Origin of the sequence: Phaeobacter sp. NW0010-22, assembly GCF_040365955.1 — a bacterium.
Classification (GTDB): Bacteria; Pseudomonadota; Alphaproteobacteria; order Rhodobacterales; family Rhodobacteraceae; genus OMPR01.
On the sequence record NZ_BAABWT010000001.1, the window covers coordinates 512595 to 570265 of the forward strand.

The following is a 57671-nucleotide window of genomic DNA, read 5'->3' on the forward strand; positions in this document are numbered from 1 at the left end:
GAGCTTTTACCCGTGTTTCTTGGGGCTACGGGGGCTTCGGAAGCCGACATAAGGGCGCGCGTGAGTGACCCAGAGTTCCTTGGGTCTGTGCTGGACTTTCTTATGATGGACGATGCCTGGGTGATCGCATTTTGTGATGCTAGCGAGACAAAATATGACTTGCCGATGCAGGCACGTGCTGTTTTGGTCGGCGCTGCTGACACGCATTGGACCTAATACGTTAACCTCTCAATCACCGGAGTACCCCCGCAATGGCTATCTCTGCATTGCTGTTTGACAAAGACGGCACGCTTTTTGATTTCGCTGCAACTTGGGAAAGTTTTGCCCGCGCGTTTCTCTTGCGGGTTTGCGACAATGACGAAATCCGCGCGACGGCTGTTGGCCTGACCATTGGGTTCGACATGCAAAGCAATAGCTTTTCCCCTGACAGCATTGTAATCGCTGGCACGCCTTCGGAAATTGCGGCGACCCTATTGCCGCATTTCGCGGACACCACTCAGGACGCGCTTGTTGTGTTGTTGAACGAAGAAGCCGCAACTGCGCCTCAGGCAGAGGCCGTGCCGTTGGCTTCGTTCCTCGACAATCTCCGAGAGAAGGGGTTCAAGCTTGGGGTGGCAACAAATGATGCCGAAGCACCGGCAATGGCGCATCTGATCAAGGCTGGTGTTTCTGAGCGGTTTGATTTCATCGCAGGGTTTGACAGTGGGCATGGCGCCAAACCTGGACCGGGCCAATTGCTTGCTTTTGCCAAACACATCGGTATGGAGCCAACGCAAATTGCGATGGTGGGGGACAGCACCCATGATCTGATCGCTGGCCGTGCTGCGGGCATGACCACGATTGGTGTTCTGACAGGCATGGCGCAGGCCGAAGATCTTGCCCCGCACGCAGATGTTGTTCTGCCTGATATTGGGCATATCCCTGCTTGGCTGGTGGCATAAACGTCAATCGCGTCTTGAATTCGCCGGTCTAAGAGTGGAACGCGACATTTTCTGTCGCGTTCGGAGCGGAGGCCGGTGGTAGCCTTGGTGCCTTCTTGTTCGTAAGTGAACCGGGAGAATGCCATGACAGATAATACAGCACGCCGACGCCGCGGTGGTGGACGCGCCGGAGCAGCAGCGCGCCGGGGCGGAGATGTGATTGAGCAGATGCCTTGGCGGTTGCCAGTCAACATAGATCGACCAACCGAACCTTTGGGTCCCGAAGGGGTCGAAGCAATCCACGAGGGGGCGATGCGGATCCTCGAAGAGGTAGGCGTTGCGTTTCTGAACACCGAGGCGTTGGGTATCTTGCGCGAGGCCGGGTGTAAGATCGACGGTGACATCGTTCGCTTTGATCGCCATTGGATCATGGAAATGGTGGGGAAGGCCCCCAGCACCTTTACCATCACACCGCGCAATACGGATCGCGAGTTGACTGTTGGCGGCAATACGATGCTTTTCGGCAATGTGTCTTCGCCTCCGAATTATTGGGACATGTCCATCGGGAAAAAAGTGCCCGGAACGCGCGAGATGTGTGCCAACCTTTTGAAGCTTACGCAGTATTTCAACTGTATCCACTTTGCGGGCGGGTACCCGGTTGAACCCGTGGATATTCACGCCTCGGTCCGTCATCTGGACGTGCTATACGACAAGCTGACGATCACCGACAAAGCGATGCATGCCTATTCCTTGGGAAAAGAGCGTGTTGAAGATGTCATGGAAATGGTGCGGATCGCGGGTGGGTTGACCGAAGAGGAATTCCAAGCCAAGCCGCGCATGTACACCAACATCAATTCGACTTCTCCACTGAAGCATGATCACCCGATGATTGATGGCTGCCTACGGTTGGCGCGCCGGGGACAAGCGATTGTTGTTACGCCCTTTACGCTGGCGGGGGCGATGGCACCTGTGACCATGGCGGGAGCTGTCGCGCAATCCTTGGCTGAAGCGCTGTGCGCTATTGCGTTGTTTCAATATGTGAAACCCGGCATTCCCTGTGTCATTGGCACGTTTACGTCGAATGTCGACATGAAATCAGGTGCGCCTGCTTTTGGAACTCCGGAATACATGCGTGCCACACAAATGACCGGTCAGATGGCCCGGTTCTATGGCCTGCCAATGCGCAGTTCTGGTGTGTGCGCGGCAAACGTTCCGGACGGGCAAGCCATGTGGGAGACGTCAAATTCGCTCTGGGCGTCGGTGCAGTCGGGCACCAACATGGTGTATCACGCTGCGGGTTGGTTAGAAGGCGGTTTGATCGCGAGCCCTGAAAAATTCATTATGGATTGCGAAGTTCTGCAACAGATCCAGCGCTATATGGAACCCGAAATCACGGCAACGGGCCCTGATGAAATCGCTTTGGATGCGATCAAGTCCGTGGGCAACGAAGGGCACTTCTTTGGCATCAAGCACACACAGGATCGGTACACATCTGCATTTTACCAACCCTTTTTGAGTGATTGGAAAAACTACGAAGGCTGGGAAGTTGCCGGTGCCATTTGGACCCCTGAGCGCGCCCACCACATGTTCAAGGAAATCGTAGCCAATTTCGAAGAGCCGCCGATGGATATTGCGATCCGCGACGAACTGGCTGATTTTGTCGCGCGGCGCAAATCCGAAGGGGGCGCGCCTACCGACTTCTGAAGGCTCTTTTTCAAGAATCGTCCCCCTCCAACCAAAGTGCGCGTTTTGATTGGAGGGGGACGTTTCATGCCGGGACAGATTTATGGCCTGCCGGCTCGCTGTGACATTTGGCCAAATCTACGCATCTGGCGTGTGCCGATGCAGGTTGTTACCCTTGTGTTAAGGGTACAGCAGTAGGGGCCTGTCTTATGTCTGACCGAACCGAGATCGCCGTTGCGTGGAATCGAGTGGCCTTGTTCTGGATCGGTGGGCTGAGTGCGGTTGCGATTTGGGCGTTGGGCGAAAACTGGGATAATCCGCTGATTTCGCCTGCCGTTTTCCTAGCCTTGTTCTCCTTTGTCGCCATTCATGCGTCGGTTTCCTTGGCATTGGCGGGGCCAATTGGACCGATGCGTGCGATCCTCTGCGCCTTGATCCTGTCAGTCCCGGTAACGGGCTTGATAAGTCTGGCTGCGTTGCGGTTCACCCACGCTACTGAATTGCTTGATGAACCTATCATGCTAAGCGTGACAACGATGTTGGTCTTCTTGGCAACTCCCTTTTTGTCGGTGTGGATGCAAGACAGACAGAATGTGATGAAATACAGCGCCTTGTTCGAAACGGCGTGGCTCATCACGATCCGATACGGCGTTGCGCTCTGTTTTGTTGGCGTGTTCTGGTTGGTTGTCTTTCTATCAGACACTTTGCTCGAATTGGTTCAGATCTCGATCGTTGATACCCTTTTGCGAACGGATTGGGTGCGGTTTTTCCTAAGCGGGGCAGCCTTTGGTTTAGGCTTGGCTGTTGTCTATGAATTGCGCACCACAATGTCCCCATTTGTGGTGCTGCGATTGCTGCGTCTGCTTGTGCCAATTGTTTTGACGGTGGTCGGGGTCTTTTTGATTGCGATTCCGATCCGTGGGCTAACCCACTTGTTTGGGGACTTTTCGGCAGCAGCCACGTTGATGGTTACAGTGCTTGTTTCGATCACGTTGATTTCGGCAGCATTGGATAGAGACCGGGAATTTGAGGTCACGCATCGGGGGCTGCGACTCGCGACGCGTGGGCTTGCGATGGTGTTGCCCATATTGGCAGGTCTCGCAGAATGGGCGGTATGGCTGCGTGTGACGACCTATGGCTGGACCCCGGATCGCGTGCTTGCGGCGATGGTGGCGTTGTTCGTTTTGACCTATGGGCTAGGATATTGCGCTATTGCGGTATTCGGACATAACTGGATGCGGCGGATACGCGCGTTGAATGTGGTGTTGGTGGTTGGCGTGATGGCTGCCTTGGTGATCTGGATGACGCCCTTACTGGACCCCTACCGCATCGCAACGCACAGTCAGGTCAATCGATTTGCTCAGGGACACAGCACCGCCACCCAGTTACCGTTGTGGTCCATGGCACATGAATGGGGCCGAGCCGGGCAGGCCGGGTTAGAAGATTTGTCTGCCATCGCCCAAGAGCGCGAGGCCGAAGACCTCATTACACGCATAGCCGAGGCGCAAACTGCGACGAGCCCCTTCATTTTTGAACGCTCGGTTGTCGATCTTGGCCGTCCGGATACATTGGAAGAGATTTTGTCGGTGATGCCAACACAACCATTGGGCATCGGTTTGCCGGTCGATTTGATCTCCAAAGTTCCTGGGTATCAGTTGGAGCAATGGGCACGAGGGTGTCGGGAACACTTAGGTGACGGGTCACCGGGATGTGTGTTCGTGCAGGATGTATTTATGCCCGGAGTTCCGGCGCAGGATCAGGGAATGGTGCTTTATCTTGCTTCAGGGGATTTGGTTCGGGGCAATCACGTAATGGCCCGGGGCGAGCAAAGCGCGGTCGTGCGCGATCTTTTTGACCCAATGGATGACAATTGGCCCGAACTCACTCGTGCGACGTTAGAGGCGATATTGGCGGGACATTTCATCGTTGCGCCAAGTGGAAAACAAGCGCTTATCGTAGGCGGAAAGGTCCTGGCACCAGCAAACTAAGTACAATTGAAAAGACTCAACTTGGTGTGTTGGCTGTTTTTTAAGAATTCGAGGGCGAAGGTGACCCTGAACAAATTGGGGACCGTGTATGCATGGTTTAATCAACAAAGCGATTCAATCGTTTGTCTGCAATACATATGGTCTAAGCCGGTGGGTTCAGATCACCGAAGCAGCTCAGCTGGGTTTTGTCGAATTCGAAGCGATGTTGGTTTATGATGATGACACCTCGCTGCGGGTGCTGGCTGAACTGTGTAATGAAATGGATCGTCCCCAAAATGAAGTTCTAGAGGATGTTGGCACCTATCTGGTGTCGAACCCCGCGACCGAAGCACTGCGTCGATTGTTGAGGTTCGGCGGTGTGACCTATGTTGAGTTTCTGCATTCGCTTGATGATCTGCCGGACCGGGCGCGCTTGGCGGTTTCAGATTTGTCGCTTCCCCCACTGGAACTGAGAGAGCACACGCAGGGGCAGTTCACTTTGACCTGCCATCCCGGTCTGCCTGGGTACGCAAATGTGATGATGGGGGTTCTGCGCGCCATGGCGGACGATTATGGAGCCTTGGTGTTCCTCGATCATGATGGGAACCACGGCGAGTCTGAGGTGATATCGATTACTTTGGTTGAAACTGCATTTTCTGAAGGGCGCAGTTTTGATTTGGGGGCAAGAGCCAGATGATTGGAATGGACGATTTGGCCAACCTTTTGGAACGGTTGTGCCCCATGTATGTGCTGCTGGACCCGACCGGGCATATCAGTGAAGTTGGTCCAACCTTACAAAAATTGCGCCCAGAACAAGCCATGTCGGGGCAGCGATTTTTAGAGTTGTTTGAATTGCTGCGTCCGCGCACTGTTACAACAATGCCGGCTTTGCTTGCAACATCGGGGGCCAAGTTGCACTTGCGTCTGCGTGATGACCCTCAGACCGCATTGAAAGGGGTTATTGTGCCGTTGCCGGATGGGCAGGGGGCTGTCGTGAACCTGTCGTTTGGGATTTCAATCTTGGATGCGGTACGGGACTATGCCCTAACAAGCGCAGATTTCTCGGGAACGGACCTGGCAATCGAATTGCTTTATCTGGTGGAGGCAAAATCGGCTGCGATGGAGGCTTCGAGAACTTTGAACCTGCGGTTGCAGGGAGCAATGATTGCCGCTGAGGAACAGGCCTTTACCGACACGCTGACCGGCCTCAAAAATCGCAGGGCTATGGATCATATTCTTGATCGATACAAAGCGGGGAACACCCCATTTTCGATGATGCATCTTGATCTCGATTATTTCAAAACCGTAAATGATACATTGGGCCATGCTGCTGGGGACTTTGTGTTGCAGCAAGTCGCGCGAGTAATTGTTGAGGAAACGCGAGGGGATGATACGGTTGCACGCGTGGGGGGGGACGAGTTTGTTTTGCTTTTTGCAAACCTTCTTAACAAAGAACGCTTGGATGGAATTGCAAAGCGTCTGATCGAACGATTAGAAGAACCCATGCCGTTTAACGGTGACATATGCCGGATTTCGGCAAGTGCGGGTACGGTCTTGTCGACACAGTTTTCAAAACCGGACGGCGCCGAAATGCTGCATGCCGCTGATCTGGCGCTCTACGCTGCAAAACGCGCGGGGCGCGCCTGTCACTTTTTCTATACCGAGGACATGGCTCATAATGCTGTCCAGCCAACTGCGTTGCCGCGCACAGAGCGACCCAAAACTGGATCATAAATATCTCTGGTCAAAGCGGGCAGGGCTGGATCGCATTTCCAATCTGCCATCGGGCCGAGGGTTCTAAAATGATCACCCTGCTAGCGAGGCACAACGCGGCTTGAAAAGTAAGATGCGGCCGCCTTTTGGGTGCTGGGGGTGGCGAATTTCTGCATCAATTTTCCCTTGGTAAATAAGACACTTGCAGCGGATTAACACCGCAGACTAAGATCAACCGAATTGAGAATTGGGGTCGGGCGTTTCGCAAGGGAGATTGCGGCCCGTAAATTACCGATCGATGTTGACATGCGTCTATTGATTTCAGTTTTGGTGATCGTGTTGATTGCGCTGGTGGGCGCAGCAGCCAATTTACTGTTGCAAGCCTGTGGTGTGACCTTCCCGTTTACGGGCAACCGACTTGGGAAATGTGAACAACCCTTGGCCGCATCTGTCGTCCTTGCGCAATCTCAAGCGGATCAGGATGCAATAGCGTTGACGCAGAGAATACAAAGCCTGGAGCAGCGGTTGGCGCGGTTACAGTGCAAAGCAGACCCACCACCGCCCCCTCCGCCTCCACCCCCGCCGAAACCCAAGACCCCCAGCGGGCTGAAACCAGATGCTTTTGATGAGGCGGATATTTCGGTCATGGAAGGGTGCTGGGAGCTGTCTTCTGATTACGCGGTACGGGAAATTAATACCGGGCAAATCACGCGGTTCAAATACTGGCGCATTTGCTTTGACAAAAACGGGCGGGGCACTGAGCAGATGCGATCAACCAATGGGGTACGTTGTAATGGGCGGTTAACGGGTCGCATGCCCGGAAACGGTGTTTTGACCATGCGAGAGCCCGGCAATTTGAAATGTGACAACGACTCTTCGATATTCCGCCGAGATATCACTTGCAGAATTGACAGTCGCGGTCGCGCAAACTGCGATACCTATCAACCAGAAACCAACGGCCGCAGCTCTGCTACGTTGCGGCGGGCGAGGAGGTAAGGCCATGGCTGATCAGTTCCTATCCAAAATTCGCGTGAAGTCACAGGATTTTGTCGAAGCCAATGGACAAGCCGTTTTGCAACGCCATGAGGAACTGCGTGCCTTGCTGGCGAAGCGGGTTGGGCCAGAGGGGGCAGCACTATTTGCGGAACCTTTGATCAACCGCGGCAATGACGCGGCTTTGGGCAGTGTGTCTTGGTATTGCGATACGGTGGGGGATGCCCTTCCGTTCTCTCAATTGAGCCCTGCGAGGCAAGAACAGATTGAAAGTTATCTCAGGGATCATCTGCGTCCTTTGCAATCCATGGCAGAAGATCCCGCAACCGCTGATTTGATTTGGGGCGCACTCAGTTCTTACGGAACCGATGATATTGTCGTGGTTGGGGACCGTCCGTTCATAGTCAATTGGGGTTTGTTACCAGACGGAAACGGCGCCAATGTGTCGGCACGTCCTCGGCATTTTGAAGATACGCTGGGTCGCTTTCTGCAGGCGCCGGTGCGGGCACGGCCTGTGGCTGAGGTTCCACCTGTTGTGCCAGCGGCATTCGTATCAAGCCCAGTTCCTGAAGCCCCTGCCGCACGTGCGCTGAGCCCGGTTGCTTGGGTGCCTCTGGTCGTGTTGTTATTGCTGGCAGGTGGAGTCCTGTTTTGGTTACTCCAACCGGGTACACGCTTATTCCCGCCTAAATCACCGGTGGTAACGGCGCAGGCAACCTTAGAGGCGCAAGAGGCTACGAACGTAAGTCTCAGAAAACGATTGGGAACGCTTCAGGATGCGCTGGCGGGGGCAGTTTGCCGCAAAGATGGCGTTCTGATTTTGCCAGATGGCCTGACGCCTGAAGGGTTGACACCGCCCAAGCAAGGCACAGGGTTTCCGGAAACGGCACGAGTGTCACCCGATGCGGTGCTGCCAAATGTGCCCGAACGGGTTTTGGTCCCTGATGGGCAATCTGGCGAAAACACACAGACCTTATTGCAGCACATCGAAGCAAGTACCGTGCTTATTCTGTCTCGCGGACAAAAGCGAAGTTCTATTGGATCGGGCTTTGTGGTTGGGCCGGGTTTGATCGTGACCAACCAGCACGTCATCGCAAATGCAGCCGAAGGCGGCGTTCGGGTGGTGCATAAGAAAGGCGGGGATCCTTTGACTGCGCAGGTCCTCAAGGTGCAAGGCCCCTTGGCAGAAACGGGGGGTGATTTTGCACTGTTGCGTGTCGAGGGAGCGGATTTGCCAGCCCTTACTCTGTTTCGGTCAGCTGGAACTCAAAAGCTGCAACACGTCATTGCCGCTGGGTTTCCCGCAGATGTGCTTGAATTGGACGCGGATTTCGCAGCCCTGAAAACAGGGCAGGCGACGTCCATTCCGGACCTGACGGTGACAGACGGTATTATCAACACGGAACAGCAGCTTGGGCCGACGACGCGTGTCTTGATGCATTCTGCACCTCTGAGCGCGGGCAATTCTGGGGGGCCATTGGTGGATATGTGTGGTCGCGTGGTTGGCGTAAACAGCTTTGTTCGCAAGGGGCCACTGCAAAACCGAAGCTTTGCTCTGTCTATCGAGACGTTGATTACCTTTCTCGAAGGGACCCCAGCGGATCCGATTGTGACGGATGTCGCGTGCGAAGCGCTTGCCTCGACGTCTCCGTTTGTCGCACGGGCAAAGGACTAGAATAGTGTTTGGGGATCATCTCATAACCACCTCAACCGAAGGGTTGCAGCCGCTAGGGTCTGCGGCACAGCGGTCTTATGAGCTGGTGTCTGGGACCCTACGCGATAGGTTAAGCCCGGCTCATGCGGTGTTGCTGGCAGAACCTGTTGCGGCTGAACACGGTGACCAGATCGACTGGCATGCTCCGATCTCTGGCCATATTGTTCGCTTGTTGGATTTAACCGCTTCAGAGCAGAAACTGGTGCGTCTTGAATTGGCGCAGCGCATCAGTGAGATTTTGGATGAATCCAAGGTCTTACGCGCAAACCCTGATCCGAGTATGCAGCGGTTAGGCGAAGCTTTGACCAATGTTGTCGAGGTGCCGTCTGAGGCGATGATCTATGTTGTGAAGACTGCAACAGGACTGCATCCGGTTCTGGTTCATTGGGCCTGGGTTCAAGATGAACAAACGCGGGTGCGTGGTGTTCTGACAAGTATGATCGCGCGGCCGACCCCGATTGAGCCAGCCGCGCCACCAAGGTCGGTTTGGGCAAACCCAATTTGGCGATGGGTGGTGCTTTTGGGGTGGTTTTTGTTGGCTGCAGTGTTGGGACTCATTTTATGGTTGATGGTTTATCCCTGTGGGTTGTCCCCTTGGGGGCCAGAATATTGCAAAAAAGAGGAACAGGCGCTCGCGGCCTTGTATTCGGAACAATACGTGATTGCGGATCGCATTTTGCAGGTCGAACGCGAAATCGCATTGGCAGACCGCCGTTGCATTGCTGTGATCCCCGTTGCGCCTGCAAAAGAGATTAAACCGAAACCTGAAAAGAAGGGCGCGCTGCCAATAGACTTAAATGGCGTATCAAGACGCTTTGCAGGTCTGGCAAGTGCACTCTACACTCCTTTGAACCGAACAAGATCAGGGAATTAAAGAACCGTCATGCAAAGCTCTGAACATTTGGCTCGGTTGGTTGATTGGCGGGATGAAATCACGCTGGTTCCATATTCGGGGATCCAAATCCTCGATTTTGGATTTCAGCTTGATGCCGTGGAATTGAAAAGTGCGCGTTTTATTGAACGTGTTGTTGGTGGGGATGACACCCAAGAAGAATGGGCGTTGGTTCCCTTAACCGGGGACGAAGATCAAGACGCAGCAATTGAGGCGGGTGCCCGCGCTGATGACGACCCGTATTCCATACGTTCCGTTGCAGCGTTAGAGCCCTTTTTGTCAAAATGGGTTCCGGTGCCTGTTCTGCGCATTAAAACGGATCGCGGCGCTGGTGGCGAAGAACGGTTTGACCCGGGCCCTTCGACGTGGTCGCGGATGCGCGTTGTCGAGTTGGATGAACCCGACGCTGAAACAGGGCACACGCACCGGGTTCAACTTGCCATCGACACGTCCTTGATCGAAGCGGATCAATCATTTCAATACTTGTCGCCCGAACGTGTGGACGCAGAAAAATCCCGTGAGTTCAGGTTTGTGTCTGATCCAGTGCGCATGGACTGGTTCTTGCGCCGTTTGGAGAAGGATCCAGACGGGGGCATGCTGGATCTTCAGAAATGGGTGTCTGATTGGCTGGATGATCTGTTTATGGCGTATAAACGGGCAGAACGACCGGGACGGCGCATCACCAAAGAAACGCTGAACCACAAATTCGAACACTGGGCGCGCTACTTGGGCTTCTTGAGGTTGATCGATCACGCGATCCAAGTGCCACGCCTGCGTTTGGCCAATACCGTGAGCGCACGTGAAGGGGTGACACCGGTTGATGTTGAGTTGGTTTTGGACGTTGGCAATTCACGTACCTGCGGGATCTTGATCGAACGGTTCCCCGGCGAGACGCGTCTAGATCTTGCGCGCTCCTTTCCGTTGGAGGTGCGTGATCTTTCACAACCAGAGCTACAGTATTCAGGGCTATTTGACAGCCGGGTCGAGTTTTCCGAATTTCGATTGGGGGATGAACGGTTCGCTAGCCGGTCAGGGCGCCGCAACGCCTTTGTATGGCCAAGCTTTGTTCGCATGGGGCCGGAGGCCTTGCGATTGGTTGCCGGCGAAGAGGGGACAGAGACCGCCTCGGGACTAAGCAGCCCGAAGCGATATCTTTGGGACGATACGCCGCTTCAGCAGGATTGGCGGTTTCACCATCATTCAGATCCGAACAACTTGCCCAAATCTTTGCGGGCTGGCATGCGGTTTTTGAACGAGAATGGCGATGTGCTCGAACAAATCGAAGCGGACGAGCGCGCGCGATTGCGCCCAAGAGGCAAATCAGTCAAGACGCCCGCGATACGGCCGAGGTTTGCACGGGCCTCCTTGTTTGGGTTTATGCTGGCGGAAATCATTTCGCATGCGTTGATACAGGTGAATGCGCCCGCCTCGCGTGCACGGCGCCCGCAGTCAGAACTGCCACGCCGGTTGGACCGCATCATTTTGACTCTCCCGACAGCGACAACCGCGCAGGAGCAGGCAATCATTCGATCCAAAGCCAAGGGCGCATTGGCTTTGGTCTGGTCTTTGATGGGGATGAAAGACGGGGAAAGCGTTATATCGCGCCCGCCAGAGCTGATCGTGGACTGGGATGAAGCCAGCTGCACACAACTGGTTTATCTTTATTCAGAGTTGACACAGAAATTTGATGGGCGCATTGACCGGTTTTTGTCCCTCAAAGGCACCCCCCGCCTTCAAGCCTTGGGTCAAGAACCGACGCCATCCTTGCGTCTGGCGTGCATAGACATCGGGGGTGGGACAACCGACCTGATGGTGACGACCTATTGGGGCGAAGCGGGGCGCGCCCTGGTCCCGCATCAAAATTTCCGCGAAGGATTCAGGGTCGCGGGGGATGAACTGCTGCAACGGGTCATCGCTGCCGTTGTTCTACCCGGACTGCAATCTGCAATCGAAGCAGGTGGGGGACAGTTTGTTGGCGAAAAGATCCGCGAACTGTTCACGGGTGATATTGGAGGGTTGGATCAGCAGAGCATTCAAAAGCGGCGCCAATTTGCGTTGCGTGTACTCATGCCTGTGGCGGTTGCCATTTTGGAAAGCTGCGAAACCGCAGATGAGTTTGAGCCTTTGACATTGGCGGTGTCCGATGTGCTGTCTCTTGGGACCGATGACACTGCACAACCTGTCCCGCAGGCGTTGACGGCTTATATCGAAGAGGCGGCGCATGCGCTGGGCGCAGATGGGTTTCATCTGGGGCAAGTATATCTGACCTACAGCCGGGAAGATGTTGATGCGATTGCGCGTGAAGTGTTTCAAAAGGCGCTGGGCAACTTATCCGAAGTTATCGCGCATCTCGGGGTGGATGTGGTGTTGTTGACGGGGCGGCCTTCTCGTCTGCCTGCTGTGCGCGCCATTTTGCAGGAGCTGATGGCTGTCCCTCCGCATCGCTTGATTTCGATGCACAGTTACAAGACTGGGCGCTGGTATCCTTTTAGGGACCCGGTCACTCAGCGTATTGGGGACCCGAAGTCGACCGTGGCTGTTGGCGGTATGCTAATTGCGCTAAGTGAAAGCCGGATCCCGAACTTCAAGGTAATGACACAAGCTTTTCGAATGCAGTCGACGGCGCGGTTTATCGGTGAAATGGACAGCTCCGGTCAGATCATGGCGGACCGTGTTTTGTTTTCCAATGTGGATCTGGACGATCGAAAACCACCATCGGATATGGAATCCACCATATCAATGTATACGCCAGTTTATTTGGGGGCACGACAGTTGCCGCTAGAGCGCTGGACTACAACGCCGCTTTATAGGCTTGATTTTGCATCGCAATCCGCACAATCTCGTGCCCCGCTTAGAGTTACGTTCGAGCGTACGGATTTTGACGACGATGTTGATGTGGAAACGTCGGAAACCGTCCTGCGCCGCGAAGCGATGCGCGAGGCGTTTACAGTGACTGAGGTGGAAGATGCCGAGGGCGATGGCATGAAGCGATCCGAAGTGCAGTTGCGGTTGCATACGCTTGGATTTGAAGATGACTATTGGATTGATACCGGCCTGTTCCGGCTCTAGAGGGTGATGATGAGCGTAGACGCACAGACGAAACTGGCCGCCTCATGTAGTGATATTGCAGAGCTGTCGGGACAGGCGCTGGCCTGGATCGAAGATGGTGAAAATAGTGCACTGATCGGGGCTGAAACGCGGTCTTTGGTTCAGGTGATGCGTAAATCGCAACGCCGGGCACGACGTTTGGCGCGCGCGGCAACGACGCGGATGTCGGTCAGTGTGTTTGGGCCAAGCCAAGCAGGTAAATCGTTTCTTGTGTCTGTACTTGCCCGCCCAGAAACGGGACCCTTGGTTGTCGATTTTGACGGACCAAACGGGCAGCTTGACTATATTCGAGAAATCAATCCCGAGGGTGAAGGCGAAAGCACGGGATTGGTGACACGCTTTACCATGGAAAGGCAGCCATCGCCTGATGGCTATCCGATACGGCTGACCTTGCTGAGCGAATCCGATCTGGTGCGTACGTTGGTGAACTCGTTTTTCATGGATGGCGACCGTTCAGAACAGGTGCCGTCACCTACGGACCTTGCTGCGCATCTGGACCAATTCAAGGCGCGTAGCGGAGCAACACAGCCGGGTATCGATGCCGACGAGATCCATGAAGTTGGCGACTACATCGAAAACCTCTTTGGACGAGAAGCCTATGCCGCAGCCCTCAAACCGCTTTGGGATGAGGCTGCGGAATGTGTTCCTGGCCTGTCGCTTGCGGATCGCGCCGCGTTTTTTTCGGTTCTTTGGGGCGGGCATACGCCGTTTTCAGATCTCTATCTCAAATTGGGTGGGGCATTGGCTCAATTGGGTCATTCTGAAACTGTCCATGTTGGGTTGGATGCGCTGATCCCGCGTGAAACGTCGATTATTGATGTCAAAACGCTGAGCGGCGTAGGGGATGCCGCGCCGCTGCCTGTTTTGACAGAGGCGGGTGCGCGGGTTCTATTGCCCCGTTCTGTTGTGTGCGGATTGGCGGCAGAATTGGTGTTACCAATGCAGGATTTGCCCTCAGCGTTGTTCACCGAAACGGATCTGTTGGATTTTCCGGGCGCGCGCAATCGCTTTGAGCAGGATCTGTCCAAGGCGTTCGCCAACGCTGACTCAATTCTTCCAGAACTGTTGTTGCGCGGTAAGGTCGCCTATCTTTTTGATCGCTATGTGCAAAATCAAGAAATCACGTCCATGTTGCTGTGCATTCCTGACAGCAACATGGAAACGGTCGATTTACCGGGACTGGTGCAGACTTGGATTGCATCAACACACGGATCGACACCAGAGCAGCGCGCGGGTGTGGACCCGGTCCTCTTTATGGTGCTGACAAAATTTGACAAACATCTGAGTGACAGCGCTGCAGAGGGCGGGGACGAGACCCGGTTTGAACGACGTATGCAGGCATCACTGTTGGAAAAGTTCGGCAAGGGAAACGACCCTTGGGTGCGGGATTGGCAACTTGGGCAGCCGTTTAGCAATTGCTTTTGGTTGCGCAATCCCAATTTCTACGTCGATGGCTTGTTGGAATATGGGCCAAACAAAGTTGAAACAGGCATTCGTCCGGACAAAGTTGCCCGGATAGATGAATTGCGCAGGGGGTGCTTGCAAGCACCTTCGGTTCAAACTCATTTCGCAGACCCACAAGCCGCATGGGAGGCCGCGCTTTCGTTGAACGATGGGGGCGTTGGGTATCTCTTGCAAAACCTAAAGGCGGTGTGTCGACCTGATCGCAAGCTTGAACAAATTAAGGCGCAACTTGAACAATTGCGGGCAGGTTTGCAGCAGGCAATTTCCCCGTTTCATGTGTCCGATGATGTTGAGGTCCGCATTTCTGAGAAGCAAGAAGCAGCAGGTCGGGTCATTGATGATCTAGAACAGGTTTTTTCGCGGCATCGGTTCGGGGCTTTGATGGCTGCTTTGATGGTGGATCAGGAAGAAATCGAAGGGCGGATCAGTCGTGTGCCAAGCACTGTGCGGATCACCAACGCAGTGCAAGCTGCGACTGAAACGACGCCACGATCCACAGGTTTGCAACGACCGGGACGTAGTACGCGGCCGGAATCGAATTCCGTGCCTACAGCGTCCGAGATCCGAACAATGAGTCTGGCAGAGTTTCAAGCCGAAACAGCGTTGTCGATCTGGATCGACAGAATCAAGAGCTTCCGTGAGGATAGCGCGCGGCGCGGTGCTTACGGCTTAGGGGATGTGGCTGCGCAGGATCTGATTAGTGAGTTGATACATGCCGCGCGCCGCACAAAATTGAGCCAGCGTACAGCGGTCCAATTGGAGGGAGTGAATTTTGGCCTGACGGTAGAAAAGCAGGCGCAACCTGCCTCTATCTTAGGGGCGGAAGCCATCAATACCTTTGTGTCGACCTTGGGGATGCTCGAAGTCCCTGAAAGCCAACGCCCCAAGATAGAACTGGCTGATGGGGGGCATCGCCTGATTTTTGCGACTGCTGAAACGTCAGATAATGCTGATGACCTTCCTGCTCAACCTAGCCCTGTTGGCGAGCGGGTGTGGACTGATTGGGTCTTTGGGTTGGATGCATTGTTTGTTGCCAACGCGAAAGAGGGGCTTGGTGGGCAAGTGAACGTAGATCAAAATCTGCGTTTGGGTCGCATTTTGACCGCGCTGAATGGGTCATCTTAGGCATGAGTTTGGAATTGCACGCGGATCCACAGCATCGGGCGGGTGGCTATGGGTTTCTGGAATTGCCAGAACGCAGCTTGCCGGAGACTGTGAAAATCGCAGTGCAGGATGCCTATTCAGAACGCTGGTTGAACCCATCGCCTGAGCAACGTGTCACAGTTGGAGAGGCAAATTGGCAACCGGAGCGTCATGCATTCGGACCTTATCAGGTGCTGCGTCACGACGGTGCGGATTGGGTTCGGATTGGCCCCGAAATCATCAATAAGATCGAAGAGTACACAGCGGTGCGGTTTGAGGTGAATGGCCAGACACATAATGTGGTTTGGCCAGATACGCTCTCACCTTTGGCTGGGGCGGCAGCTTTGGGGGGCTTGCAGGTCACGCCGCAAGTTGTGCCGGTGCAAGAACCAGAGCTGAAATCGCCACCACCCCAAGAGCATTTGGAGATCCCAGTAACGAAGTCTGTTTCACCGCCAAAAGAGCGATCGTCGAAACGTTGGATTTGGATTTTGATCCTGTTGGTTGTGCTGGGTGCGGCAGCTTTGGCTTGGAAACTATTTGGGGGGGAAGCGACCCCGAAAGCCGCGTCGCTGGACAGGTCTGACACTGCTTGTAACTTTGAGACATTGTCGGCGCTTCCCGATTTCGATGCACGCAATGCGAGCATGCGGGAGTGTGGCAAGGACATCTCCCCTGATGTAGTATTACGTATCATAGAAGACGCGTCGAAAGCGGGAAATGCGGATGCTTTGTTGCTGTTTGGAACGCTCTATGATGAGGATGAGCTTGACCCGCGGATAGAGGTTTTGATCGGGCTCACGTTTGCTGATGATCCTGCGCGCGCGGTTTACTATTATGCGCAGGCACAGGCTGCTGGATCGAAAGAAGCAGGCACGCGTCTTGAGGGAGCTTGCAAGCGGCTAACAGGGTCGACCCAGACCTTGGAAAAAGGGGCATTTGATGATTTCTGCGGTTAGTAAATTCGTTTGTCTTTTGGGGGTGGGGCTAGCGCTGGCCTTACCGGTCGCTGCTCAGTCGACTGAGCGCCCTTTATTGATTGAGGGACGGCAAACGGTTTATCAGCGCGTTCTGACACGCCCCGGGGCTCTGATGTATGAGGCTCCAGATGGCGCAATTGAACGACAGTACCCAGCCTTTCAACCGCTGTATGTCTATGGTGTCAAAGGATCTTGGCAACATGTTGGCCCGTCCCTATCCCAAGGTCCACAGGGATGGGTCAAGGCTGATCAAGTCGTTCCATGGAAGCAGAATATCGTAGCCAGTTTCACCAACTCTGCAGGTCGTGAGAGACAGGTATTGATGCAAAGCGAGGCCAAGCTTAAGGCCTTGTTGAACCATGAATCCCTACGTGAGGTACAAGAACAGATCCTTGCCGAAGTCGCAAAGGGAGCGGTGCCAGAAGATCGTGGCGTAGTCGCTGCAGAACCAGAAGAATATGTGAATATTGTCGAGCGGCTGTATTTGATGCCAATTCTCGATTTTGTTCAGGATCTACATCCATCAAATTATCAGGAAAATCTGTTGATGCAGGTGGCCTCGGTTCCCTTGCAGGAAAGTGGCGTTCAAGCTGGCGCGATTGCAGATAATTTCGATGCAGGGATTGTGTTTGTTTTTGACACAACTCAATCCATGGATCCCTATATTGAGCGGACACAGGCTGCCGTTGAACGGATCGTTGATGGCTTGCAAGACACCGAAATAGGAAAACGTGTTCAATTTGGGGTGGTTGCATTTCGTGACAATACTGATGCTGCACCGGGTTTAGGGTACCGCACAAAAACGTTGTTGCCTTTGCAACGGCGCAGGGACCAAGGGCAAGTTGTTGCAACCATTCGCGCAGCAACGGATGTAGCTGGGGTGAACTCTCCCGGGTTTAACGAGGACAGTTTGGCTGGGGTTGAAGATGCGGTTGAACTGACCGATTGGACACCCGAAGGGAACGATCCTTTTGATGCGCGTATCGTTATCCTAATCACGGATGCAGGGCCCAAAGATCCGCGGGACGCCAATGCAAGGTCCGATATAGGTCCGTCCGAGCTTCAACGTGCGGCTCAGGACAAAGGCGTGGCGATCATGACTTTGCACTTGCAAACTGCAGCGGGCGGCGAGGCGCAGCACCAATGGGCCAAGACCCAATACCAAGCCTTGTCGCGTTTCAACGACGAAACCTATTACTATGGGATTGAGAACGGCGCGCCTGAAGCCTTTGAAGCGACTGTTACACGTTTGGTGACGGCTTTGACGGATATCATCCGCGTGGCGCGTAGCGAGAGGCCTGTTCTGGATCCTAAAGAAGCTGGCAAAGTAGTGAACTTGGGATTGGCGATGCAGTTGGCCTATTTGGGGCGCCTTAACGACACGCAAGCCCCTGATGTAATCGAGGGGTGGGTGTCAGAGAAAGCGATCGAAGACCCATCGCGCCTTGCGATAGAGCCACGTTTGTTGGTGTCCAAAAATGAAATGGCGACGATGGCGGACCTGCTGTCTGAACTTTTGGATTTAGGTGAACAGAGCCGAAATGCAGAAGATGCTCAGACGTTTTTTGCCCAGGTTCAGGGTGTTGTCGCGCGTATGGCTAAAAACCCGGATCGGCTGTTGAACCCTGAAACCGATACATTGGGCGGCGCGCTCGAGTTTTTGGAAGATTTGCCTTATGAGAGCCAGCTGATGCTAACGACACAGCAACGGTGGCAGCAAAGTGCGATGATCCGGCGTTCTATCCTTGATGGGATGCGTCAGAAATTGGTGCAATACCGGAAATGGTTGCATGATCCGACGGTCTGGACTGCCTTGTTTGACGGGGCAACGGACGGGGAATACGTGTTTGCCATGCCATTTGACGTCTTGCCGTGATGTGACGATGGCGGGGCTCAGTCTTAGAAATGCGGGCATCAGCCTTGTCGATGGCGAGCGGACTTTCAAAGTCGAAATTGATGTGCTGGATGTGCCCGAAGGACAGGCCGTGGCCCTGACGGGGGTGAGTGGGTCTGGGAAAACACTGGTGCTAGAGCTTTTGGGCCTGCTGCGCGCGCCAGATGCAGGGGCTAGCTATTTCTTGAAAGGGCAAAACCTTGCATCACTTTGGTCCAAAGGGCCGCGGAACCGGGCCTTGGCGCAGTGCCGTGGAGAGGTATTTGGATTTGTCCCACAAACGGGGGGGCTTTTACCTTTTCTAACGGTGTCGCAGAATATTGGGTTATCGCAATCTTTGACGGGGCGAATGGACTCTGATTGGCAGGCAGCTTTGATAGAACGCCTAGGTCTAGGGGACGTATCGGGCCTTTTCCCCGCCGCTTTGTCTATCGGGCAGCGTCAGCGGACATCTATTGCTCGCGCACTCGCGCATCGTCCGGCGTTTGTAATTGCTGATGAACCCACTGCCGCGCTTGACCCAAGCAGCGCGGATCAGGTGTTGGAGCTATTTTTGGAAATCGCGCAGGCCCAAGGCAGCGGTGTTATCTTATCCTCACACGATCAAGATCGTATCGCGCGTCATGGGATCGGGCAGTTGAAGCTCGCAATGGTTCCGGGGGGCAGGCCGCTGAGCCGGCTAGTGGTGGTATGAAGCAAATCGCCCTTCTTGCGGTGCGCGATTTGTTTCACTCGCGTGTTTTTTTGTTCTGTAATACCGCCATCATGGTTGGTGTGCTGGTCCCATTGTTACTGTTGTTCGGAGTGAAGAATGGGATCTATTCGGCCTTGATCGGTGAAATGCTGGCCAATCCGGCCAATCTACAAATCGATACAAGTGGCAATGCAACGTTTTCACCTGAAGATGTCGCGCAACTCAGCACGTGGCCCGAGATTGCATTCTTTACCCCCAAAGTTCGAGGTCAATTCGACTACATGAATGTGCGGACTAAGGGGGGGCGACGTTTGAAATCGGCTGTGGTTATTCCATCCGGTGCGGGCGATCCCACTCTGCCCTTGGGGCTAGATCTGCCAGAGGGCCAAGTGGCTGTCAGCGCGCAACTGGCCCGCCAGTTGCAGATCTCTGCGCAAGCCGAAATCGAATTGATCAGTCAGGCTGAGGGGCGCTCAAAACAGCTGCGACTGCCGATGAAGGTCGTGACGGTTCTCCCCGAAGGAGCGATGTCAGGGCGTGCTGTACTGTTGGCGTTTCCAACGCTGGATGTGATCGAGGCCTTTTATGAATCCTATACGTTGCCAACCTATGGTATCGAGGGGGCTCGGAAACTTGAGGATCGGGTGCCGTCTTACGAAGGGGTGCGGGTGTTTGCCCATCGGTTAGAGGATTTGGCAGCGCTGCAATCACGACTAGAAACAACGCTGGGCGTTCGAACTCTGGCTCGGACCCAAGAGGTGAATGCCCTGTTAGGGTTGGGGCAAAAGCTAAACTTGGCTTTGGGTTTGACGGCGACGCTGGCCGCGATGGGGTTGGGGGCCGCCTTGGTTTTTGGGTTTTGGTCAGACGTTGCGCGCAAGCGGCAAACCTTGGCAGCCATTGCATTGCTAGGTGTTCCCGGGCGTACGTTGGCATTGTTTCCGATGGTGCAGGCAGGTCTGACGGCAACCTTTGGGCTGAGCCTTTCATTGCTTCTATTTTTGGGCGCGGGCAAAATCGCTGACAGGCTATTTGGTCATGGTCTGCCTGATGGCGCGGTCTTAGCCCAGATTTCGCAAGGACAGGCAGTGAGTATTTGCTTTGCGGTGTATGGGCTGGTGTTGACTGCTGCCGGTGCTGCAGCGTGGTCTGCTCTGCGATTGGACCCAGCGACTGTATTGCGAGAAACATCATGATCTGGCGCTGGCTTGCGTGCTTGTGTCTGTTGCCGGGGGGGCTAAATGCTCAGCCCATAGCGTGGCCTTTGGATATGACCGATCCAGCAGCCAAGCACCACGCGCCTGCTGATCTGTTTCTGCCAATGCCATGCGGCGCCTCTATGGCCTTTCAAAAAGTAGAGGTGCCTGTTGCTGCGGACGATCCCTTGGCGGACCGGCGGATGCGATTGGGGCAATCTGTAAATCTGACCGGGTATTCGGACTATCTGCGGTCTGCTTTTTTACGCGGCCCATTTTCTGATCGCAGCAACGTGACGTATTTCTACATTGCACGATATGAGCTGACACAAGGGCAGTTTCGCGTTTTGCAAGGCGATTGCACACCGCCCACGCGTGCGGATCGCATCGCCCGAGGCGGGGTGAGTTGGCATGATGCGGTGACATTGGCAAAGAACTACACCTCTTGGCTGTATCTAAATGCACCCGAGGCGATACCGCAATCGGACGGTGCACGTGGTTTTTTACGTCTCCCAACAGAAGTGGAATGGGAATTCGCCGCGCGCGGAGGCACGGTGGTTGATGCAAATACCTTTCCGAAACTTACCTATTTTGATGTTGGTGAAATGCGGGATCACGCCCTGCATCAAGGTGTTGGATCAGGAAGAGGACGGTTGGGCGCTGTTGGGGTGCGTGCGGCCAATCCTCTTGGGTTGTACGATATCTACGGCAACGTCGAAGAACTGATGCTTGAACCTTACCGAATGAATGCGCGCGGGCGAGCACATGGCCAGATTGGTGGTGTGGTGACCCGCGGGGGATCTGTTTTATCGGAGGCGGATCAAATCTACAGTGCGCAGCGGACTGAATATCCGCCTTTTGACCCAGAGACTGGGCATCCATTGCGCGGTGAAACCTTTGGTGTTCGTTTCGTGATTTCTGCTCATGTCGCAACATCCGAAGCCAAGTTGGCTGAGATTCAGAAACGGTGGGGGGAAATGGCTGCCCCAGATCCGGACGCATCCGCGGATCCTGCCGCAGCGCTTGCTGATCTCGCGAAAGCGGAACCAGATTTGACCCGGCAAAAGCAATTGACCGATCTGCTGCTAGGGCTAAGGCGCAATCAAGATCAGACGGATATCGCCATTCAACAATCTGCGCGCGCCTCCTACCTTGCAGGATCTGTTTTTGTTCAGTCTTTGAAGACGAATGCAGAAGCGATCGATGCAAAGGCCGTGAACATTCGCATGCTGGCATCGCTTCAAAGAGCGGGAAACCAAAGCGATATGTTTGACCGCCAACTGCAAGGCCACGTGCGTAAGATTGCAGAGATGCGGGCGCGCCAAACCGGTGTTTTGCTGTCTTTAAGGGCCGTTTTGGATGTTTTGAGTGAAGACGTTCCTCCAGATATCCGGGCCTCTGTTCTACCCGTGCTTCGTGAAGAATTAAGCTTGTCGGGGCAAACGCAACGTTTGCGCCATCTGGATGACTTCGCGGACGATCTAAACCTATACATTCAAAAACCGGACCTGAGTACCGAGGAATTGATGTCCGAAGCACTGAAATAGGCCAGTTTTGGCCGAGAAATGAGCGGTCGAATGCTGGGTGTCATTGGGGGGCGAGACTGGTTGATTGAGAGTTTTTGGTGTATAATTTCTCGCGAGAACAAGAGGTCTGTGCAGGATAACCTTGACATCGACCGATGTGTTTGGTGCTCTGAACCAGTTCCTTTTTAGAAGTTGAGAGAGCCATGTTTTGCAGCGATGTGATTGTATCATTGAGGGCTTTTGCGAGGTAAATCAAATGTATAAGAAATTTCTGTGTGCGGGTTTCGTTGCCAGCAGTTTGGTTCTGGTTCCTGTAAAAGAAACACGTGCCAATGATGCGGCTGCCTTGATTGGGGGCGCTTTGATTGGCGGAATTATTGTAAACGAAGTTCATAAAAACAAGCAGCGCCAGCGTCAGAAAACCACCCAGCAGACGACCCGAACCACAAAGCGTTCCTCTGGTATTTCAACTGCGCAACGCCAGCAGAACAGAGATGTTCAGACGTCTTTGAATTACTTCGGATACAATGTTGGTGCTGTAGATGGATCGTTGGGCAGAAAGAGCCGTGTCGGAATTTCGCGGTACCAAACGGACATGGGGTACAATACGGACGGCTACCTGGATGAACACGAACGCAGTTTTCTTGTCGGATCGCACCAGCGGGCATTGGCCAGCGCGCATGTTGCGCCGTACAATCAGATCCTGGCATCGCAGGGACAGCAAGGTCTGCTGAGAGCGTACCGGAACGAGCAGTTGGGTATTCCGATACAACAACCTCCCCAAGCGCCTATCCAACATACGACGGCAGCAGCGCCAGCGCCAGTTACGCAGGCTCCGACAACTGTTCCAACACGGGCCAACACCGCAGCTTTGCCTGATTTCACATTCGGGCAAGCATCGCGGACGGCCAACGAGTTATGTAACGAGGTCAATATTTTGACAGCGGCAAATGGTGGGCTGACCACAGCCAACCGTGTAACGGATGCGAATTTTGCCTTGAATGAACAATTCTGTCTCGCGCGGACCCAAGCTATGGCCGAAAGTTCACGGATCGAAGCAACAATTCCCAACCTGACAGCGCCACAGATTGAACAGCAATGCGAAGGATTAAGCCAAGCTATTGCGCCTCAACTTGTGGGAATTGAAACGGCCCAAGCCGGGCAGGTACTGGCTAATACGTCTGCCTTCCTTCGGGATTCTGGGAAGCCCATGAATCAGCTGATTTCTGGCGGCAAAGTGTGTCTTGGAATTGGATACAGAACTGACAATGCAAAGATGGCAATGGCCTCTGGTCTGCTGCTGGCGGGGGCAGGTGAACTTGGTTACGGCGAAACGGTCAGTCACCATCTGCGCGAAGGCATTGGGACCAATCGTGCGACGGGGCAGCAATCTACGGAATGGATGCGGCTGGCGTTGAATGGTGTTCAGGCTGGGAGCACTGTGCCGGGGCAATCTGCGGATCGTATTGCTGTATTGAATGCAGCAGTTAACGCGCCTTCAGCCGGAGCGGTTGCATTCCCTGTCTTTCCAACGACGACAGGGAACTGAATTCAGCCCTTAGAATGGAAAAGCCCACTTCAACTTGAGTGGGCTTTTTGTATTCCGATCAAAAGAGGGCGGGATTAGCCATTTTTTAGTATGTCTTTGCGTTTTTTGTCATACTCAGATTGGGAGATGGCGCCTTCGTCCAAGGCTTTCTTCAAATCAGTAAGTTCTTGTCCAGTTGTCGTGGTTCTAACTTCAGTATTTTGCTCTGACCGGCCACCACCACATGCGCTCAACCCAGCCATGGCTATGACAAGCAGGCCCAAAAATCCCAAACGTCCCATTGTTTCATCCTTAGTGGAAATTATTCTTTGCTTCTGTCTAAAGCAGGGGAAACTTAGGTCAACAGCTTAACTCAACTCAAATCTTCAAGAGCTTAAATCGTTGTGATCAAAGCAGATCTAAAGCTTTGACGATTGATTGTGCGATCAATTCCGGAACGGTAGAGAGCGCGCCCAGAACGGGCATGTGTTCCCCCTGAAAATTGGCTGAGCGCAGCGCGTTTGGGACATCATCATCAGCATGGCCACCTTGAGCTGCAAAAAATGGCAGACAGATCGCATGCTCCCCCGCGGTGCGCGCTGCGGACTCAATTGATGGGTCTTCTTCTACGAACCCGACTATTAAATCCTTGCAGGCAAGTTGAGCCTGAAGAGCGTGTCCAAAATCGCGAGTGACCGTTGCGGGATTTCGGCTGCGCCCGGATCCGTGTGCAGCCAAAACCACATCGAGATCTTCTAAAGGCCAGCCTTTTTGATTTGCTAGGGCTTGGACCGCATCAGCAGCGAGTCTCGGCAGGGCAGGGTCCAGGCCAAATGGGTCAAGGATCTGAATTGGAGTATCTCCCAAGCGTTTTGGAAGCGCTTGGGTAACAAACCAACCCTTGGTCATGAAAAGCGGATAGATCACCTCGACATTGGGGGAGGTTGCAAGAGCAGCTTCCAATGCACTGGGGGCAGCGAGTGTTGCGGATCCTATTTCGTACCCTTTGGTGTATTTTTGCACCTGTCCTGCGAGTTGGGCAAGAGCGGTTTCGGCCTGATCCGGCGAAGAAGGTTGTCCATGAGCGACAATCAAAGCTTGGGGCATACTAAATCCGTAGATTGATCTTAACTAAGGGAAACATGGAGCGGTCTGTTTATTTATCCAGTTTGCAGTTCATCCAAGAACCATCAACCAGAACCAAACCGTCAGGATTGAAGCGCCTGTTGCCATAAGAACAGACGATGCTGCGATACGCTTTGCACGCCCGTACATGTTTGCAAATATGTAGGCATTGAATCCAGGTGCCATTGCAGAACAAAGTATTGCCGAGCGAAACAAGTCTTTTGGCAAGCCAAAACTTTTGCCGAACATCCACACAAGTGTCGGATGCAAGATAAGCGAGACTGCGCACACAAACCCGATCGCGCGGAGATCCCCTTCGGGACGATATTGTACAAGCACGCCCCCCAAGGCAAACAGGGCGCCGGGTAACGCTGCGCGAATGATCAAGCTCAGGGCATTGTCGACTGTTTCAGGTACGGTGAACCCCGATAAGTTGACTATAAACCCTAAAGCGATGCCAAGAATGAGCACGTTTTTAAACATGGCCGACAGAACTGCACCGGCCATTTTCCCACCACCGCGCCCTCGGTTTCGGAAAACTTCCATAATAGTGATGCCAACGCAGTAACAAAACGGTGAATGAAAGGCGATGATTGCATAGTTTCCGGTTAGGTTTTCAATACCATAAGCCCGTTCCGTAATAGGAAGGCCCAACAAGACTGTATTCGAGAAAAGGCAGCAAAACCCGATCGCGACGCAGTCTTCCCAATCTCTTTTGAAAATCAGTCGCGCGCCTGCCATGCCTGCCAAGAAACACAAGCCAGCGCTGAGGTAGAAGCTGGCCAGAAGACGAGGGTCAAAGCTGGCCTCCAGATCAAGTGTTGTGATGGCTCGAAACAACAAACACGGAATGGCAAAGCTCTGAGTGAACCGCATCAAACCGTCGATGTGACCTGCTGTGAAATACCCCGCCCGCGTTAAGGCATAGCCCGCGCCAATCACGATGAAAACAGGCAGGATAACGTCGACCAAGCTCTGAAACATCTGGCAGCTTACCTGTTTGGGGCCCGATCAGCTTGCGCAGAGGCAGCTCTCAGAGCGATATGTGTTCTGGCCTAATAGGGATAGCGGATGACCATTCCGTCATAAGCAGGTGTGATGTGTGACGGTGTTTCAGCGTCAACCTCTGCATAATCCAAATCAATGTGCATATTGGTCAATACCGCGTGTTTTGGTTGCATCTTGGCAATCCATTCCAGCGCTCTGTCCAAGTGTGCGTGTGTTGGATGCGGGGTCCGGCGCAGTGCGTCCAGAATCCAGCAATCCAGATCCTTGAGCTCGTCCCAAGCGGCATCATAAATTTCAGCAACATCAGGGAGATATGCCAGATCATTGATCCGGAATCCCAAAGAGTCGATTGCCCCATGATTGACAAGAAAGGGACGCAGCGAAATTGGACCACCGGGGCCGTCAATCTCGAACGGGCCTTTGATCGATTTCAAGTCCAGAATTGGCGGATAGGGCGAGCCTTCGGGTTGAACAAAGGCATACCCAAAACGCGCCAACAGTGCGTTTTGGGTATCCCCATCAGCGTAAACCGGAATTCTGGATCGCATATTGAATACAATCATACGCAGGTCATCGATCCCGTGCACATGATCAGCATGGGAATGCGTGTAGACGACCGCATCTAAACGTCCTGTGCCCGTGTCCAAAAGCTGGCCGCGCATATCGGGGGTGGTGTCAATTAGAACAGTAGTTGTCCCGTCTGGCCCTTCACGCTCAACCAACAAAGAGCACCGACGGCGGACATTACGCGGGTTATTGGGGTCACAATCGCCCCAATGCCCACCCAATCGTGGGACACCGCCTGACGATCCGCACCCTAGAATGGTAAAACGCAATTCATTGGTCATGTGGCGACCTTATGGGCAGCGACCTTGGCGAACAAGCGTTCAAAGTTTGCCTGCGTTTGTGCGGCAAAATCTGGATACTCCATGCCAAAAATCTCGGCCCCTTTACGCGCTGTGTGCGCGGTGTAGGCTGGTTCGTTGCGCTTGCCGCGAAACGGCGGGGGCGCAAGATAAGGTGCGTCTGTTTCAACAAGCACTTTGTCCACCGGAGCGGCCGCAAAGATATCGCGCACTTTTTGGCTTTTGGGGAACGTCGCGATGCCAGACATCGACAGATAGAACCCTAGATCCAAGGCTGTTCGAGCCAGTTCGGGGGAGGAAGAGAAACAGTGCATGACGCAGGCATACGGCGCGTTCGCCATCTCTTTGGAGAGAATGCGTGCCATGTCATCGTCGGCATCCCGCGAATGGATGATCAAAGGCAGGCCTGTGCGCTGCGCTGCTTCGATATGGATGCGCAAACTTTGTTTTTGGACATCTGCACTGTCTGCGGTGTAATGATAATCCAAGCCGGTCTCGCCAATGCCCACGAATTTGGGGTGTTGCGCTAGCGCGACCAGTTCATCAACAGTTGCCATGGGTTGGTCGGCGGCGCTCATTGGATGTGTGCCTGCAGCGTAAAAGACGGGCGCGTGGGCTTCTGCAATGGCACGAACCGAAGGTTCATTCACCAGTTTGGTACAGATTGTGACCATGCGGGTCACACCTGCTGCGACGGCATTTGAAACGATGGTCTCCAGCTGCCCTTCGAAGTCTGGAAAGTCGAGGTGGCAGTGGCTATCGGTGATTTCGGGGGTGATCGTGATTTCGCTCATTGGCCTCAACTGGCGGTTATCCCGCTGCGGTTTCCTGCATCTTGAAAACCGTATCTAGAACTAGTGAGGCGGGGTCAAGGTTCACCGCCTGGCCATGGCGGGTTCGGGCCGTGATCGTGGTGGCAATTTCGGCCCACATGCGCCCTTTACGTGGCTCTGGGGCGAGTTTGGCCAATACTTCTGCTTCACCATGGGCAGCTTCGGGATAAGGTGGCTGCCCTGTGGCTCCTGTCCGAGCCAAACGCGCCAAAGCGATGTCTATGAGCGAGAGTAACAATTCGAATTTGTCGGCTGCGTTGCGCTGTGCAGCAGCGTCAGCTAGCGCCATCGCGCGTTTTCGGTCTAACCGTGGCATGGTGCCAAGTATCCCAATCAATTCGGAATAGATCTGCAAGCCACCCAAATTCAAAAGCCGCAAAGCCGCACCAACGGATCCCGCAGCGAGTGCGGCCAAGTGGTCTGGATTATCAGGCACTTGGGCATTGGCTTGTTCCAAAGCAGCCTGCATGTCTGATGCGTTCAGCGGACCCAACCTGAGGGTACGGCACCGAGACCGGATAGTTGGCAACAGGCGCGACGGTTGGTGTGAGATTAACAATAGTGTTGTGCGGGCAGGTGGCTCTTCCAGCATTTTCAACAAGGCGTTTGCCGCGCTTGTGTTCATCTCGTCAGCGGAATCCACAATGACAACTCGACGCCCACCATCTGTTGAAGAGAGTCCGAAAAAACGCCCCAATTTCCGAACATCGTCCACGACGATTTCCTTGCGTAGCTTTCCGTTGTCGTTCAGCGAGCGGGTGATTGATGCCAACCCCGGCTCTGCACCTGCCTGAATGCGATGAAAAACGGGGTGGTCCGGGGAAATGTCCAGCGAAGTTGGGGCAGGGGGCGCCCCAAACAATCCGTCGTTGTCAGCGGGTGGGTTGGCCAGCAGAAACAATGCGATCCGCCAGGCAAGGGTCGCTTTGCCAACGCCTTGAGGGCCGGTGAACATCCACCCGTGATGCAACCGTTCGGAATTGAAGGCCGTCAAAAATTCCGCTTCGGCGGCATCCTGACCAAAGAGGCGCATTGTTTCGCGCGGGTGAGGGGCTCCTGGGGCTTGGTCGGGCGCTGGGATATCGTCGCTCATACAGGTGCCTGATCCAAGGCCTGCAGAGTAATCTGTACCAACTCAGCTGTGATGGCATCCATTTCCTGCCCACCATCTAAGATTCTAAAACGATCGGGGAAATCCTGTGCCAAAGACAGAAAGCCAGCGCGCATTTTGTGTTGCAACTCGGGCCCGAAATCTTCGAACCGTTCTTCAGTGCCTTGTCGGGCCTTGGCACGCGACAGGCCAACGTCTGGATCCATGTCGATAAGCATTGTCAGGTCTGGCTCTCGTCCAATCATCAACTGATGGAGCTGATCAACGAGGGCGCGCAGGTCGCCGCGAGAGAGACCTTGATACATCCGGGTGCTATCGGCAAACCTATCACAAATGACTACTTTACCCGCGGAAAGCGCGGGCAGAATGGTGCGTTCCAGATGGTCACGTCGCGCCGCAGTGAACAGCAGGATCTCCGTTTCGGCGGACCAGCGATCTGGGTCTCCTTCAAGAACAAGACGGCGGATTTCTTCGGCACCCGGTGAGCCGCCGGGTTCACGCGTCAACACGACATCGTGCCCCAAATTGCGCAAATATTCGGCGAGCCTGCGGGCTTGCGTGGACTTGCCCGAGCCATCAATGCCTTCGAATGTCAGGAATAGACCTGAATGCGTGTCTTTTGTCACAGGGCCCCCGATGGGTTATCAGAAAGCTGTTTCATGAGAACTTGTGCTACGGCCTTCATGCGAACAAGAAAACCACCCGAAGAAATGTCTGTCGCGGCAACTAGCGGGCGGCGAATTTCGGGCAATCCTTCGGGTTTGAGCACTAGTTCGGCCAACTTTTGGCCTTTGACGACCGGGGCATTCACCGGGCCATTGTAAACAACTTCGGCCTTGATGGTTCTGTCGGACAGAACTGGCAACAGAAGACTTAGGTCCTCGGCTGGGACAAGCCCTACCGATTGTTCGCTTCCCATCCAGACTTTGGCTTGGGCGACGGGGGTATCTGCACGGGCGACGGTTTTTTGGCTAAAGTGGCGAAACGACCAGTTAACAATGGCTTCAGCCTCCTCTGCGCGTTTTGCGTTGCTGGACAGTCCAGACAGTACAAATATGACACGTCGATCAGCTTGTTTGGCTGATCCAACCAAGCCATATCCTGCTTCTGACGTGTGTCCAGTTTTTAGGCCATCCGCACCAATACTGAGCTTCAGAAGTGGGTTGCGGTTCTGGGTGTTGCTAGGCGCACGCCCATCAAAGGCGAACTTCTTTTCCGAGAACAACGGATAGTACTCGGGAAAGTCTGTGATCAGTTTGTTCGCCAAGAGAGCCAGATCATGCACAGACATCCGGTGCCCGGCCGCAGGCCAGCCATTTGAGTTCGCAAAGGTTGAGTTGGTCATGCCCATTTGCTGTGCGCGTTTGGTCATGTATCGGGCGAAACCTGCCTCGGTCCCGTCGGGGCTCAGCGCCTCTGCGATAACGGCGCAGGCATCATTGCCCGACAACACGATAATTCCGCGCAACAGATCTTCGACTCGAACGCGATCTTGAGTGTTCAGGAACATGGTCGAGCCTTTATAGCTCATCGCATGTTGGGACACCGGTAGTTCTTCGTTCAAGGTCAGCCGACCGTCCCGCAACGCTTCAAATGCGACATACAATGTCATGAGCTTGGACATGGAGGCAGGTGGAAGCGCCTCGTCGGCATTTTTGGCCAATAGAACGGTGCCTGTGCCCTGATCCAGAACATAGGCTGCGGTCGCAGACGTATCATACGCAAGCGCTGGAACAGCTGTGACTGCAACAGAAACAACCAGAGTAAGAGAGCGGAGTGAAGACAGCACGGGAAGGTCTCCTTATTTGCTGACTGCATATGCGTCAGAGAAACCGGTCGCTTTGACCTTTTTCAACAACGTGGAACGTTCAGATTTGCTCTGGGCGGGGCCAACGACCACACGCCAGAATGGTTTGCCGTTTGCGGATTGTTCGAACACGGTCGGGGTCATGCCTGCGCTGCGCATTTGATCGGCGGTACGGTTAGCATTGGCTTCGACACTGAAGATGCCAATCTGAACATAAGGCTTGTTGAGCGATGACGTTTTCGTCGGAGCGGGTTCGGCTGCCTGCTCGGTTGGGGCTGTTGGGGCCGCCGGGGTAGACGCTGCAATTGCAGCCGCTGCACCGCCCGTAATTGGATCAAGGGGCGCCTCGGTGATTTCTCCACCGGGTTCGATCGCTTCTGACGGAATAAGCGTATCTTGAATCTCGGGCTCTTCATCGACGGCTTCGCGCCGCAGGGCTGTGACGTTTAACTCAACTGGCGCACCGGGGAGCATCCCAAGCGCGGAGGCCGCATCAGAGGATGCTTGAATACGAGGCCCTGGAATGTCTCGTTCTCGGCGGAACAGTGCGCCGATCACAAATTTTCCATTTGCGCTGTTGCGGATAATCACGCGTTCAGGATCAGTCGCATCGGGGTGGGCTACCCAAACACCCCCGAGCGATGGCCGACCGTCCCAAAGCCCCGACTCAGTCACCTGAAACACTTCGGGGGCTTCGACATCGCGTTCAACCAATTTGGTGCTTTGTGATTGCGTCGGCGCAGAGGAGTCTTTTGGTTGCTTGAAAGGCAGTTTGGCACCGTCTTCACAGGCTGCCAAAAACGTGAGTGCAACCGTAATCGCCGCCAGACGCGGACTGAACCGGGTTTTCGCTGCTTCTCGAATCATTTTTTGTCCCTTGCCTGTCTCGGGCGCTGCGTCTGAGCCCAAAATGCCGGTTTTCCGGTCGTTACCTCACCAGAGCCAGATAGCCCATTTGCGGCAAAGCATAGCCTGAGCGTTGAGGCAATGAAAGTAGGCAGAAATGGGGCCGGCAAGAATTCCCTATTTTCGACTTGCCTTGGGCGCACGGACCCCCTAAATCACATTTCCAACGGGGAGGTGGCAGAGTGGTCGAATGCGGCGGTCTTGAAAACCGTTGAACGTGAGAGCGTTCCCAGGGTTCGAATCCCTGTCTCCCCGCCACTAAATCAATCACTTAATGTTATTGATTGCCGCCTTTGGATTAAGTGAAAAACCCCGGTTCCCATTTGATCCCAGATTCACGTTTGTATTTGTTCTGTTCCCTCAAGCTTTCAGCCTGCTTGGCAAGGCGCTTTTGACTCGCTCCTATAAAATATTTTGAACCATCGAAAAGCTCTTGTGGCCGGTTATTGTTGCTGTTTGATGATCAGTGCACCCAGTTTCGGCCAGTTCGCTTGCCGCGCGGTATCGCAAGCCATGCAATGTTTGCGCTTTTAGGCCCCGTATCTTTCTCTCTGTGATCATGGCTTTTTGGATCTGATCGTAGTTGAGTTTTCGGCCGTGTTCGCCGCACAGGATATAGCTAAGGCAGCGAGGCACGTTGCGGAGTGTTTCAGCATGGCTTGTTGGGATAGGTATCCAAAGGCGTGTGGACGTTTTATTTTGTGTGACCCAGATTCCATCGTCTTCGATGTGTGACCATTCCATTCGCGTCAAATCCGAGGTGCGCTGGCCGGTTCTTAGGGCAAGCTCAAAGATCCGAAGATGTCGACCAGTCAAATTCTTTCGAAGCACCTCAATCGATTATGGCTGCCAAGGGTGGTGTCCATACCCTGTTTTCAATTTCTCGATACCCTTTGCTGGATTTTATCGTTGCCAATCTAAGTCAACCGCATGTTCAAATAGGATTGAAAGCATGTGGTGAATGCAGTTGGTGAAACGTCCCCGATGATGGTTCGCCACTTGGGCCTTGATCACTGAGGGTCGTCGCATTTTTGCCGGTTCGAGTGTTCCAATTGTGTCAGATAGATATTCTAGGGCCTCTGAATAATCGGATTTTGTTCGAGGGGCTTAGCGTGCCCATTAGGGGGTTTGTTTGTAGCGGATGATTAACTTTTCAGAGGTATTTCTGGATGACAGGGACCCACCGCCTCGCATTAGCCTCCAATACTCTCGGGCAAATTCTTCTCTGTTGGGATCACCGGATAGGCGCACATAACGCCCACCTTTGCGAAAACACTGATGTTTACGCCCTTTGATAATTTTGGCAGTCGTGAACTTTTTCGTTGCCATATGACGTCCTAGTAGCCGTTCACCATTTGCCCGCGAATAGAGGCGCGCAATTCATCCGCGTCCCAACGTTCGTGCGTTCCGATCTTGCGGGACCTCGGGGGGGTATCCCTTCTAAGACTAACGAACGAAAACTTTGGATCGGCAGATCCAGCGTCTTGGCGGCGGTTTTTTAGCTGACGGAAATTGGGAAAACGATCATCGATCTTTGCCTTGTTTGATCAGGTATTGGTTAATGTTCATTACTCACATCCCCAACGCTTCTTTATACATTTCCAACACAGCCTCTTCCTCAGCGATGTCGCCTTTGTCGCGCTTGCGCAGGGCTATTACTTTGCGGATCACCTTGGTGTCCTAACAATTGGTAGATCAATGGAAATGAAGACAGTTATACCCGCAGCTCCGTCCCCCTCGTCGCGGGGCGGCAAAAAGGCATAGCGCACGGATCATCGAGCGGATCGAGGCGGTCAGTCACAAGTCATACATCGAGCCATTCATTGGGATGGGCGGTGTATTTCTGCGTCGAACGTGGAAGCCGGTTCCTGAGATCGCCAATGATTACAACGGCGAGATCACCAATCTGTTCCGAACCCTGCAATAGCACTATCCTCAGCTCATTCACGTGATGCGTTTTCAGATCGCTTGGCAAAGTTCGCTATGGTTTGGGTCAACCCCTTCTTAGTTCGAAGCTAACCAATGGGCTAGCATTCTGAGAGCTAGGGAACTTACAAACACTCCCCCAAATATTGGCCAGGCGTTCTTGCCGATATCACAAACCGTTCTATCGCTGTACCCCGCCTCATAGCGCGGAATAGATCTTTTGGAGGCAGCTGGATTGTAACCAGAATAAGACGAAGATTGCATCAGGCGCGACTTGGTCGTAACATTGCTAGCTCTCTAGGAAGTGTAAAGCAGCCGAGTTTAATGGGTAAAATCGCGCTCACCTTTAACTACTACCGCTGCATGCGCATCCGCTGATTGCTCCTCCAGGCCGAGTTGAGAATCCGCAACAGCGTACTCCGTTGGAAAGTGTGCAACAACTGGTCGCTGCTGCGTAATGGCACCCTGATTGTAAAGGTGGATTTTCAATTCCGGAAAACGCCATGCTCAAGTAGAACACAATTAACTTAAATGTCAGCATTAATTGACCTCAAGGTGATGGGTTGCGATGATTGAACGCTGCTGCAAGCATCAAGTGCACAAAAAAATCACGCACATGCGCGCGCTGATTTTTTGGGTGTCGACCCAATAATCTGCTCGTGACAGTATTATCAACTTCGATGAAGTTGCGCAGGGTGTCGCGCCAGATGAAATAACCATCTAGATCAGGCACAATCCAGAAGTGTCCCTCGCGTAGAGCGTTTGCGCTATTATCTGGTTTATAGCCATATTCGGCCCAAGCATCCAAATAACTCACGCGAAGATCGTCACTGACGCGCACCTCGAGGACCTGTCCATCAAGTCGGTTATAGTGGATTATGATCGAGGTTGCGGATTTCGGAGTGCCATCTTCGCATTTAGAGCGAAACAGGACACGGAAGAACCAAAGATCAGAATCATCTTTGCGGTCAACCTCCGGCGCATTCATTATTGGGTCCATCATATATGTAGACATCAGTAGGTAATCATCGGCGCTTAATGTGCGCGTAATTTTCGTAGTTATGCTTGTTTCAGCACTCGCCTCGAGTTCTAAAAAGCCTGCGGAAAAATTTGCCTTCAATCCACCTGAAATGGCCCCTTCTGCCACATCGCTAAGTTCAACACCGCATTCTTTGGACGATGTTATGCGGTAGTTTATCAAAGCTCGACCTAGCGTTGTATCCTGACCACTCTCCGGGACATTGAAACGGCGATGAAATGAGCCGTCTAAATGCCAAGTAAAAGCGCGCTTGGCCGCCGCCTTGGAGACTATCTTGATTGGTCGGATCGCGTTTGCCTTGGCGCCCGCAGCCCGTCGCTCCCCACAGAGCGAAAAGTAGCTGTCGCGGGGTTGGTGTAGCTTTCCGCCTGCCGTATACGCTTTGACCGAAAACGGCTGGCAGGCGACCTCCTCAAGCTGCTGTATTCGCAAAACCTGTTCTCGATCGATCAAGAAATCAGGCACATCTGTATCCGATTGCGGATTCTTGATCGACAGATAGGCAGCGATTGCTGCGCGCGCGCGTGGATTTTTTCTGCGGCAATTGCATACCCAAAGCGCGCTGAAACAACGTATCGACACTGTATACGCGGCTTGCAAAGATCCATCGAATTGCCGGGGCAATCATCTTCCGTACGACAAACACCGGCGTTTCCAGGAGCATCTGCGAACAAGTATACGGCGTGTTGCACGACAGGTGCGATGTCACTTTCTTTGATTAGTTTGCGGTGTCCGTATTCTGTGATTACTAGGATTGCCCGATCTTCGCGTGCTTTCTCAAAAACTGGCAAGCTCACATAGGCTATAGGCCGAACCATTAATCCTAAAGGGTACATTTCCTGTTCTTCAAATTGCTGATCATCACATCGAACATTCACAAAGCGCCCAGCTTTAATAGTGAAGAAGAATTCCTGATCGCTGTAGGCGACATACGCTTCGATTTGATCACTGGCAAACCAGTCCCAAGCAAGACGGAAAGTTCCAGGAGAGGCGTCATCGGCACCCTGTAAGCGCGGACATGGGTCGAAGCCTTCTGCAATGGAAGAATTTGGAAAAACAAACAAAATGCAAAAAGAAATTGCGCGCGCAGTCAATTGAAAATAAAATATAAAAATTCCGATTCGCTAAAATCTATGTTTTAGTATATCACGATTATTATGCGCGCGCAGTTTGTGTTGACCTGATGGTATGCAACCCTGCGTTCAAAGCGGCGATGCCTGATCTGCTTGTTCAGAGCCTTGAAAACCCAAATTTCTCTTTACTTACGGAGGACACTGGAAACTACACTATCGCCCAAAAAACCCTGCAGAGCCAAGCTTTACCGAAAAAATGGAGGTCAATTTTTTCCTCTAACAGAGGAAAAAGCAAACTACAGCGACCGTTCTTGACGTGCTTTGAGCCTTCTAGAGCAGGCCTTGTCGCACCCGCAGAGAAAGCTTGTTTGCCCGCATTCCGGTCATGCCACAATCTTTTAGTGGATGTCCGCTTTTGCCCCTTGCAGCAACGGTGTTTTGTCTGGTTTTGGCTGGGAGCGCCCTTCGTGGCAAAATCGAACGAAGGTCGGCTGCGCGGGCGAAGGCGCCTGATGCTGATGCAGCGAATACATCAACCCCTCTTCGCCCAAGCTGCCAAATGGTTCGCGGCAATGCAGCGCGTTTTCCCTAAAACGGTCATTCAACATGGTCAAAATCGCCAAAACCCAAACCGGTCGTTCGCCGCACTCGCGACAGACGTCTCACTTGCGGGGCAAAGCAGACAGACGCATTCCGTGCATCGTGGTTACTTCATCAGTTGCTCTTCTAGAAAGTCAATCAGACGTTCACTCAAGGCTTGTCGTGTTCCGTCATCACTCAGAGAAGGTGAGTTGTACGGGTAGAAGTGTGGGAAACCGGGGACCCAGACAAGCTCGTAATCCGCGCCAGCACTGCGCATTGCTTGCGTGAAACCCGGAGCCTTCTCCAGAACCGCAGGTTCGTCGTATTGCGACACGACATGAAAGGTGGGGGTTTCATCTGCAGATGTAATTGTCTTTGACAGGTCAATGGCCGATAAAGGCGGGGAGAGCGGGAAGATGGCTGCAACCGGCACATCAAGGCCGTGTGCCGCGTTAATGACAGTTGCCGCTCCGGCGGAATGGCCGCCAAGTGCAATTCTTGCCGGATCAACGCCGAACTGTTCCGACGACGCACGTACAAAGTCGACCGCCTTTTCCAAATCTTCCGCTGCGGAAAGAATTGTTTTCCACACGACGGTTTTGCCTTCGTCCCCTTCAAGCGGGCCCAGACCCAGTGCCTCGCGTGCAAAATTGACACGTCGCATTCCCGCATCTGTTAGGTCTTCCTCCATAGTCAGAACCCAGTCAACATCCAGGGCCATAGTTGGTTCCGGCAATTCAGGGGCCAAACGATATTCGATCACAAAAGTAACGTAGCCGAGGGGCGTGAGCAGGCGCGCGTAATCCTCCATTCGGCTATGTATTGCGTCAAACTCGGTATAAGGAGCCTGACGCCGTCCACCGCGTTGAAACCCGCCTCCGTATACCAAAATAACTGCGGGCCTGAGCGTTTCCGCGACAGCGTCAGTTTTTGTGTAATCTGCATTGTTCGTCGATGGGGTATAAACATCCAGCAACAGATCACGTTCGACCAGCCCGCGGTCTGATCTTACAACCCCTTTGCCGTAGGCAACATCCAGTTCGACGTTGTAACCGAACTCTCCTTCTGCAGAAGCCATGTTAGCGGCGATGACTGTGGTTGCCAAAAGGGCAATTATGGGGTTCAGCAATTTCATACGAGCTCCAAGGTTGGCATGTATCCAAAAGTGTAAGCTACTTTGAAACAAAAACTATAGCTTAGAGCTAATTCTACAATAGAGTGAACTTGAAGACAGCTTTGGGTTCAGAGCGAACTTGCCGCGATGCAGCGGGTTGAGCTGCGATCCAATCCCGAAAGCAGACAATGGAAAAATGGAGATGATCTGGCGTTTTCAGTGGCCTGATCCACTGCGCCGACATTCGGCTCTCAGAAACTGTGTTCGCGCAATTCGGGCTGAGTGACGGCTCAGAGCCCCATACCGGACTACCTTTTTCTACAACTCACAGCGTAAGAAACGAGAGTTAAAGATGTGTGTGAACAACTTTGAGAGCATGCTTAAGTGTTGCTCGTGCAAAGTCAGCGTCTATGTTGCCAACTCCCCCGACCGGAGGCATCAACGCCGCTTTTCTTTCTGCCTGTTCAACTGGAAAAACCCGCCCTTCCATCACGGTTCCCCAGACTTTGACGTCCCTGATTTTCATTGGATCCACCGCAATAGGGTTGTCTTCGAGAATGGTAAAGTTTGCTCGTTTCCCCGGTTCGATGCTTCCGATCTCATCTTCACGTTTCAATGAATAGGCGGCTTCGATCGTGACACCTCGAAGAGCTTCCTCTGCACCGACCCGTTGATCCGGCCCCGCGACACGACCTGAAGAAGTCACCCTGTTTACGGCACACCACATCAGGAAAAGCGGATCGGCCGGCGCCATTGGCATATCGGAATGCAGCGACCAGGGGATTCCTGCCTTGGATACATCGCCTAGACGTACCATCGCATCCGCTCTTTTCGGCCCGAGGCCGACAGTAGAGTATTGATCTGAAAGAGCAGTGACGTAGTAAGGATTGCCACTGACGATGGCGCCAAGGTCCGAAATTCTCTGCACCTGTTCTTCTGCGCTAACCGCGAAATGAACCAGAACGGTCCGATGGTCATAGCGCGGGCTGCGTCTCAGATTCATTTCGAGTGCGTCCAGAACGCGATCAAGTCCAGCGTCTCCGTTCACGTGCACATGAATTTGGTAACCTGCATCCCAATAAATGCGGAATGCTCTTTCAAACAGGCTCTTGTCCATCATCCATTCGCCCGTATGGCCATCCAGATATGGATCACGTACCTGCATGAGCAACGAATAGATTGCCCCGTCGGCGAACAGCTTGGCTTGCTTGGGCGCAAGGCTGGTCATGCCCCCATACCAGCTTTCGAGCTTTTCGGTCTCGGCGATTACCTGATCATCATCGGCGTATGTGTCGACCAGGGTTTTAGCGTCTGGCATGAAAGACCAACGGAAGGGCATGTCAGGGCTGGACATAACCGCGTTGATGCCGTCCTGAACCGGCTTGGCCAGAATGCCGCCGGGTTCGTTTCCAAACGTAATGCCTTTGCCGTGCATGTAGTCACGAGTCAGTTCCAAACCGGACTGCAATCGCTCTGGGGTTGCAGCAATTGAAGCGATGAAGGGCAACACTGCAAACAGTCCCTGTTCCCAAAAACGCCCCTCCAATAGTCTGGACTGTGCCTGCTCCGTGTCTGCAAACTCGTCAATGACGTCCTGAGTGACATTCCCCATATCTAGTGCTGCAGTGTTCAGTATCATCTCATGACACGACCTCGCCCAAACTAGAATCGGTTGGGTCGAGCTTATTTCGTCAAGATCATCCCGCGTAAGCGGACCATAAAATGCAGGGTGATACCCCCATGAAACCACTGGTTCAGATGGGTCGGTACGTTGCTCGACTGCCTTTGTTAGCCGGTCGGTGAAGTCCTTTTTGTCCTTTACGGCCGGCACCGTGCCCGTGGGCAATACCCAATCTTCAATCGAAAGGATCTCCGAAGACATCGTGAGAGCCGCCAAGAGCGGGTGATCGTGTTGGGCGATAAAACCAGGCACAATGACGTGGTTGGAAAATGTTGTATCGACTTTATGGCGCTGCCCTTTCAGGATGCCTTGAACGTCTTCAAGACTACCAACCAAAAGGATGCGGCCATTTACGACGGCGACGGCTTCAGCTGAGGGCTTTGCTGGATCAAGCGTCACTATTTCTCTGGCGGTGTACACCGTCACCTCAGGAAGTGGTACGATTGCTGTTCCCAATTCAGAAAGCGAACCGGACTGTCCAAACGCAGCGCTGAGTGGCGTTAAGGCCGTTGCTCCGGCAAGCCATGCTCTAAGAAATCTACGTCGGTTAATCCTGGGCATTTCTGACCTCCTGAAGTCTATTTTTTCACTATGCCGGAGAAACGTGGTGGCGGCCAAAAGATTTTCGAAAAGGTTTGTATGCTGAAATTACTTCATTGTGATCGTTCGCTTAGTCTGGCTAACTGTCGCTGCTCAGGTCTGCGCGTAACGTCTGCTTTGGGCTGCCTGCAGCCATCCGCATCTTGTGCGGCAAACGGCAGTAGGGAGCCCGATTGTGCCAATTCGTCAAGGTGCGGCGAATGACTGCAAACTATGCCGCGCCTTTAGGGACTTTGGTAGCGACGTGGTCATCTTTAACTGCAGGTCAAGGCATGTCGGTACATTGCATGTGCAAGCAAAGGCATATCACCCGCTCGCACAGGAAACTCCATGACGGTGTTGATCCGGGCAGAGATTAAGAGATGATGATCATCAGTCAGATATCGCGCAGTGTGGTTTTGCCGAGCAAATGAACCATGGCCCCCAGAACTAATTTCGGAAAGCCAATTCTCCAATATGTTTGATTTGCCTTGCAGTTCGTTAGGACTGAGCGTTCTGCGATCCCTCCATGAAATGCGGAGTTCTCGAAGTTTGGCATTTAGCTCTTCAATTGCCTGGTCCAAGACCTGTTCTCGGGCAAACCAAGTCACATTGTATCGAGTCGAAAGTTGCTTCCCGTACGGCCAGGCAAGACGTCCTGGATCGGTTTCGTAGCTCTGAACATCAAACAATCTGATTGTGGCAAAGGAGCCGGAAACTTCAGTCAACTTGACACTGCGGTCCTCGATAATCGCCTCGAAATCTCCACTTAAACGGTCGTCTTTGTGTATTGGATTCGATGGAAAAAACTGATCAAGCTCCGTTTCGGCAGCAGCTTTGCTGCAACTCATCAAGACCAAGGCGACAAGTAGCCTTCCAAATACTGACATTGCCACCCATCCTATTTCGACGCGAAGCCTGCGTCGGGTATACGCGGTCGTCGAGCTATGCATTTAAACTCTAGAATAGAGTGAAGCAGACATTGGGTCTATGTCGGTTTTGTCCCGCGGAGCGGTCATAAGCCAAGACTGACAGTCATGACCGCTTCGGGCTGACTCCAGTCACCCTACTTGGTTACCTAGGCTGGCGACGGCGTGATCTGGGCGACAACCACACGCAGTACTGCCGCAAGTCTGCTTAGAGCCCATAATGACCGATGCTGCACCGTGCACGAATGTCCGGTCTTCGAAGGGCGCGATGTACGTATGTAACTGCCGAGATGAGATCGCTTCCGAAGGAACTAAGATGCATTTATTTTGCGTGTCCGTGTCCGTGTCCGTGTCCGTGTCCGTGCCTTGCCTGTGCAGCTTGCACGTTCTCGAAAAAGCATGCGTTAATTTTCGTAAAATCAACCCAATTGTGCCAAGATTTAACGTCGTTGATTTGCCGCACTAAGTCTGCCTCCACCCTTGGGCTTGACCAATAAACATTGTTTGGGGTCAAGCTTTCTTCGGGGCTTCGCATGTAAAATGGTCCTGCGGCGAATAAGGCGCTTGCCCCGACTGCTGTACAACTTTGCCGGCTATTCGAACAGTTTGCCTCACAGAAGTTTTTGATCGGTGACCATGATCTCACGTCATCAGATAAGCGAATGACGTTCGCCCGCAAATCAGAGTCATCTACCAGCGCACGAGGGCTCGCTGCAGCCCAAGCAAGCTCATACTTTTGGAGCGACTCATCACTGAGAACCAATGTGCCAACACGGGCGGACCCGACATAACGTCCTTTGTCGGAATTTTCGCTCTGGTACAATGCCCACAATAATAGGACGCTGGCCTCTTCAGGTAGTTTCCCGTCAAAGCCTTCCAATACTTCCAAAAGCTCAGCAGACTCTCCTTGAACAAGCATGGACCGAGCCGCAACCAGTGCAGCAGTCGGTTCCCCGTATTCAATCAGTGCGGCAATTGCCGGTGCTTTTTCTCCAATCTTTCCAGATTGCAGTATAGCCGTCGCCAGAGGTTCATTGTTCTGGGCTTCTGTAAGCCAAGACTTTCCAGACAGGCCCTTGGGGATACGCAAAAGAGAAATTCTGTCTTTTCGAGGAAGGTCGGAGGTTACGTGAACGAGCATATGACCTCTTGAAGCGATTTGGGCCAACAAAATTTGAGCAGCGGTGTTCCCGGACTTAGCCAAACTCGACAAGGCTTCCAACGCCTCCAGGTCGCTGCCATCCAACCACAATTGTACCGCTTCAATAAAGGAAGGCTGCTCTTGTCCAGAAATGCCCCGAGCCTCCAGATGGAGAGGGTGGATTGCCGTCAACACTAGAGCACTCAAGCAAAAAAATATTCTAATTAACAATGTCTTTTCCTTGGCTAGCAGATGTAACCATCCTCAAAAATTGTTGGCACAGAAGCAAGGAGTTATTGTGGATCTAACTACCTTAGGTGGCAGGAAGTCGGACCTTGCTTTGATGGAACCAAAAGTCCGGTTTGTCCGCATAGCTAACCTTGGTACAACCTTCAGCGAAGGTCCGTAATCCGCCCGAGGTGCAGGACAGACATGTCCGCTTAGGGCTGGCATCAGCCTTCGCAGCAGGATCCAACGAAGGTTGGCTGAGCGGACGAAGCGGGCTTGTGCGGTTGCAGCTATTGCTTAAACAGGTTTTCTTCGCGCTTGTGGCGACGTGCTATCGGTGACGCGGTGGTTTCACCAGACCAGTCGTTCGATCAGTTCGGTCTCGATTGTAAAGAACTCCTAGGGGCTAAAGCTGATCAGGGCGCGTTGGAGTGGATGCAGCTTAGCTGGTTGCGCCAACACCAGTTGTGGCATTGGCAGCCCGGCGACACTGAACGTCGCAGCGTGACAACGAGTCGGTATCGGTTATCGCTGGTTAACTGCGGCAAGCTGAGGCTGAGAGTTCCCTTCTATCACCGACCGATTACGCGATCTTGGTTTCAATCGAAGCCTTGACGTGACATGAATTGAGCCAAGGCATCTGCGCTAATCCACTATTTACAGAACAAAGGAACCACTTATGACCTCTGCCAAACCAAATGTCGGTGCGCAAATCGAGCAAATGAGCTTTTTAAGGCTAGGGTCCGAAGACAAGGTTACGATCGGTCAAAAAAAGGACCGTTGGACAATGCTGTTTGTCTATCGGGGCAAACATTGCCCGCGCTGCAAGCGTTTCCTGAACAAGTTGAATGCGGCATTGCCATCCTGGGTTGATGTAATGGACGTGGTTGTTGTTTCCGCGGACAACCAAGAGAAAGCTGAGGCTGACAAAGCTGAATTCGGTTGGGATTTCGATCTCAGCTATGGAATGACCGAAGCGCAAATGCGTGCGCTTGGTCTTTATGTGTCATCACCTCTATCTGATGCAGAAACGACAGGTCTATTCGCCGAACCCGGCGCGTTTGGTATCCGTCCGAACGGGACGCTGATGCTGGTCGATATCTCAAACGGTCCTGCGGCACGTCCCGATTTGGAAGAACTTCTGGACGGTATGAAATTCAATATTGATAATGACCGTCCGGAACGAGGTACGGCCTAAAATCAACAGATTGCTTGGCTCCGGTTACTCGAAGTAACCGGGGTGCGTTTTGTGAATGAAGTCGATGGTTTCGTCGAGGCGGGACAGGTGCTTTCTGACGGAGACTTGCGCTTGCTCATTGTCGCCTGCCGCCATGGCCTCTGCAATCTCTCGGTGATCGGCGAGAATAGATTCTGCGGCACTGCCCTTTTCAAGACTGAGCATACAAAGCCGGTCAACCTTTTGCTTTGATTCAAGCATCACCTCAAATGCCATCGGATTTCCGCTGAGCACGTAGATCAGTTTGTGAAAATCATAGTCCAGTGCGTGAAACGCTGATAGATCACCGTCACTGATCGCCTGCTCTTGTAAGGCGAGATTTTCTGCAAGTTTTGCTGCACGTGTTGCGTCCCAAACTTCCATTGCTCGATGGATGATCTCCAGCTCCACCGCCATTCGAACCAATCGAGCGAGAGCCACGCGCTCCATCGAAAACCCGCGAACTACGGTCGCTTTTTGTGGTCGTATGACGAGCAGATCTTCGTTGCCGAGTCTTGTGAATGCATTGCGAACAGGTTGGCGTGAGACGCCGAATCGGCCCGCAACCTCAGTTTCGGACAGCTTCGTACCGGGAAGAATTTCAAGCGAAACGATCTCGTCGTGTAGCGCTTCATAGACCGCGTCGGTCGTGGTTCGTCTGACAATATCTTCCACGGTATGTTGCTTACGCCCTCTATCTTGGTCAGGTTTCAAATTGCCGTTTCACCATTAAGGCATTGAAACCAATGTAACAATCCATTGATATGTGCTTGAGTGAACCAATGTATGCATTTCACCTATCAAATGCTCTGAGCTTTCCAGTGTCAAGCAATCTGACATACTAGATGCCCACAGTTGACAGAACTTGGATACTAGTGTCCCTATGGTGACAACAGCGATTCTGGTTCTTGGGGGAAATCGAAAGCTATATGGCTTACGATTTCCGACTCGCCATGAAGGCCAAATCCTGTCCAAAATTAAACGGGGAGGAGAACCCATGACTTTCACGAAATCGCTCTTTGCGACTGCGACCGCTGTGGCGCTTATTGCAACTTCAGCTTCTGCCGATACCTGGCGCGCTTGGAACATCCACAACGACGGCCATCCTAACACGGCTGCGATGGACAAGTTTGCCGAATTGGTTGACGCTGCTACAGAAGGCGAAGTTACCGTTGATGTCTTTCACGGTGGCGTTCTTGGTTCCCAGCCGGATGCCCTTGAACAGGTTCGTATCGGCGCAATCGAAGTTGGTAACTTCAACCTCGGTCCCATTGGCCCGATGGTGAAAGAAGCTAACCTTGTATCGCTTCCTTTCATCTTTAAAAGCGTCCCGCACATGTTCCGCGTATTGGACGGCGAGGCCGGTGAAGTTGTTTCAGCAGCGATGGGTGACGCAGGCGTTCTGCCACTGGCATGGTTTGATGCCGGTGCGCGTTCTTTTTACAGCCAAAAGCCGATCAACACGCCTGCAGACGTTGAAGGTCTGAAGATCCGCGTGATGAACAACGACCTTTATACATCGATGATTTCTGCTATGGGTGGGAACCCGTCGCCAATGGCATTCTCCGAAGTTCAGCAAGCTCTGAAAACTGGTGTTGTTGATGGTGCGGAAAACAACTTCCCGTCGTTCAAGAATGTCGGCCACTATGAAGTCACGACACACTATTCATTGTCCGAGCACCTGATCATCCCCGAGTGTATCTGCGTGAATACTGCTAAATTCAATGCGCTGTCTCCTGAGTTGCAAGCCGCCGTGCGTGGTGCAGCAGAAGAGGCCGCGTTGGTCCAGCGTGAACTGTGGGCTGTTGGCTCTGAGCAGGCACGGAAAGATGTTGAAGCAGCAGGCATTGCGGTTAATGAAATCGCAGACAAGAGCCCATTCCAGTCTGCAATGGACTCAGTTTATGCAGATTACCTAGCTGCCAATCCTGATATGAAAGCGTTGGTGGAAATGGCGCAAGCCACTGAATAAGTTGTCTTAACAGTTCAACTTTGAGCGCCCGGCTCCACCAACTGGATGCCGGGCGTTTTGTCTCAGAGGAAACCCAATGCAAGAGCCCGACACCCCGCCTGCCGCCATGCGCAACATGGACAGGATTCTTGATCTGCTCGCAAGAGTTTGCATGTTCCTAGCTGGCGTCGCCATTGTCGTTATGACTGCGATCTTTGCCTGGCTGGTATTCGGGCGCTACGTTCTAAACGACACGCCCACTTGGGTCGAGCAGGTTTCGCTGCTGCTGGTCATGGTCATCGCCTTCCTCGGTGCGGCCGCGGGTGTGCACAATCACACGCACCTCTCTGTTGTCGTGTTTCGCAATATAGTCCCGCCCTCTGTTCGAAGGATTTTCGTCGTGGTCTCTGATGTCCTGATGGCTGGTTTCGGTGGCATGATGTTTTGGTATGGGATCGAGTTGACCAAATTCAAATGGAACACCCTGATCCCGCTCATCCAATGGTCAGAGGGCTTGCGTTCCTTGCCTCTGACAATCAGCGGCGCACTAGTGTTCCTTTTTTCCACTGGCCATCTGATCCGCCTGTTTCTGGGCCGAGACGAACGCCAAGACAATATAGATCAGGGATAGTCATGGGACTCATGGTTCTGTTGGGGGTTTTTGCCCTTTGTGTCATCATCGGTGCTCCGGTGGCCTACGCCCTTGGTATCGCTGCATTGTCCGCCTTCTGGTTTGAAGGATTGCCACTGTTTGTTGGATTTCAGCGTATTGTGTCGGGCATCAACGTCTTTTCCTTGATGGCGATTCCGTTCTTCATCTTTGCGGGCGAGCTGATGTTTCATGGTGGTATCGCCATCAGGTTGGTACGGTTTGCCCAAGCAGCCGTGGGCGCGGTCCGCGGTGGTCTTGGTATCGTCAATGTCTTCTCGTCTATGTTGTTTGGGGGCATTTCCGGATCGGCAATTGCTGATATCTCAGCGCTTGGGTCGATCCTGATCCCGGTGATGAAAGACAAAGGTTATGATGCCGATTACGCGGTAAACGTCACAGTGACGTCATCAATTGCCGGGATTATCATTCCACCCAGCCACAACATGATCATCTTTGCCCTTGCAACAGGCGGTGCAGTTTCAATCTCAAAACTGTTCCTGGCTGGCGTCGTTCCCGGTGTCCTGATGTGTTGTTGCCTTGCAATTGCCGCCTATGTCGTGGCGGTCAAGCGTGGCTATCAGGCTGAACAGTTTCCGGGCTGGACTGCACTGGCCATAGCGTTTGTTGGCTCGATTCCTGGTTTGTTGACGGCCGTGATCATTGTTGGAGGGGTCTTGTCAGGCGTCTTCACGGTGACTGAATCTGGTGCATTTGGAGCGATGTATGCCTTTGTGGTGACGCTTGTTGTCTATCGCAGCCTGTCCTGGGAGAACTTCAAAACCGCAGTTGTCTCTTCGGTGCGCACAACTTCCATGGTGATGATCCTAATCGCCTGTGCCGGTGCTTTTGCTTATATGCTGACGTTCAACCGGGTGCCTACAAAAACGGTCGAATTCCTTTTGGGCATTACAGAAAACCCAATCCTGATCCTGTTGATGATCAACGCAGTCTTGTTGCTGTTGGGGATGATCATGGACATGGCAGCGTTGATCCTGATCTGTACGCCGATCTTCATGCCGGTGATGAATATGCTGGGCATCGACCCTCTGCAGTTCGGCATGATCCTGTTGGTGAACCTCGGACTTGGTCTTTGCACGCCACCTGTCGGGACCTGTCTCTTTGTGGGGTGTGCTGTTGGAAAACTACCGATGGAGAAAGCGGTCAGAACGATTTGGCCTTTCTACTTGGCAATTTTTGCAGCGCTGATGCTGATTACTTTCGTTCCGGCAATTTCACTGACACTGCCGAACCTGATTATTGGCCCGTAAATCAAAGGAGAATGAAGCGATGCTGACAATAACGCGCCTGGACATCGATGATGCGGGCAAGTTGATCGCGGGAGCGCGAGCCAAAGCGCAGGAAATCGGCGTACAGATGTGTATTGCCGTCACAGACGAAAGCGGCAACCTCATCGCGTTTGAACGGATGGACGGCGGCAAGATCACCAGCATCAACCTGGCGATCGACAAGAGCTTCACTGCAACCGGTATCCAAAAAGGTACGGACGCTCTTGGAGAAGCCAATCAGCCGGGTATGGCCGCACATGGAATATCCTCAACGTTGGGGGGGCGAATGGTGACCGTTGCAGGTGGCCTTCCCGTGTCGTTTGACGGTCAGGTGGTAGGCGGGATCGGAGTGAGCTCGGGCTCGCCAGCCCAGGATCTTGAAGTCGCGCAGGCAGGGGTCTCGGCGCTCTGCGAAGTCGAACTAGGAAGAGTTTAAGGAGTCAGATATGACAAAACCCGTCATCGGTTTCATCGGCCTCGGCCTTATGGGCGGCAACATGGCAGAATGCCTGCAAAACAACGGTTTTGATTTGGTTGTCATGGGCCGCAACAAGCAGGCAGTCGTCGCTACAGTCAACCGCGGTGCTGTTGAGGTTACGACGCCACGAGAGCTTGCTGAGAACAGCGATATCGTGATGCTGTGCGTAACGACATCGGACGTCGTCGAAAGCCTGATCTATAGCGATGATGGCATTCTGGCAGGCATCAAAGAAGGTGCTGTGGTCATTGATTTTGGGACTTCCATCCCGGCGTCTACGCGTAAAATCGGTGCTGATTTGGCCGCCAAAGGTGCTGGTATGATTGACGCGCCACTGGGACGCACGCCTGCGCACGCTAAGGATGGCTTGCTGAACATCATGGCGGCCGGCAACACAGACACCTTTGAGAAGGTGAAACCTGTCCTGGATGTACTGGGGGAAAATGTTTTTCACCTCGGCGAATTGGGTGCTGGCCATGTGACCAAGCTCATCAATAACTTTATGGGTATGACCACCGCTTGCACAATGAGCCAAGCCTTTGCAGTGGCTGAACGCTCTGGGGTAAACAAACAACAGCTCTTTGATATCATGTCAGCTGGTCCGTCCAATTCCCCCTTTATGCAGTTTTGTAAGAACTACGCGGTGGATGGTGTCAGCGATTTGGGGTTTTCGATTAACAACGCCAACAAGGATCTTGGTTATTTCCTGAAGTTGGCCGAGGACGTGGGTACTCGCGCCGAGATCGCTGAAGGAACTGCAAACAACCTTCAGGCAGCCGCAGACGCAGGCATGGGCGATGGCAACGTGCCAGAGATCTTCGACTATTTTGCCAAGCTTTAGCGTTGGATCCATCAGTCATGCGTAGCAGCACCAATTGAACGGGAAAGAACAACCATGAGACTTCAGGGAAAGACCGCAATTGTCACGGGTGGCGGCCGCGATATCGGGCGCGCTTGCGCTGTCAAGCTCGCCTCCGAAGGGGCCAATGTCGCGGTGAACTACTTCGCCAGTAGCGCAGGCGCCGAGGAAACCGTAGCTGAGATAGAAAAGATCGGTGGCAAGTCGTTTGCAATGCAAGGCGACCTGAACAAACCCGAAGAGGTCGATGCGTTGATCAATCGGACGGTCGATACCTATGGCGGCCTGAACATTCTGGTTAACAATGCCGGCGGTTTGATCGCGCGCAAGAAAATTACCGAGATGTCGCTTGAGCATTGGCAGGCTGTCATGGATCTCAACTTGACCAGCACTTTTCTTATGGTCAAAGCGGCGCTGTTGCATATGGAGTCCGGAGCGATTGTAAACATCGCCAGTCAGGCTGGTCGCGACGGTGGTGGCCCGGGTGCCTCGGCTTATGCAACGTCAAAAGGCGGGGTTATGACTTTCACACGCAGCCTTGCAAAAGAACTGGGCCCCGACATTCGTGTCAATGCAATCTGTCCAGGCATGATCGACACGGATTTCCATAACATCCATACTCCCGATGCAGGCCGTCGCGGGTTAGAAGCTGCTGCACCGCTCAAGCGGCAAGGCCGGTCTCAGGATGTTGCGAACCTCGTGGCATTTCTAGCAAGCGAGGACTCGGCTTACCTGACCGGGACCAACGTTGACATCAATGGTGGGATGCTTTTCTCGTGACCGCGGCGGTGCGGATCAGGTAATTGTCGGACGCTACTGTTCGTCACCCTTCACAGGACAGGAAACCGGAATATGCGAATTCTCGCGATTGGTGAATGTATGGCCGAAATGGCTCCAACTGACGCGCCAAGCACATACCAAATGGGGTTCGCCGGAGATACGTTCAATACGGCTTGGTATCTGGCCCAGCTTTCACCTGAAACGCCGGTGTCCTATTTCACGGCCGTTGGGGATGATGCCATCTCGTCCCGGATGCTCGGTGTTATGCGCGAAAGTGGGGTCGACACCCAGCAAGTGCGGATCGTGCCAAAACGTTCAGTGGGGTTGTACCTTATCACGTTGGACAACGGGGAACGCAGTTTTACCTATTGGCGCGGCCAGTCGGCCGCTCGACTGTTAGCCCAAGACAAGCAAGCACTTGCGCACGCCATGAAGCAATCAGATCTGATCTATTTTTCTGGGATTACTCTGGCAATCTTGGACCCAGAAGGACGCGATGCTTTACTCGAAGCTGCTCGGTCGGCGCGGCGCGCCGGAAAACGGATTGCCTTTGACCCCAATCTGCGCCCGCACCTTTGGGCCAGCCCAGCTGAGATGACTGAGAATATCATGCAGGCGGCCGCCGTCTGCGATATCGCCTTGCCATCGTTCGAGGACGAGGCACGTTGGTTCAGCGATATGAACCCGGCTGCCACTTTGCAACGATATGCAAATGCCGGTGCGGATACGATCATAGTCAAGAACGGCGCAGAAGCGGTCCTCTATCGTACCCGCGACGAGGAGGGCTCTGTCAATGTTCCGCCCCTTGCCTCGGTTGTTGATACGACTGCTGCGGGTGACAGTTTCAACGCCGGTATTCTGGCAGGGTTGGCAACAGACAAGCCCTTGCCCGACAGCATAGCGCTGGCGTGCAAATTGGCAGGGCATGCCGTGCAGGGCAAAGGCGCACTTGTTCCGCTCGACCAAAGCCTGCTCGGCAATTGCCAATAACCTTTGCAGAAGGATCCAGCCCATGCCGAACCCTCAGCCTGCCGAAATGATCAAACTGCATCCAGATACACTTGATCGCTTGTCAGAGGTCAGTACAGCGACCGTGGCAACGTTGCTATACAAACGCGGGTATCAAAACGCCTTTATTCAAGGCGTGGCCCCATTGAACAAGGGCAAACCCCCATTAGTGGGCCCGGCTTTTACACTACGCTACATTCCTGCAAGGCCTGACACAGATCCGATCGAGGCGTTTCGCGAGCCTGATCACCCGCAGCGCGTGGCTGTGGAAACATGTCCTAAAGGTGCGGTACTTGTCATGGATTGTCGGCAGGATGCCTCGGCGGCCTCGGCGGGGTCTATCCTTTTGACACGACTGGAAATGCGCAGAGCAGCGGGCGTTGTAACCGATGGTGGCATCCGCGACGCCGACGGTGCCGCAGCGCTTGAGATGCCAGTCTTTGCTGCAAAAGCGTCTGCCCCAACCAACCTGACGAAACATCATGCGGTCGATATCGGTTTGCCAATCGGGTGTGGTGGCGTGGCGGTCTATCCCGGCGATATTGTTCTGGGCGATGGTGATGGTGTCATGATTATCCCACGTCACCTTGCCAATGAGATTGCGACCGAGGCGGGCCCAATGGAACAGTTCGAACGCTTCGTTCTGGAAGAGGTGCGAAAAAACACCCCTGTGATCGGGCTTTATCCTGCAACTGACCCAGACGTTCTTGAACGATTTGAGGTCTGGTGCGCGGGCCTCTCTGACTAATGTCTGAATCGCAGCCACGCATTGCCCAATACAGGGACTATCTCAATGCCTCTCAAAATTTGCCCGCGAAGAGGATCGTCGCCATGGGCACAAATTACTACGAAGAACTGAGACAGAAACGGGTTAATAGACAAATCGGACCACCACGATTGACAGTTGTTAACGCGCTTAACGCTACGGGACCCAGTTTGCTTGACAACCAGGTTACTACCACCAAACTATTTACTACCTCATCTGGCTTAGAAAACGCCCTTTCAAAATCGTTCCGCATTACCGTCGGATCAGGGAACCGATACACGCACCAAAAGGAAAATAGACCCAGATGACTATTCCTCCAATAGAAGCGAGCCAACGGATCAGAGAAATCTGCACTCTCGCGCCAATTGTACCGGTTTTGGTGATTGAAGATGTCGCGACAGCCCGACCATTGGCGGAAGCGCTTGTCGCGGGCGGTTTGCCCTCGCTGGAGGTCACTTTGCGCACCCCTGCCGCTCTTGAGGCTATCCGGGCCATGAGCGATATCACGGGGGGCCATGTGGGCGCTGGTACACTGATAACTCCCGAAGATGTCCGGGCCGCCAAAGCGGCAGGCGCTTCCTTTGGCGTCTCTCCCGGGGCAACGGATGAACTTCTGGCTGCTTGTGAAGCCGAAAATTTACCGCTCCTGCCTGGGGCCGCGACCGCGTCCGAGGCGATGCGTCTTTTGGCGCGCGGTTATGACATGCTCAAGTTCTTTCCGGCTGAGGCCTCGGGCGGAGCACCTGCTCTCAAGGCCATTGGCGCGCCATTGCCACAGATTTCGTTCTGCCCAACAGGTGGGGTAAGCCCGTCCAATGCGGGTTCTTATCTTGCGCTTGCGAATGTGCTTTGCGCCGGAGGCAGTTGGGTTGCGCCCAAAGACCTTATTATTGCGGGCGATTGGGCGGGTATCGAAGCTCTGGCACGGGACGCAGCCCAGTTAAGGAAGGGGGCATGAGGTACCAAGCGATGACCCACAACCGCAAGTCGGGATTGCCCCAATTTTCCTGCAGGAGAAGCGAAAATTGGGTGTCTAACGACCCCTTGTCCGCTTTCATCTCATAACCATGAAAATTTCCGAAATCCATACGCATCTGCTCGATTACAAGCTGGAAACCGCTTTCGAGAGCGCATCAATGCGCTTTGTTCAGCGCCAACATGTTTTGGTCGAGATCGTCTGTGACGATGGTACGACGGGTTGGGGAGAATGCTTAGGACCAGCACGACCAAACGCAGCGATTGTGAATGCCTACGCCCCTCATTTGATTGGTCGCGATCCGCTGGACACCGAAATTCTCTGGCAAAACCTCTATAATCTCCTTAGGGACCAAGGTCAGCGTGGGCTGACCATGACGGCGCTTTCAGGGATCGATGTCGCCTTGTGGGATATCAAGGGTCACCACTTTGGCGTTCCGGTTTCGGTGTTACTTGGGGGACGCGTTCGGGAAACCGTAAAGGCCTATGCAACCGGGTCTTTTCGGCGCGATGGGGTCGATCGCGCTTCGGATAATGCTGAAGAATGCGCAGCCCATGTCGCTGCGGGATTCCACGCGGTTAAAATCAAGATTGGCTTCGGAGTGGAAGAAGACCTTGCGGTCATCAAGGCGGTCCGGGAAGCAATCGGCTCGCATACCCGGCTTATGATCGACGCCAATCATGGGTACACTGTTCAGGAAGCCATCAATCTAGGTAATCGGGCTTTTGAGTTCGATATCGACTGGTTCGAAGAACCGGTCATTCCCGAGCAGCTTGGCGCGTATCGCCGTGTACGTGCTGGCCAACCTATTCCGGTTGCTGGAGGTGAAACTTGGCATGGAAGGTTCGGGTTCCAAGAGGCTTTTGAAGCCGATTGTATCGATATCGCTCAGCCGGACTTGTGCGGAACTGGCGGTTTTTCAGAGATGCGCCGTGTCGTTGATATGGCAGCTCTGCATGGCGTGCGTGTTGTTCCACATGTTTGGGGGACTGCAGTACAAATCGCTGCGAGCCTTCAGTTTGTTTCGGCTCTGCTACCAGACCCACCACGGCGCGACCCCATCGAACCAATTTTTGAGTTTGATCGGACACATAACCCATTCAGGCAGGCGATTATCACCCACCCGATTGAACATGAAAACGGCGTGATCGCTATTCCGAACAAACCGGGTCTGGGTATCGAGATCAATCGTGATGCATTGGCAGAGTTCGCCATGGGAGAACCCGAATGATCGAGCGCCGCTTCACCGGCCTGGCCCCAGAGATCAAGTTGCCTGCTGGCACGATTGACACACACCTGCACGTCTATCTTTCCGGATTTCCAGCACTGCCAGGAGGGCCTGATCTGCCAGTGGGACTGCCTGAATTAAAAGAGTACCGCCAACTCATGGACTGGCTTGGCATCGATAGGTTTGTCATCACGCAGGGAAATGCGCATCAGACCGACAATGCGAATTTGCTGGCGGCGCTCAAGGAAACCAGGGATGCGGCACGCGGTGTGGCGGCCATAGACGGTGAAACCTCCGATGCAGAGCTTGAAATGCTCAAGGATGGAGGGGTCGTTGGGACGCGTATCGTGGATCTGCCTGGGGGCGCGGTTGGGCTAAACCAGCTCGAAGAAGTTGACGCCCGTGCTTTTGCCGCGGGCTGGATGATTGCAATTCAGTTCGACGGCTCAGACATTTCGGACCACGTTGATAGGCTTGCACAACTGAGATCCAGATGGGTGCTGGACCACCATGGCAAATTCTTAAGGGGTGTGGCGCCGGGTGGAACTGATGTTGCAGTACTCAAGCGCCTTGTCGACGGCGGCAGATGCTGGTTCAAGTTTGCGGGTTGCTATGAGTCCTCCATCGAAGGTGGACCCAATTATTCAGACGTAGCCAAAGTTTCGAAAGCCATGGCAGCCCATGCCCCCGAGCGCATTGTGTGGGGGACGAATTTTCCTCACAATTCAGCGACAAAAACCTCAGATTACCCCAATGACGCCGCGTTGCTCGACACGGTTCTAAACTGGTTTCCAGACGACCGTGCACGTCACCTCGCTCTCGTAGAAAACGCCGAAGAACTCTACGGCTTCCAACCTGTAGCGACGTAAACGCTGCCTGCCAAAAAGTGAGATATACAAAGTGCTAAACAAACTTTTGATAACCGGTGCTGATGGCAACCTTGGGTCGGTTTGTCGGTCTCGCTTGCAGGGCCTCGCCACAACCATTCGTCTTGGCGCGCGCGAGGATGTGGGCCCTGCCGGTGAAAATGAAGAAATCGTGTATTGTGACCTAGGCGACAAAGATGCGGTTGAGGCCATGGTTGAGGGGTGCGATGGGATTGTTCACATGGGGGGGCAATCGATCGAAGCACCTTGGGAAACTATAAAGCATTCCAATATCGACGGTGTATTCAATCTCTATGAAGCGGCCCGAAAATCGTCGGTAACGCCGAGGATATTTTTTGCCAGTTCAAATCACGCGATTGGCTTTCATGAACAGACGACGAGGCTAGATGCCAACGCACAGGTACGGCCCGATGGTCTTTATGGCGTGTCAAAGGTCTTCGGAGAAGCTCTCGCGCGGCTTTACTTCGAGAAATTCGAGATCGAGACAGCACTTGTCCGAATTGGTTCGTCTTTTCCGGAACCAAAGAACCACCGCATGCTAGCAACGTGGCTGAGTTTCGATGACCTGATATCTCTTATCGAGAGTGTTTTCGCAATTCCGCGCTTGGGATGTCCGATTATCTATGGTGCTTCGAACAACGACGCATCTTGGTGGGATAATCGCGAAACAAGCTTTCTGGGGTGGAAGCCAAAAGACAATTCCGAGGCGTTTCGCGCCCGTATCGATGCCGAATGCACCCAACCTGCGAACGACGAAGTATCCGCAGTATATCAGGGCGGGGAATTTTGTGGGCAGGGCATTCTTGAGGAATAGTGTGAAAAAGATCGGGCCATTTTTACAGACATTCTGAAAAGGTAAATTGATGCGACCAAACAAAATTAGAGAGCACTGGGCCGCCGGACGGCCTGTCGTCAACGGATGGCTGTCGATCCCAAGCGGTTTCTCAGCCGAAACCATGGCGCACCAAGGATGGGACACACTTACTGTTGATATCCAACATGGCTTAATCGACTACCAGAAGGCGGTCGAGATGTTCACTGCGATCTCAACAACCGATACTGTCCCAGTTACGCGAGTGCCGTGGCTCGAGCCCGGTATTTTAATGAAGGTGCTCGATGCCGGGGCTTACGGCGTTATTTGTCCAATGATCAATAGCCGGGAAGATGCTGAGAACCTTGTGGCGTGGACACATTACCCACCTGAAGGAACAAGAAGCTTCGGACCGATCCGAGGGCTCCTCTACGGTGGCCCGGACTACCCAGAGCACGCCAATAACACGATCGTCGTCTTCGCGATGATCGAAACCCTGCAAGGCCTCGACAACCTCGAAGAAATACTATCGGTTCCTGGTCTCGATGCAGTGTACATCGGACCTTCGGATCTTTCCCTGGCACTAAGTTGCCGCCCGGCATTCGATGATGTCGAGCCTCCCGTGGCCGAAGCCATCGAAATGATAGCGGCTAAGGCAAAAGAGTATGGAAAGTTCGCTGGCTGCCATAATGGAACACCGGAATATGCTTTGAAACGCATCGAAATGGGTTTCCAGTTCGTCACAATCGCGTCGGATGCCCGCTTGATGGCAGCTGCTTCAAAAGGCGCCTTGGCCCAGGTTCGCGATGGCTTGTCATGATTTGCTGGCGGTGAATTTTGGGAATTACGTTTTTAACACGTCAAGCCAGGCAGGCTTTGGCTATGACGAACTGCTCAACGTTGAAAACACGCTTTTGGCGCTGTTTGAAATCATCAATGGTCGAAAGTTCTAGCCGACACAAGACCAAGATTTAGGAGGCACCTGTGTCACGTATGAAGCCCGAAAACCTTAGATCACGCCAATGGTTCGCCAATCCGGGAGATCCGGAAATGACCGCGCTCTACTTGGAACGCTATCTCAATTACGGGCTCACGCGTGAAGAATTGCAATCCGGCAAACCTATCATCGCCATAGCACAGACAGGCAGCGACCTAAGCCCCTGTAACCGCCACCATCTGGAGCTGGCCAAACGGGTGCGCGACGGGATCATCGCAGCAGGAGGCACAGCCATCGAAGTGCCGGTCCATCCCATTCAGGAAACCGGCAAACGCCCCACCGCCATGCTCGACCGCAATCTGGCATACCTTAGTTTGGTTGAATCGCTGTATGGTTACCCGATTGATGGCGTGGTGTTGATGATTGGCTGTGACAAAACCACACCGGCGCTTCTGATGGCAGCTTCGACGGTCAACATCCCAGCCATCGCTCTTTCCGTGGGGCCGATGCTCAATGGTTGGCACGAGGGGAAGCGAGCAGGCTCTGGCACTGTTATCTGGAAGGCCCGCGAACGTCTTGCTGCTGGAGAAATCTCCTCTGATGAATTCATGGAAGTCGCCGCAGCCTCTGCTCCCTCGGTGGGCTACTGCAACACAATGGGAACCGCGACCACCATGAACAGCCTGGCCGAAGCACTCGGTATGCAACTACCAGGCGCGGCGGCCATTCCGGCCCCGTACCGCGAACGCGGTCAGATCAGCTATGAGACCGGACAACGCATCATTGAAATGGTGTGGGAGGATTTGCGCCCGTCTGACATCATGACCCGCGCGGCGTTTGAGAATGCTATCGTGATCAATTCCGCCATTGGTGGATCCACCAATGCGCCTATTCACCTAAATGCTATTGCCCGCCATCTGGGTGTGCCGCTTGATAATGATGACTGGCAGGTCTTGGGGCACGATGTGCCACTTTTGGTCAACCTACAACCGGCGGGCGAATATCTGGGCGAAGATTATCACCGCGCTGGCGGTGTTCCTGCCGTGGTCGCAGAACTGATTGCAGCTGGTCGCCTACCTCATGCAGAGGCCACAACGTGCAATGGGCATAGCATAGCCGACAATTGTGCGCGCCAGCGCAGCACAAACTCCAACGTCATCAAATCCGTTGATGCACCGCTGAAAATCAAGGCAGGGTTCATCAATCTAAAGGGCAACCTATTTGACAGCGCGTTGATGAAAACCAGTGTCATCTGGCCAGAATTTGCACAAACCTATCTGTCCAATCCCGATGATCCCAATGCGTTTGAGGGTCGCGCGGTTGTTTTTGATGGGCCCGAAGATTTTCACAAGCGCATTGATGACCCATCTCAGGATATCGACACCAGTTGTATTCTTGTTATGCGCGGAACCGGCCCCAAAGGGTATCCCGGCGGTGCAGAAGTCGTGAATATGCGCGCGCCTTCCTATCTCTTGAAGCAGGGCGTTCATGAATTGCCCTGCATTGGTGATGGGCGCCAATCCGGCACCTCTGGCTCGCCCTCAATCCTGAATGCTGCACCGGAAGCGGCCGATAATGGTGGTCTGGCAGTTTTGCAAACAGGAGATCGGATCCGCGTTGACCTTAACGCCTGCACGGTCAACATTCTGATTTCCGACGCGGAACTGATACGCCGCAAAGACCTGTTAATACAAAACGGTGGATATCCGGTGCCAGAAAGCCAATCCCCTTGGCAACAGTATTTCCGTGATCTGGTGCAACCTTTTGACAAAGGTATGACCCTAGAGGACGCTGACACTTATCGTGACATTGCGCGCAAATCACTGCCTCGAGACAATCACTAAGTTAAATAGGTTACGGGCCCGCAGCGGGGTCGTTTGCGGCATCAAACACGCAATTCGAGTTCTTAATTAGATTTCGGTGATGACGACGATCACCACTATTAGGATACCTCGGGTCGAGATAGACCTGATTGCACGCATGCGTGGGAGCATCGAGGTTGGCGTTCTTTTCGTATCATGTTGTTACAAAAATTCCGTTTCTACCGATGGCAAACGAATTTCCCCAAATGCCTGCCTCACACCGCACTTTTCTAGGGGGAAACGGCGTGTCCAGCGCTCTTGCTTCTGAAATGAAAGAAGCAACCCAAGTGTCCCGACACAAATAGACCGGACAATGAAAGAGGCCCTCCATTTGCAATGCAACATTTTGGGTGTTCGATGGCCTGCCACGGGCGACAACGGCGTTGATCGCGTTCGCTCTTCCCGGGCTAGCCCAAGAAATCCCCCTGCAATCTGAGAAGGAATTCTAACAACTCATGCCGCCAACAAGCACGGAGGATACTTTCTTTGGTAATTTCGAATTGGACCACAGCTTTCCAGCGGTGGGCGAAGCCGAGTGTCTCCACGACATCCTCGACCACCAACGGGCGACATAGTTGTATCTATGGGGCCTTCCGCTGGTCGCCATGACG

At 53.5% G+C, this 57671-nt stretch carries 50 protein-coding genes, 1 tRNA gene and 1 pseudogene (1 of these 52 only partly in view); 34 read left to right on the forward strand and 18 right to left on the reverse strand.

Features of this window, described 5'->3' with window-relative positions; translation table 11 throughout:
• The 17 genes from ABWV33_RS02290 to ABWV33_RS02370 form a co-directional block, all read left to right on the forward strand.
• Positions 1 to 216 carry the 3' portion of a DUF3572 domain-containing protein gene (locus ABWV33_RS02290; RefSeq protein WP_113824945.1) on the forward strand. It extends 69 nt beyond the left edge of the window, so the window shows 216 of its 285 coding nt (coding positions 70-285); its start codon lies off the left edge, out of view; it ends in the stop codon at positions 214 to 216.
• Positions 217 to 251: 35 nt separating this feature from the next.
• On the forward strand, positions 252 to 941 hold the full coding sequence (locus ABWV33_RS02295) for an HAD family hydrolase (RefSeq protein WP_353328965.1): 690 nt from the start codon (positions 252 to 254) through the stop codon (positions 939 to 941).
• Between the two features lie 123 nt (positions 942 to 1064).
• On the forward strand, positions 1065 to 2624 hold the full coding sequence (locus ABWV33_RS02300; RefSeq protein WP_113824947.1) for a trimethylamine methyltransferase family protein: 1560 nt from the start codon (positions 1065 to 1067) through the stop codon (positions 2622 to 2624).
• Between the two features lie 188 nt (positions 2625 to 2812).
• Entirely contained in the window at positions 2813 to 4591 is a 1779-nt protein-coding gene (locus ABWV33_RS02305; RefSeq protein ID WP_353328966.1) for a DUF4153 domain-containing protein, read from the forward strand.
• An 88-nt stretch (positions 4592 to 4679) separates the two neighbouring features.
• Entirely contained in the window at positions 4680 to 5267 is a 588-nt protein-coding gene (locus ABWV33_RS02310) for a heme NO-binding domain-containing protein (RefSeq protein ID WP_113824949.1), read from the forward strand.
• Entirely contained in the window at positions 5264 to 6304 is a 1041-nt protein-coding gene (locus ABWV33_RS02315) for a diguanylate cyclase domain-containing protein (protein ID WP_353328967.1), read from the forward strand. The genes ABWV33_RS02310 and ABWV33_RS02315 overlap by 4 nt, the downstream gene beginning before the upstream one ends.
• Before the next feature lie 285 nt (positions 6305 to 6589).
• Entirely contained in the window at positions 6590 to 7279 is a 690-nt protein-coding gene (locus tag ABWV33_RS02320; RefSeq protein ID WP_353328968.1) for a hypothetical protein, read from the forward strand.
• Between the two features lie 4 nt (positions 7280 to 7283).
• On the forward strand, positions 7284 to 8951 hold the full coding sequence (locus ABWV33_RS02325) for a trypsin-like peptidase domain-containing protein (protein ID WP_353328969.1): 1668 nt from the start codon (positions 7284 to 7286) through the stop codon (positions 8949 to 8951).
• 4 nt (positions 8952 to 8955) lie between these two features.
• Positions 8956 to 9864: a hypothetical protein gene (locus ABWV33_RS02330; RefSeq protein ID WP_353328970.1), complete on the forward strand. Its 909-nt coding sequence runs from the start codon at positions 8956 to 8958 to the stop codon at positions 9862 to 9864.
• Positions 9865 to 9873: 9 nt separating this feature from the next.
• Entirely contained in the window at positions 9874 to 12951 is a 3078-nt protein-coding gene (locus ABWV33_RS02335; RefSeq protein ID WP_353328971.1) for a virulence factor SrfB, read from the forward strand.
• Positions 12952 to 12960: 9 nt separating this feature from the next.
• Positions 12961 to 15579, forward strand: coding sequence for a virulence factor SrfC family protein (locus tag ABWV33_RS02340; RefSeq protein WP_353328972.1), 2619 nt, complete (start codon positions 12961 to 12963; stop codon positions 15577 to 15579).
• Positions 15580 to 15581: 2 nt separating this feature from the next.
• On the forward strand, positions 15582 to 16556 hold the full coding sequence (locus tag ABWV33_RS02345; RefSeq protein ID WP_353328973.1) for a hypothetical protein: 975 nt from the start codon (positions 15582 to 15584) through the stop codon (positions 16554 to 16556).
• Positions 16540 to 18453 (forward strand): vWA domain-containing protein, encoded by a 1914-nt coding sequence (locus ABWV33_RS02350; RefSeq protein WP_353328974.1) that lies wholly within the window; start codon positions 16540 to 16542, stop codon positions 18451 to 18453. The genes ABWV33_RS02345 and ABWV33_RS02350 overlap by 17 nt, the downstream gene beginning before the upstream one ends.
• Before the next feature lie 7 nt (positions 18454 to 18460).
• Positions 18461 to 19165, forward strand: a complete 705-nt coding sequence (locus tag ABWV33_RS02355; RefSeq protein ID WP_353328975.1) for an ABC transporter ATP-binding protein — start codon at positions 18461 to 18463, stop codon at positions 19163 to 19165.
• The gene (locus ABWV33_RS02360; protein ID WP_353328976.1) at positions 19162 to 20361 is read left to right on the forward strand and encodes an ABC transporter permease; all 1200 of its coding nucleotides are present in this window, start codon (positions 19162 to 19164) and stop codon (positions 20359 to 20361) included. The genes ABWV33_RS02355 and ABWV33_RS02360 overlap by 4 nt, the downstream gene beginning before the upstream one ends.
• On the forward strand, positions 20358 to 21908 hold the full coding sequence (locus tag ABWV33_RS02365; protein ID WP_353328977.1) for a formylglycine-generating enzyme family protein: 1551 nt from the start codon (positions 20358 to 20360) through the stop codon (positions 21906 to 21908). Before ABWV33_RS02360 ends, ABWV33_RS02365 begins: the two co-directional genes overlap by 4 nt.
• Before the next feature lie 235 nt (positions 21909 to 22143).
• On the forward strand, positions 22144 to 23436 hold the full coding sequence (locus ABWV33_RS02370) for a peptidoglycan-binding domain-containing protein (protein ID WP_353328978.1): 1293 nt from the start codon (positions 22144 to 22146) through the stop codon (positions 23434 to 23436).
• A 74-nt stretch (positions 23437 to 23510) separates the two neighbouring features.
• On the opposite strand, the gene ABWV33_RS02375 is transcribed toward ABWV33_RS02370, so the two are convergent.
• The 9 genes from ABWV33_RS02375 to ABWV33_RS02415 form a co-directional block, all read right to left on the reverse strand.
• On the reverse strand, positions 23511 to 23717 hold the full coding sequence (locus tag ABWV33_RS02375) for an SHOCT domain-containing protein (protein WP_113824962.1): 207 nt from the start codon (positions 23715 to 23717) through the stop codon (positions 23511 to 23513).
• 106 nt (positions 23718 to 23823) lie between these two features.
• Positions 23824 to 24522: a CbiX/SirB N-terminal domain-containing protein gene (locus ABWV33_RS02380; protein ID WP_353328979.1), complete on the reverse strand. Its 699-nt coding sequence runs from the start codon at positions 24520 to 24522 to the stop codon at positions 23824 to 23826.
• A gap of 69 nt (positions 24523 to 24591) precedes the next feature.
• Positions 24592 to 25524, reverse strand: a complete 933-nt coding sequence (locus ABWV33_RS02385; RefSeq protein WP_353328980.1) for an AEC family transporter — start codon at positions 25522 to 25524, stop codon at positions 24592 to 24594.
• Positions 25525 to 25595: 71 nt separating this feature from the next.
• Positions 25596 to 26396, reverse strand: coding sequence for an MBL fold metallo-hydrolase (locus tag ABWV33_RS02390; protein WP_353328981.1), 801 nt, complete (start codon positions 26394 to 26396; stop codon positions 25596 to 25598).
• Positions 26393 to 27208 carry a TatD family hydrolase gene (locus ABWV33_RS02395; RefSeq protein WP_353328982.1) on the reverse strand — a complete coding sequence of 272 codons (816 nt, stop codon included), beginning with the start codon at positions 27206 to 27208 and terminating at the stop codon, positions 26393 to 26395. The genes ABWV33_RS02390 and ABWV33_RS02395 overlap by 4 nt, the downstream gene beginning before the upstream one ends.
• Before the next feature lie 16 nt (positions 27209 to 27224).
• Complete coding sequence (locus tag ABWV33_RS02400; RefSeq protein WP_353328983.1) at positions 27225 to 28340, reverse strand: DNA polymerase III subunit delta'; 1116 nt, start codon at positions 28338 to 28340, stop codon at positions 27225 to 27227.
• On the reverse strand, positions 28337 to 28984 hold the full coding sequence (gene tmk / locus ABWV33_RS02405; RefSeq protein ID WP_353328984.1) for a dTMP kinase: 648 nt from the start codon (positions 28982 to 28984) through the stop codon (positions 28337 to 28339). Before tmk ends, ABWV33_RS02400 begins: the two co-directional genes overlap by 4 nt.
• Positions 28981 to 30147: a D-alanyl-D-alanine carboxypeptidase family protein gene (locus tag ABWV33_RS02410; RefSeq protein ID WP_353328985.1), complete on the reverse strand. Its 1167-nt coding sequence runs from the start codon at positions 30145 to 30147 to the stop codon at positions 28981 to 28983. The genes tmk and ABWV33_RS02410 overlap by 4 nt, the downstream gene beginning before the upstream one ends.
• A gap of 12 nt (positions 30148 to 30159) precedes the next feature.
• Complete coding sequence (locus tag ABWV33_RS02415; protein ID WP_353328986.1) at positions 30160 to 31032, reverse strand: SPOR domain-containing protein; 873 nt, start codon at positions 31030 to 31032, stop codon at positions 30160 to 30162.
• A 207-nt stretch (positions 31033 to 31239) separates the two neighbouring features.
• Between ABWV33_RS02415 and ABWV33_RS02420 the strand changes: the two genes are divergently transcribed.
• Positions 31240 to 31329 (forward strand) — tRNA-Ser (locus ABWV33_RS02420).
• Between the two features lie 144 nt (positions 31330 to 31473).
• Here ABWV33_RS02420 and ABWV33_RS02425 read toward each other — a convergent pair.
• Together ABWV33_RS02425 and ABWV33_RS02430 are read right to left on the reverse strand one after the other, a co-directional pair.
• Positions 31474 to 31902 carry a tyrosine-type recombinase/integrase gene (locus ABWV33_RS02425; protein WP_353328987.1) on the reverse strand — a complete coding sequence of 143 codons (429 nt, stop codon included), beginning with the start codon at positions 31900 to 31902 and terminating at the stop codon, positions 31474 to 31476.
• A 741-nt stretch (positions 31903 to 32643) separates the two neighbouring features.
• Positions 32644 to 32751: pseudogene (locus ABWV33_RS02430) on the reverse strand (GapR family DNA-binding domain-containing protein); the annotation flags it as partial.
• A 148-nt stretch (positions 32752 to 32899) separates the two neighbouring features.
• On the opposite strand from ABWV33_RS02430, the gene ABWV33_RS02435 reads away from it, so the two are divergent.
• Positions 32900 to 32998 (forward strand): hypothetical protein, encoded by a 99-nt coding sequence (locus tag ABWV33_RS02435; protein WP_251134543.1) that lies wholly within the window; start codon positions 32900 to 32902, stop codon positions 32996 to 32998.
• A gap of 549 nt (positions 32999 to 33547) precedes the next feature.
• On the opposite strand, the gene ABWV33_RS02440 is transcribed toward ABWV33_RS02435, so the two are convergent.
• The 6 genes from ABWV33_RS02440 to ABWV33_RS02465 form a co-directional block, all read right to left on the reverse strand.
• A complete protein-coding gene (locus ABWV33_RS02440; RefSeq protein WP_353328988.1) occupies positions 33548 to 34501 on the reverse strand; it encodes a hypothetical protein in 954 nt (317 codons plus the stop codon).
• Positions 34486 to 35130, reverse strand: coding sequence for a hypothetical protein (locus ABWV33_RS02445; protein WP_353328989.1), 645 nt, complete (start codon positions 35128 to 35130; stop codon positions 34486 to 34488). Before ABWV33_RS02445 ends, ABWV33_RS02440 begins: the two co-directional genes overlap by 16 nt.
• A gap of 685 nt (positions 35131 to 35815) precedes the next feature.
• Entirely contained in the window at positions 35816 to 36826 is a 1011-nt protein-coding gene (locus tag ABWV33_RS02450) for an alpha/beta hydrolase (RefSeq protein ID WP_353328990.1), read from the reverse strand.
• Positions 36827 to 37151: 325 nt separating this feature from the next.
• Entirely contained in the window at positions 37152 to 39047 is a 1896-nt protein-coding gene (locus ABWV33_RS02455) for an amidohydrolase (protein WP_353328991.1), read from the reverse strand.
• A 293-nt stretch (positions 39048 to 39340) separates the two neighbouring features.
• Positions 39341 to 39955, reverse strand: a complete 615-nt coding sequence (locus ABWV33_RS02460) for a hypothetical protein (protein WP_353328992.1) — start codon at positions 39953 to 39955, stop codon at positions 39341 to 39343.
• Positions 39956 to 40316: 361 nt separating this feature from the next.
• On the reverse strand, positions 40317 to 41330 hold the full coding sequence (locus tag ABWV33_RS02465; RefSeq protein ID WP_353328993.1) for a hypothetical protein: 1014 nt from the start codon (positions 41328 to 41330) through the stop codon (positions 40317 to 40319).
• A 712-nt stretch (positions 41331 to 42042) separates the two neighbouring features.
• On the opposite strand from ABWV33_RS02465, the gene ABWV33_RS02470 reads away from it, so the two are divergent.
• Entirely contained in the window at positions 42043 to 42561 is a 519-nt protein-coding gene (locus ABWV33_RS02470) for a redoxin domain-containing protein (protein ID WP_353328994.1), read from the forward strand.
• A gap of 24 nt (positions 42562 to 42585) precedes the next feature.
• Here the strand turns inward: ABWV33_RS02470 and ABWV33_RS02475 are convergent, their stop codons facing one another.
• Complete coding sequence (locus tag ABWV33_RS02475; RefSeq protein ID WP_113825004.1) at positions 42586 to 43254, reverse strand: GntR family transcriptional regulator; 669 nt, start codon at positions 43252 to 43254, stop codon at positions 42586 to 42588.
• Between the two features lie 322 nt (positions 43255 to 43576).
• Here ABWV33_RS02475 and ABWV33_RS02480 point away from each other — a divergent pair, with 322 nt between their 5' ends.
• The 14 genes from ABWV33_RS02480 to ABWV33_RS02545 all read left to right on the forward strand — a co-directional run bounded on the left by ABWV33_RS02480 (position 43577) and on the right by ABWV33_RS02545 (position 57042).
• Entirely contained in the window at positions 43577 to 44551 is a 975-nt protein-coding gene (locus tag ABWV33_RS02480) for a TRAP transporter substrate-binding protein (protein WP_353328995.1), read from the forward strand.
• A 76-nt stretch (positions 44552 to 44627) separates the two neighbouring features.
• The gene (locus ABWV33_RS02485; protein WP_353328996.1) at positions 44628 to 45161 is read left to right on the forward strand and encodes a TRAP transporter small permease; all 534 of its coding nucleotides are present in this window, start codon (positions 44628 to 44630) and stop codon (positions 45159 to 45161) included.
• A 2-nt stretch (positions 45162 to 45163) separates the two neighbouring features.
• Positions 45164 to 46450, forward strand: coding sequence for a TRAP transporter large permease (locus ABWV33_RS02490; protein WP_353328997.1), 1287 nt, complete (start codon positions 45164 to 45166; stop codon positions 46448 to 46450).
• Between the two features lie 19 nt (positions 46451 to 46469).
• A complete protein-coding gene (locus ABWV33_RS02495) occupies positions 46470 to 46904 on the forward strand; it encodes a GlcG/HbpS family heme-binding protein (RefSeq protein ID WP_353328998.1) in 435 nt (144 codons plus the stop codon).
• 10 nt (positions 46905 to 46914) lie between these two features.
• Positions 46915 to 47787, forward strand: a complete 873-nt coding sequence (locus tag ABWV33_RS02500) for an NAD(P)-dependent oxidoreductase (protein WP_353328999.1) — start codon at positions 46915 to 46917, stop codon at positions 47785 to 47787.
• A 54-nt stretch (positions 47788 to 47841) separates the two neighbouring features.
• The gene (locus tag ABWV33_RS02505) at positions 47842 to 48585 is read left to right on the forward strand and encodes an SDR family NAD(P)-dependent oxidoreductase (RefSeq protein ID WP_353329000.1); all 744 of its coding nucleotides are present in this window, start codon (positions 47842 to 47844) and stop codon (positions 48583 to 48585) included.
• A 72-nt stretch (positions 48586 to 48657) separates the two neighbouring features.
• Positions 48658 to 49575, forward strand: a complete 918-nt coding sequence (locus tag ABWV33_RS02510) for a sugar kinase (protein WP_353329001.1) — start codon at positions 48658 to 48660, stop codon at positions 49573 to 49575.
• 22 nt (positions 49576 to 49597) lie between these two features.
• Positions 49598 to 50341 carry a ribonuclease activity regulator RraA gene (locus tag ABWV33_RS02515; protein ID WP_353329002.1) on the forward strand — a complete coding sequence of 248 codons (744 nt, stop codon included), beginning with the start codon at positions 49598 to 49600 and terminating at the stop codon, positions 50339 to 50341.
• A gap of 322 nt (positions 50342 to 50663) precedes the next feature.
• A complete protein-coding gene (gene eda, locus ABWV33_RS02520; RefSeq protein WP_113825012.1) occupies positions 50664 to 51317 on the forward strand; it encodes a bifunctional 4-hydroxy-2-oxoglutarate aldolase/2-dehydro-3-deoxy-phosphogluconate aldolase in 654 nt (217 codons plus the stop codon).
• 109 nt (positions 51318 to 51426) lie between these two features.
• The gene (locus tag ABWV33_RS02525; RefSeq protein WP_353329003.1) at positions 51427 to 52566 is read left to right on the forward strand and encodes a mandelate racemase/muconate lactonizing enzyme family protein; all 1140 of its coding nucleotides are present in this window, start codon (positions 51427 to 51429) and stop codon (positions 52564 to 52566) included.
• Entirely contained in the window at positions 52563 to 53432 is an 870-nt protein-coding gene (locus ABWV33_RS02530; RefSeq protein ID WP_353329004.1) for an amidohydrolase family protein, read from the forward strand. The genes ABWV33_RS02525 and ABWV33_RS02530 overlap by 4 nt, the downstream gene beginning before the upstream one ends.
• Positions 53433 to 53463: 31 nt before the next feature.
• Positions 53464 to 54264, forward strand: a complete 801-nt coding sequence (locus ABWV33_RS02535) for an NAD-dependent epimerase/dehydratase family protein (RefSeq protein ID WP_353329005.1) — start codon at positions 53464 to 53466, stop codon at positions 54262 to 54264.
• 49 nt (positions 54265 to 54313) lie between these two features.
• Positions 54314 to 55081: an HpcH/HpaI aldolase family protein gene (locus ABWV33_RS02540; protein ID WP_353329006.1), complete on the forward strand. Its 768-nt coding sequence runs from the start codon at positions 54314 to 54316 to the stop codon at positions 55079 to 55081.
• A gap of 173 nt (positions 55082 to 55254) precedes the next feature.
• Positions 55255 to 57042: an IlvD/Edd family dehydratase gene (locus tag ABWV33_RS02545; protein WP_353329231.1), complete on the forward strand. Its 1788-nt coding sequence runs from the start codon at positions 55255 to 55257 to the stop codon at positions 57040 to 57042.
• Positions 57043 to 57671: the final 629 nt, after the last annotated feature.

Coding starts and splice junctions, on each gene's coding strand:
- ABWV33_RS02295 (WP_353328965.1), top strand. CDS start 252: ATGGCTATCTCTGCATTGCTGTTTGACAAAGACGGCACGCTTTTTGAT.
- ABWV33_RS02300 (WP_113824947.1), top strand. CDS start 1,065: ATGACAGATAATACAGCACGCCGACGCCGCGGTGGTGGACGCGCCGGA.
- ABWV33_RS02305 (WP_353328966.1), top strand. CDS start 2,813: ATGTCTGACCGAACCGAGATCGCCGTTGCGTGGAATCGAGTGGCCTTG.
- ABWV33_RS02310 (WP_113824949.1), top strand. CDS start 4,680: ATGCATGGTTTAATCAACAAAGCGATTCAATCGTTTGTCTGCAATACA.
- ABWV33_RS02315 (WP_353328967.1), top strand. CDS start 5,264: ATGATTGGAATGGACGATTTGGCCAACCTTTTGGAACGGTTGTGCCCC.
- ABWV33_RS02320 (WP_353328968.1), top strand. CDS start 6,590: ATGCGTCTATTGATTTCAGTTTTGGTGATCGTGTTGATTGCGCTGGTG.
- ABWV33_RS02325 (WP_353328969.1), top strand. CDS start 7,284: ATGGCTGATCAGTTCCTATCCAAAATTCGCGTGAAGTCACAGGATTTT.
- ABWV33_RS02335 (WP_353328971.1), top strand. CDS start 9,874: ATGCAAAGCTCTGAACATTTGGCTCGGTTGGTTGATTGGCGGGATGAA.
- ABWV33_RS02340 (WP_353328972.1), top strand. CDS start 12,961: ATGAGCGTAGACGCACAGACGAAACTGGCCGCCTCATGTAGTGATATT.
- ABWV33_RS02345 (WP_353328973.1), top strand. CDS start 15,582: ATGAGTTTGGAATTGCACGCGGATCCACAGCATCGGGCGGGTGGCTAT.
- ABWV33_RS02350 (WP_353328974.1), top strand. CDS start 16,540: ATGATTTCTGCGGTTAGTAAATTCGTTTGTCTTTTGGGGGTGGGGCTA.
- ABWV33_RS02355 (WP_353328975.1), top strand. CDS start 18,461: ATGGCGGGGCTCAGTCTTAGAAATGCGGGCATCAGCCTTGTCGATGGC.
- ABWV33_RS02360 (WP_353328976.1), top strand. CDS start 19,162: ATGAAGCAAATCGCCCTTCTTGCGGTGCGCGATTTGTTTCACTCGCGT.
- ABWV33_RS02365 (WP_353328977.1), top strand. CDS start 20,358: ATGATCTGGCGCTGGCTTGCGTGCTTGTGTCTGTTGCCGGGGGGGCTA.
- ABWV33_RS02370 (WP_353328978.1), top strand. CDS start 22,144: ATGTATAAGAAATTTCTGTGTGCGGGTTTCGTTGCCAGCAGTTTGGTT.
- ABWV33_RS02375 (WP_113824962.1), bottom strand. CDS start 23,717: ATGGGACGTTTGGGATTTTTGGGCCTGCTTGTCATAGCCATGGCTGGG.
- ABWV33_RS02380 (WP_353328979.1), bottom strand. CDS start 24,522: ATGCCCCAAGCTTTGATTGTCGCTCATGGACAACCTTCTTCGCCGGAT.
- ABWV33_RS02385 (WP_353328980.1), bottom strand. CDS start 25,524: ATGTTTCAGAGCTTGGTCGACGTTATCCTGCCTGTTTTCATCGTGATT.
- ABWV33_RS02390 (WP_353328981.1), bottom strand. CDS start 26,396: ATGACCAATGAATTGCGTTTTACCATTCTAGGGTGCGGATCGTCAGGC.
- ABWV33_RS02395 (WP_353328982.1), bottom strand. CDS start 27,208: ATGAGCGAAATCACGATCACCCCCGAAATCACCGATAGCCACTGCCAC.
- ABWV33_RS02400 (WP_353328983.1), bottom strand. CDS start 28,340: ATGAGCGACGATATCCCAGCGCCCGACCAAGCCCCAGGAGCCCCTCAC.
- ABWV33_RS02415 (WP_353328986.1), bottom strand. CDS start 31,032: ATGATTCGAGAAGCAGCGAAAACCCGGTTCAGTCCGCGTCTGGCGGCG.
- ABWV33_RS02435 (WP_251134543.1), top strand. CDS start 32,900: ATGGGCGGTGTATTTCTGCGTCGAACGTGGAAGCCGGTTCCTGAGATC.
- ABWV33_RS02450 (WP_353328990.1), bottom strand. CDS start 36,826: ATGAAATTGCTGAACCCCATAATTGCCCTTTTGGCAACCACAGTCATC.
- ABWV33_RS02455 (WP_353328991.1), bottom strand. CDS start 39,047: ATGCCCAGGATTAACCGACGTAGATTTCTTAGAGCATGGCTTGCCGGA.
- ABWV33_RS02460 (WP_353328992.1), bottom strand. CDS start 39,955: ATGTCAGTATTTGGAAGGCTACTTGTCGCCTTGGTCTTGATGAGTTGC.
- ABWV33_RS02470 (WP_353328994.1), top strand. CDS start 42,043: ATGACCTCTGCCAAACCAAATGTCGGTGCGCAAATCGAGCAAATGAGC.
- ABWV33_RS02480 (WP_353328995.1), top strand. CDS start 43,577: ATGACTTTCACGAAATCGCTCTTTGCGACTGCGACCGCTGTGGCGCTT.
- ABWV33_RS02485 (WP_353328996.1), top strand. CDS start 44,628: ATGCAAGAGCCCGACACCCCGCCTGCCGCCATGCGCAACATGGACAGG.
- ABWV33_RS02490 (WP_353328997.1), top strand. CDS start 45,164: ATGGGACTCATGGTTCTGTTGGGGGTTTTTGCCCTTTGTGTCATCATC.
- ABWV33_RS02495 (WP_353328998.1), top strand. CDS start 46,470: ATGCTGACAATAACGCGCCTGGACATCGATGATGCGGGCAAGTTGATC.
- ABWV33_RS02500 (WP_353328999.1), top strand. CDS start 46,915: ATGACAAAACCCGTCATCGGTTTCATCGGCCTCGGCCTTATGGGCGGC.
- ABWV33_RS02505 (WP_353329000.1), top strand. CDS start 47,842: ATGAGACTTCAGGGAAAGACCGCAATTGTCACGGGTGGCGGCCGCGAT.
- ABWV33_RS02510 (WP_353329001.1), top strand. CDS start 48,658: ATGCGAATTCTCGCGATTGGTGAATGTATGGCCGAAATGGCTCCAACT.
- ABWV33_RS02515 (WP_353329002.1), top strand. CDS start 49,598: ATGCCGAACCCTCAGCCTGCCGAAATGATCAAACTGCATCCAGATACA.
- eda (WP_113825012.1), top strand. CDS start 50,664: ATGACTATTCCTCCAATAGAAGCGAGCCAACGGATCAGAGAAATCTGC.
- ABWV33_RS02525 (WP_353329003.1), top strand. CDS start 51,427: ATGAAAATTTCCGAAATCCATACGCATCTGCTCGATTACAAGCTGGAA.
- ABWV33_RS02530 (WP_353329004.1), top strand. CDS start 52,563: ATGATCGAGCGCCGCTTCACCGGCCTGGCCCCAGAGATCAAGTTGCCT.
- ABWV33_RS02540 (WP_353329006.1), top strand. CDS start 54,314: ATGCGACCAAACAAAATTAGAGAGCACTGGGCCGCCGGACGGCCTGTC.
- ABWV33_RS02545 (WP_353329231.1), top strand. CDS start 55,255: ATGAAGCCCGAAAACCTTAGATCACGCCAATGGTTCGCCAATCCGGGA.